Raw genomic sequence first — 47,801 nt, forward strand, 5'->3', positions numbered from 1 at the left:
CGACTGGATCGCCCAGCACTTCTTCACTGGTGGTATCATGCCCAGCGACGGGCTGGTCCACCACTTCGGCGAGACGTTCGAAGTCGAGCAGCAATGGCGCTGGAGCGGTACGCATTACCAGCGCACCGCCAACCAGTGGCTCGAACGCTTCGACGCCAACCGCAGCGGGATCGATGCAGTGTTGCGTCAGGTTTACGGGGCCGATGCAGCGCTGTGGCGGCGGCGCTGGCGGCTGTTCTACCTCGCCACCGCGGGACTGTTCGGGCACGACCGCGGCGACGAATGGGGCGTGACACACGTGCGGCTCAAGCCCGTCGGCGAATGACCTTGGGCCAGCGACTGGCTGCCTACGCCACCCATCCCGATCCGATGACGGCGGCGTGCAACCGCATCGCGCTGCTGGTGGCGAGCAGCCAGCCGACGTATCCGCTTTACTTGTGGTGGCTGGTCGGCGGGCCGTGGTGGCTGGCGTGCTGGACGTTCGTTTCAACCCCGGTGTTCTGCCTGGTGCCGTGGGCGGCGCGGCGCAATTCAGTGTTTGGGCCGGCGCTGCTGGTGCTCGCGGGCTTCGGCAACGGGCTGATCGCGGCAAAGGCGCTGGGCGCGGGATCGGGGGTGGAGCTGTTCCTGGTGCCCGAAGCGCTGATCGCACTGCTGGCGTTGCGTGCGGCATCGCGGCTGAGGCGCGCGCTGCTGGCGGGGGCGATCGTCACGTTCTGGCTGGGGCGCCATCTGGGTCCCGCACTTGGCGCATTCACGCCCGAGCAGACCGCGCAGATGGCGCGGATCAACGCGGGCAGCGCGCTGGTGCTGACGCTGGTAGTGCTGTGGTCGCTGGGCGGGCTAGCGCTTAATGAGGCGCGCGCCGAGCATTCTTCGCTTGGCCGCCGGTTTTTGCGAATGGCCGGGCTGGCCGGCTGGGTGCTGACCCTGGCGCTGGCCGTGCTGATCCTGATCGGCCTGGACAATGTGCTAGCCGATCCGATCGAGCGGACTGCGTCTGTTGCGCTGCCGGCACTCCAGGCCAACACGAAGCCGGTGCACGTGGCCCTGCTGTCCGACATACACCTCGGCAATCGGGGCATGACCGCCGCCCGGCTCAACCGGATCGTTGCGCAGATCGATGCCGCACGGCCCGACCTGATCGTGATCGCGGGCGATTTCATCACGGGATATGACAACCAGGGCGCCCCCGAACGCGCCACCGGGCTGACCGCCCCGCTGTCGCGGCTGCGCGCACCGCTCGGCGTGTTCGCAGTGCTGGGCAATCACGATCACTGGACGCTGCCGCAAGCGATCCGAGCCGATCTGGCCAAGGCGGGCGTGGTCGTGCTCGAAAACGAGGCCGTGCGGCGCGGGTCGTTCACCATTGTCGGGGTGGACGACCTCGTGACGCGGCATGATGACTTGCGGCGCGCGATGGCAGCGGCCGACCGTTTGGGCGGAATACCGATCGCGCTCAGCCATTCGCCCGATGTGGTCAAAGACCTGCCCGATCGCGTCCCGCTGCTGCTGGCCGGGCACACGCACTGCGGGCAAGTCGTGCTGCCGTGGGGCACATCGGTGGCGAGCTATATCGGCCGCAAGCGGCTGTTCGATCCGCGCTATCGTTGCGGGCGGATCGACGATCCGCATCGAACGACGTTCGTGACCGCCGGGTTGGGTTCGGGTACTGTGCCGGTGCGGCTGGCCGCGATGGCAGACTGGTGGCTGATCGAACTGCATCGATGACCGAAAGGTCGAATTCCGCCACGGTCCCGCGCGCGATCTCAACCGCCGTCGAAGGCTATCGCTGGTCGCGCGATACCGTCGGTCAATCGGGGGCGAGCGTTTATCGGCTCCACGGCAAACCGGGTGCGATGCATCTGTTCCTCAAGACCGGCACCGGGGCGGTGGCCGCTGACATCATCGCAGAAGCCGCGCGGTTGCGCTGGCTGGCCGAATACCTGCCGGTGCCGCAAGTCGTCGATTTCGAGGCTGCGGACGGCGCGGCCTGGCTCTTGATGACCGCCATGCCGGGGCAGCCCGCGTGTCGACTGCTCGAAGCCGATTCTTCTACCGGACCCAAGGTGGTCGATGCGTTGGCGGCATTCATGCGGCGGGTACATGCCATCCCCGTCGAGGCCTGCCCGTTCGAAAACGCGCTCGCTCCCCGCTTGGCCCACGCCCGCGCCCGGATCGATGCGGGCCAGGTCGACGAGGATGATTTCGACGAGGAACGGCTGGGCCAGACCGCCGAACAAGTCTGGGCGGACGTGCAGGCGATGCTGCCGCTGGCGTTCGACCGGATCGTCACGCACGGCGATTTCACGCTCGACAACCTGCTGCTCGACGGCGGCGCAGTCGTCGGCTGCATCGACGTGGGCCGCGCCGGGATCGCCGATCGCTATCAGGACCTGGCCCTGCTGTGGACCTGCCTGAGCGAGTTCGGGGCCGGATTGCAGGACCGGCTGTTCGAACAATACGGGATCGACAAGCCCGATCCGCGCCGCATGGCTTTCCACCTGCTGCTCGACGAATTGTTCTGACGCCCCCGACGGGTTTTCCTCAAGCCCTCGCCATCGCCCAGCGCAGCACCAGGAACCCGACGCTGGCCGCCGCGCCCGTGACGAAGGTGCCCCAGCACAAATCAGCCACCGTCACCGTGCTCGACCAGCCCTTGAGCGTGGCCTGGTTGGTCAGATCGTACGTGGCATAGCAAACGAAGCCGAGCAGCGCGCCGCGCACCAGCGCCGCGGTCCAGCGCCCGCTAGCGAGCGCGGGCGCGATCGCGAAGAACACGATGCCGCCGATGTAGATCAGGTAGAACAGTGCTGCCGGGGGCACGCTGAACTTGTCGAGCATCAGCGGACCGATGTTGGGCCGGTAGAGCTTGTTCGCGGCGAACGACAGCCACACCGCGTCGATGCCGAGAAAGGCTACCCCAGTGGCGATGTAGGCGATGATCCATGGACCCATTGGTTTTAACTCCTCGAAAATCGGAAGGCGATCCTCACCCCACAACATTGTCATGCTGAACTTGTTTCAGCATCCATTTCGCGTCCCAGTCGGGTTTGTCGGTGACAGAGCAACTGCGGTGTCGTTGCTCCAACGAGCATCATCGCAGGCTCAACGATGGATGCTGAAACAAGTTCAGCATGACAACGAAAGGGGAGCAGGTGCCCTTAGAACGGCAGCTTGAACCCCGGCGGGATACCGGCCGCGGCCTGGACCTTCTGCATTTCTGCGCCTGCAGCCGAATCGGCCTTGCCGCGCGCATCGTTGAAGGCGGCGGCGACGAGGTCTTCCAAGATACCCTTGTCGGATGGAACCAGCAGGCTGTCGTCGATCGCCACGCCGATCACGCGACCCTTGGCGGTGGCGCGGATTTTCACGAGCCCACCACCGGCGACGCCTTCGACTTCGATCTGGTCGAGCTTGCCTTGCGCTTCTTCCATCTGCTTCTGGATGGTCTGCGCCGCGGCTTGCGCGGCCTGGATCATTTCTTCCATCGATTTCATGCGCGTTTGCTCCAGCTTGGCGCCGAGGGATCGCGGGCCTTGGCCTCGTCGATCAGTTCGGCTTCGGGGAAATGGGCGAAGGCGGCCTTGACCAGCGGATCGGCACGCAAGGCGGCTTCGGCAGCGACAGCCTCTGCCTCCGCGAGTTCGCGCAAGCTGGGCTGCGGCGGAGTGTTGGGATCGGCGGGCGCGCGTTCGACCTGCCAGCGTTGCCCGGTCACCTTCAGCAGTGCGTCCTTGATCTCGGGCACCACATCGGCGGTATAGCCCGGTGCGAGCTGGAAGCGGAGCAGTTCGTGGCCGAGCTCGATCACGCGCACCCAGTCGCGCATCGTGCCCGCCGCCACCAGCAACCCCGCGCGATCGACCGAATCGACCAGCGCCGCCCAGTCCATATGCGGCGCGGGCGGAGCATCGGCGGTTGGAGAGGAACCGGCAGACCCATCGGGCTTGGCAGGCGCAGCAACCGGACCGCGGGCGGCCAGTTCCTCCAGCCGCTTCGCCAGTTGCCCCGGATCGGGCAATTCAGCGGCATGCGCCACGCGCAGCAACGCCATTTGCGCCGAAGCCAGCGGATCGGGCGAGGTGCGCACTTCCTCGTAGCCCTTGAGCAGCAATTGCCACAGGCGGTGAAGCTGCCCGGCGGATAGCTGCTTGCCCCAGCCTTCCAGCTCGGCGCGCTCCTCGGCCGAGCGGCCATCGGCGCCGCTGCCGAATTGCGAAACGGTGATGCGGTGCACCAGATCGAGCTGCGCGCGCATCAGATTTACAGGTTCGACGCCGAGCGCATATTGCGCCGCCACGTCCTCGATCAGCGCAATACCGTCGCCCGACAGCACCGCGGTGAACAGCCGCCGCTGCATCGCCTTGTCGGCCAGCCCCAGCATATCGCGGACTTGCGCAGCGGTAACCTTGCCCGCATCTTCGTCAGAGCCCGCGAAATCGGCATGGCTGATGGCCTGGTCGAGGATCGACAGCCCGTCGCGCACCGATCCTTCGGCGGCGGACGCGATCATCGCCAACGCCTCGGGCTCGGCCACGACGTGTTCTTCCGAGCACACCCAGGCGAAGTGACCGGCCAGCATCGGCGTGGGAATCCGGCGAAGATCGAAGCGCTGGCAGCGCGACAGCACGGTGACGGGCAGCTTGTCCGCCTCGGTCGTCGCGAACAGGAATTTCACGTGCGCGGGCGGTTCTTCGAGCGTTTTCAGCAGCGCATTGAAGGCGTTGCGGCTGAGCATGTGGACTTCGTCGATGATGTAGATCTTGTAGCGCGCGCTGACCGCGGCGTAGCGCACCGCCTCGATGATCTCGCGCACGTCGTCGACGCCGGTGTGGCTGGCCGCGTCCATCTCGATCACGTCGATGTGGCGGCCTTCGGCGATCGCCACGCAGGGTTCGCACATCCCGCACGGATCGATTGTGGCGCCGCCCTGCCCGTCGGTTCCGATGCAGTTCAGCGCCTTGGCGATCAGCCGCGCGGTGCTGGTCTTGCCCACGCCGCGCACCCCGGTCATCAAAAAGGCATGCGCCAGCCGTTCGCGCCGGATCGCGTTGGCGAGCGTCTGCACCATCGCCTCCTGCCCGATCAACTGACTGAAAGTCTGCGGCCGGTATTTGCGCGCAAGCACGCGGTAAGGGGTCGCGGGGGCAACTGGTGCGAGCGTGTCAAGCGGCGGAGCGGGCACAGGCGCAGCATCCCCGAACAGCGCCGATTGTCCGGCGGCTTCAAGCTCGGCCGCGTTTGGCGCAGGCACGGTTTCGTGCGTCTGCGCATTGCCAAACATGTCAGTTGAATCGGCCATCACGCCTTCAGGTAATCGCTATGACAGCGAATGGCGAGTGGCATCTCGGGCGCATCTCGAAGGAGCCGGCCGACCCGCCGCAACCCGTTGTGGCTGCTTCCTTCCGGACCTGACCAGGTTGGCGGACGCAAGCGTCCGACCGACTCCCGGTCGCGCGTATGGCGAGGAGCGAGCGATTTGTCCAGACAGTGCGCGCTGAACCGACCCTCAGCGAAAATTATCGGCGTAGCTTTGCAGCTTCAGGCGGCGCGGCGGGGTGGGCGTGAAATGCGCGTCGATGCCGTGTTTGGTCGCATAGGCTTGCGCGTCTTCGGCGCTGGCGAACTTCAAAACGACCTGGACCTGCGTGTCACCCGAGCCCGACCAGCCCATCAGTGGATCGGGATGGCGCGCTTCGGCGGGCGCGAATTCGAGCAGCCAGTCACCGGTGCGCGCCCTGCCCGATTGCATGGCGTTTTTCGGGCGTTGGAAGATGCGTGCGGTCATCGCGTGCCTTTCGGGCACAACGTTCCCAAGATCAAGTCCGGTTCGTCCGTTCGAACGCATTGCGCGTCTTGAGGCTCGGGTCCTCGGTCCAGGGCTCATCGGGCCAGCGGTGGCGCGGGTAGCGGCCCTTCATGTCCTTGACCACGTCCTTCCACGATCCGCGCCAGAACGCGGGCAAGTCGGTGGTCAACTGGATCGGTCGGCCGCCGGGAGACGTCAGGCTGAGCAGCAGCGCGCGGGGCGGGCGGCCGATCATGGGGTGCCGGTCCAGCCCGAACAGCGCCTGGACGCGCAATTCGACGGCGGGGCCACCCTCATGGGCGTAGTCGATCGCGTGCGTGGTGCCGAGCGACGAGGTGAACTGCGATGGCGCCAGCGTGTCCAGTTGCTGGCGTTCGGTCCAATCCAGCCGGCCGAGCAGCGCTTCGTGCAGCGCGCCAGGCGGCACCGCCAGGTCGCGGCGATTGGCCAATAAAGGGCCGAGCCACTGGTCGAAATCGGCGATCAGAGCTTCGGCACCCAGAGCAGCAAGTCCGGCATAGGCCCCGCGCGCCAGCAGTGCTTTCGCGCCATCGCCCAACGGCAGCGCGCCCAGCCCCTCGGCACGCACCCGATCGAGCAGCAGCGCCGCCACCGCCGCCGGTTCGGGCGACGGATCAGGCACCCGCGCCAGCGTGATCGCGCCCAACCGGCGTTCGAGCCGCGCGTCCACCCGCGCGGCGTCGGCATTCCACGCCAATGTGTGCCGCGCGGTGATGCGGTGGCCGAGCCAGCGGCCGAGGTCTGCTTCGTCCAGCGCCAGCCCGGCAAGAATGCGCGCGCCGCTGGCCTGCCCCGCCGCATCGCCGACCACCAGCCAGGTGGCGCGCGCCAGCGGAGAGGCCGGGTCGAGCCGGTAGCCGCGTCCGCCGGCGGACAACCAGTCTTCGCCCGATGCCGAGCGGGCCTTGGCGATGCGATCGGGAAACGCTTCGGCGAGCAGCACGGCGAGCGGCGGTTGCTCGCGCTGCTGCGGCTTGCCTGCCGCACGTTCGGCCGCTTTGGCCCAGCGATCGGCCAGCTTGCGCGAGGCATCGGCGCGGGCGCCGCGTTCGCCGTTCCAGCGATCGAGCCGCGCGGCAAGGTCGTCCGACCGCCCGCCCAGCCCGCGTTCCTGCAACAACAGCGCCAGTCTTGCGGCAACAATTGCTGCGCCATACTGCGCAGCATAAAGGAGCATGTGCGCCAACGGGGGTTGCATCGGCAGCGCCGCCATCGCCTGCCCGTGCGGGGTGATCCGGCCCGCCTGGTCCAGCGCGCCCAATGTCGTCAGTTGCGACTGCGCCGCTGCCAGTGCGGGCGCCGGCGGCGGATCGAGCCAGGCCAGCGCCCGCGCATCGTGTGCGCCCCATCGCGCCAATGTCAGCGCCAGCGGGGCCAGATCGGCGGCCAGCATCTCGGGCGGATCGAAGGCGGCACGGCCGGCGTGCCCCGCCTCCTCCCACAGCCGATACGCAACACCAGGACCCTGCCGCGCCGCGCGGCCGGCGCGCTGTGCGGCAGCGGCGCGGCTGGCGCGGGTGGTGACCAGCCGGGTCACGCCCGCGGCCACGTCGAACTCTGCGCGGCGCGACAGCCCGGCATCGACCACGACCGAGACACCATCGAGCGTCAGCGACGTTTCGGCGATGGCAGTGGCCAGCACGATCCTGCGCCGGCCCCCTTGTCCATTCTGGCCGGGATCGCGGCGGATCGCGGCCCGCTGCCCGGCGGGGTCGACTTGTCCGTGGAGCGGCAACACCAGCGCTTGCGGCAGCTTCTCCGCCAGCCGTTCGTGCGTGCGCTCGATCTCGCGGACGCCGGGGAGGAAGGCGAGGATGTCGCCCGATTCCTCGCGCCACGCCGCCAACACGGCGCTGGCGACTTGATCTTCCACGCGCGCTTCGGGCCGACCGCCCAGCCATTTGATCGCCAGTGGCCACGCCTTGCCCGCGCTTTCGATGACCGGGGCGTTGCCTAGCAACGCCGCAAAACGCGCACCATCGAGCGTGGCCGACATCACCACGATCCGCAGATCATCGCGCAACACGCCTTGCGCCTCAATCGCCAGCGCCAGGCCAAGATCCGAATCGAGATGCCGTTCGTGTGCCTCATCGAACAGCACGGCGGAAATCCCGGCCAATTCGGGATCGCCCAGGATGGTTGCGACGAAAATCGCCTCGGTCATCACCAGTACGCGCGTGGCGCCCGTGCGCTTGCTGTCGAGCCGGGTCAGGTAGCCGATCGTCCGGCCGACCGGTTCGCCCAGTTCTTCGGCCATGCGTTCGGCCGCCGCGCGCGCGGCCACGCGGCGCGGGGACAGCACAATCACCGTACCGCTGCACCACGGCTCGGCCAGCAAAGCGGGTGCGACCGCGGTGGTCTTGCCCGCTCCGGGCGGGGCGACAAGTACGGCGTTCGGCCCGGAGCGCAATGCATCGAGCAGTTCGGGCAGGACGGCATGGATCGGAAGCGCGCTCACGCTCCCGCCCCTACCCCGGCTGGCTGACCCGCGCAAAGGCCGGCATTGGTTCAAGCCCATGATGCAGATGACGCCCGGTCCAGCGCAATGCGAGAACCACCACGCAGATCGCGAAACCCGCCACCGCCGCACCGGCAATCATGTCTGATAGATAATGCGTGCCCTCGATCGGCGTAGCCAGCAGCATCGCGCAGTTGAGCGGCACCACCACCCGCCGCAATTGCACGACCGGCCATGCCGCCCACATGTACAGCACCGCCGATGCTGTGTGGAAGCTGGGCGCGCAGACCAGCCCGCGCAGCGCGCCGAGATCGATCCCGCTGACGTGGTGCAGCCGCAGCGCCGGGATCAATTGCTGCTGGTAAAGCGCGCTTGTCGGCATGTAGGGAATCGGCCCGTGCCACAGGAACGCCAGCGGTCCTTCGGCCGGAAATTCGCGGAACAACAGCAGCGTCAGCACTTCGGCCAGCCAGAACGCGAGCAGGAACCGCCGCGCCTCGAAGCGCTGGCCGGTCTTGGCAAACCATCCCAGCAGCAGGAATGGTGACACATATATCGTGGCGTAAGCCGCCTCGCCCATACGGCGGAGCACGGGGTGCGAGGTCACTCCACGATACCAGGCGATCCAGTCGAAATGCAGCGCCGTGTCCCAGCGCTGCAGCGTGGCATCGACGTAGCCGTGCGTGCTCGCCGCCAGCGGATAGCTTGCCAGCACGCCAAGCAGCGCAATGGCGCAGAACAGTAGCATGTCTTCGGCGAAATCGCGCAGCCATCGCCGGAACGGATCGACCGCGGCCCTCGTCCAGACGCGCACACACGCCAGCAGGCCAAGGCTTGACGCGCAAGCGGCCACCCCGAAGCTGCGCGGCGCCAGGCCAAGCCGGTCCCACGCTAACAAGACTGCGACAGCCAGCCCGCTGATAGCCAGGCTGGCCGCCATCCAGTGACCCGGAATCGTGGCGTGCCCGCCGGGCCCGCGCGCTGCATTCAGTTGATCCAGACCGCATCCCCTATCCCGAAGGCAGCGGTGCTAGTCACGCAAGCGTCACATTGTCAAAATGAATTCACGCGGCCGCGCCCCGATTCAGCTCTCGATCATTTCGGTGATCTTGGCGGCAAGTTCGGTCATGCCGAAAGGTTTGGTGATGATTTCCATCCCCGGGTCGAGCAAGCCATTGCCGACCGCAGCGTTTTCCGCATAGCCGGTCACGAACAGCACCTTGAGGTCGGGCCGGCTCTGGCGCGCGGCATCGGCCACCTGGCGCCCGTTCATCCCGCCGGGCAAGCCAACATCGGTGACCAGCAAGTCGATCCCCGGCTCTTGGTCGAGCAGCTTCAGACCGCTTGGCCCGTCTTCGGCTTCGAGCGAGCGAAAGCCTGCTTCTTCAAGCACTTCGACGATCAGCATCCGCACCATCGGTTCGTCGTCGATCACCAGCACCGTGCGCCCGCTGCCTTGAACGGCCACCACCGGACCGGGAGCCGAAACCTCGACGACCGCAGCTCCAACGTATCGCGGCAGGTACAGGCACATCGTTGTGCCGCGCGGTGAATTGACCTGTGGCCCCTCCCCCTCGCCCGTCTCGCTGTAAACACGCACTTGCCCGCCTGACTGGCGCACGAAGCCGTGAACCATCGACAGCCCCAGGCCCGTGCCCTTGCCGATCGGCTTGGTGGTAAAGAACGGGTCGAAAATCCGGTCGATCACGTCCTTGGGGATGCCGGTGCCGGTATCGGTCACGCAGATCGAGATGTACTGGCCGGGCGCCAGATCGCGTTCGGGCGCGGCGCGCGCATCGAGCCATTTGTTGGCGGTTTCGATCGTGATGCGGCCGCCTTCGGGCATCGCATCGCGCGCATTGATCGCCAGGTTGATGAGCGCGCTTTCGAGCTGCGCAGGGTCGACCCGCGTGGTCCACAACCCGCCCGCGCCCACTACTTCGAGCGTGATCGCCGGGCCGATGGTGCGGCGCATCAGGTCCTCGATGCCGTGGATCAGCCGGTTGGCGTCGACTGGCTTGGGATCGAGCGTCTGTCGCCGCGAGAAGGCCAGCAGTCGCTGAGTCAGCGCGGTGGCGCGCTTGGCCGAGGCTTGCGCGCCGACGATGAAGCGTTCGAGCCCGTCGCTGCGGCCTCCGATCAATCGCCGCTCGATCAGTTCGAGGCTGCCGCTGATCCCGGCAAGCAGGTTGTTGAAATCGTGCGCGATCCCACCGGTGAGTTGGCCAACCGCTTCCATCTTCTGCGCCTGGCGCAGTGCCTCGTGCGCCTCGGTCAATTCGGCAGTGCGCTGCTCCACCCGCTGTTCGAGCGTTTCGTTGGCCAGGCGTGCCTCTTGAATCAGGTTGGCGTTTTCCAAAGCGATTGCCGTAACTTTCGCGTTCAGCACCCGCAGCGCCTCGCGTTCGGACAGCAGTTCCTGCTCGGCGCGGTGTGCGCCGGTGGTTTCGACCACGAACGCGATTACCCCCGCCGGTTGGCCGCTTTCGTCGAGGATCGGCGAATAATCGAGGTTCATCCACACCTGCTCGGGCACGCCGTTGCGCCACAGCGTCAATTCGTGGTTGCGGAATGCCAGGGTGCCGCCGGCCAGCCCGACCTTCATCACATGATCGTTGAAATCCGCAACCTCGGGCCAGCCTTCGCGCACCTTGCTCCCGAGCAGGTCGGGATGGCGCCCGCCCGCGAACAACGAATAGGCATCGTTGTAGAGCATGATCCCGTCGGTGCCCCACAGCATCACGATCGGCACCGGTGACAGCAGCAACACCGCCAGCGCGGTGTTCAGGCTCGGCGGCCATTGATTGATCGGGCCAAGCGGCGTGTCCGACCAGTCGCGATCGGCAATCAGCCGGCCGGTTTCGCCACCGCGCAGGCGCCACGAACGGGAGAGTGGAGTCACGCGGCCATCCTGATCACTTTGTGTCGGTCCCCACCGTCGCAAGCGTTCATTGCCGCAGGGATGGCGAAGCCGTCAACCCGGCCAGTGATTTTCAAACGATCCCGGCTGCTTGAAATCGGCACCGGTCCCGCACATTTGCGGGAAACACCGAATTCTGTTGAAGGCCAGCCACACCATGACGACCGACACGATTGAAACCGCCCCTGGTCCCGAAGTCCATGCTTTCGAAGCCGATGTCTCCAAGCTGCTCCACATGATGGTGCACTCGGTCTATTCGGACAAGGACGTGTTCCTGCGCGAGCTGATCTCGAACGCGGCCGATGCCTGCGAGAAGCTGCGCTATGAAGCGATCACCGATCCGGCGCTGCTGGGCGATGATCCTCGGCCGAAAATCACCATCACGCTCGATCCAGACCAGCACCGGTTGACGATCGCCGACAACGGCATCGGCATGACCGCGGCCGACATGGGCGAAACATTGGGCACGATCGCGCGGTCGGGCACCAAGGCGTTCATGGACCGGATCGCCGCCACCAAAGCGGGCGAAGGTACGGGCGATACGCAACTCATCGGCCAGTTCGGCGTCGGCTTCTATTCGGCGTTCATGGTGGCCGGCAAGGTCGACGTGCTCTCGCGCCGCGCCGGCAGCGATGAGGCCGCGATGTGGTCGTCCGATGGCCAGGGTACTTACACCATCGCCTCGGTTTCAACCGTCGAAGCGCCCACGCGCGGCACCCGCATCGTGCTGCACCTGCTGGAGGACGCCAACGACTATGCCGAGCGTTGGCAGATCGAACGCATCGTCAAGGCGCAATCGGGCCACGTGCCGGTGCCGATCGAATTGCTCGACAAGCCCGATGGCGAGGCGAGCGAGATCGCCGATGGCACCGCGCTGTGGACCCGGCCCAAGTCCGAAGTGACACCCGAAGACTACACCGATTTCTACCGCAGCCTGGCTGGCCAGTTCGACGCCCCCGCGCTGACGTTGCATTACCGCGCAGAGGGCCGCCACGAATACAACGTGCTGGCGTTCATCCCCGAAGCGCGCCCGTTCGATCTGTTCGACCCTGATCGCAAGGGCCGGATGAAGCTCTACGTGCGCCGCGTGTTCATCACCGACGAGGCGACGCTGCTGCCCCGCTATCTGCGCTTTGTGCGCGGGCTGGTCGATTCGGCCGACCTGCCGCTCAACATGTCGCGCGAGATGATTCAGGACAGCCCGATCCTCACCGCGATCCAGAAAGGCCTGACCGGCAAGGTCCTGGGCGAGCTCGAAAAGACCGCGCGCGACAATCCCGAAAGCTACGCGAAGATCTGGGACACCTTCGGCGCGGTGCTCAAGGAAGGGCTCTACGAGGACTTCGAGCGGCGCGAGGCGCTGCTCAAGCTGGCGCGGTTCAAGACGACCGCATCTGGTGCAGAATGGCGCAGCCTCGAAGACTACGTTGCAGCGATGAAGGACAACCAGACCGCGATCTACTATGCGGCGGGCACCGATCTCGATCGGCTGGCGACATCGCCGCAGCTTGAGGGATTCCGCGCGCGCGGGATCGAAGTGCTGCTGCTGCCCGATCAGGTCGATAGCTTCTGGGTCACCTCAGGCCTGGATCATGGGGGCAAGCCGTTCAAGTCGGTGACCCAGGGCGCGGCCGACCTGACGCTGATCCCACTGGCCGAGGGCGCCGATGCGCCCACGACCGAGGCCAGCCCCGAAACCGAGGCATTCCTGGCGTTCGTCAAGGACACGCTCGGCGATGCGGTGTCCGACGTGCGCGCATCGGCCCGGCTGACGCAGAGCGCAGTGTGCCTCGTGGCGAGCGAGTCCGCGCTCGACCGCAACCTCGAAAAGCTGCTCGCGGGTTCGGGCCAGGTGCCCGCCGGCGCCAAGCCGGTGCTTGAAGTCAACCCGGGCCATGCGCAGATCGAACGGCTGGCCGCGCTGCCTGCCGATGACACGTTGCGCACCGATGCCGCGCACCTCCTGCTCGACGAGGCGCGCATTGCCGATGGCGAACCGCCGGTCGATCCGCGGGCCTTCGCTGTACGGTTGGGGCGGCTGATCGAACGCGCGGCGCGATAAGGTTGGGGTTCCCGCCGCAAACGGCGCCCGCCTCATCGGCCAAATGCCCTTCAAGCGATTGATTTTGAAGGCCTGCCACCCAGATGGCAGGCCTCCACTTCGGGAATCGCAAAAGCCATGTCGTTCAATCGGCGCTACTTTCTGGGCGCGCTGGCCGCAGGATCGGTCAGCATGGTCGCGCCGCGTACGCGGACCAAGCCGCGCGGTCACTTCACGCCTCTCATGCCCTTGCCCACCCCCCTGCCCACCGATCTACTCCCCGGCGGGTCGCATTCGGAACTGGGCGTGCGTCCGGCGCTGCTGGCGCGCGCGCTCGCCGCGTTCGACAGCCACGCCCTGCACCTGGCCAACCGCAGCGTGATCGGCGTTGTCGATTTCACTGCACCCTCGCACGCAACGAGGCTGCATCTGGTCGACGTCGCGAACGGGCGAGTCATGGCTCACCATCTCGTCGCGCACGGCCACGGGTCAGACCCTGACAACAGCGGCTGGGTCGAACGCTTCTCGAACAAGCCGGGCTCGAACGCGTCTTCGGGCGGAAGCTTCCTCACCTCGGACATCTACACCGGCAAGCACGGCCGATCGCGCCGGCTGATCGGGCTCGATCCCGAAAACAACCTGGCGCTCGACCGAGGCATCGTCATCCACGCCGCCAGCTACGTCGACACCGCGATGGCGCAAACCCTTGGCCGCATCGGCCGCAGCCAGGGCTGCTTCGCCGTCTCCGCCCCCGCGATCCACGACGTTCTGGCGCAACTCGGCCCCGGCTGCCTGCTTTACGCCGGCAAGATCGAGCCGGCGTAGCGCCAGCGATCAGAACTTCGCCGATGCCTCCACGCCGATCACTCGACGCGCGCCGGGCGAAATGAACGATCCGCCGAACTCGATCGCCGGGATCACTTCGGCCAGGTACTTCTTGTCGAGCGCGTTGTTGGCGAAGACCGTCAGCGAGTAGCGGTCGGTCTGGATACCGCCGCGCAAATTGAGCACGCCGAAGGCCGAACGCTGCGACTTGCAGTAGCTGGCATCCCCCACGAAGCTGGGCAGCGCCAGCGCCGAGATCGGCAGCAGCCCCGAGAATAGCGAAGGTCGCGTCTGGCACTGCACGGTGCTGAACCAGGTCGGCCCGGTCACGCGATAATCGGCGCGGCCGACCAGCTTGACGTGTCCGCTCAAGGGCTGGGTCACTTCGGTGCCGAAGTTGAGCGTGTAATCGGCGGTGTAGGGTGACTTGTTGCCGACGGTGTAGGGCCGCGAGCTGTTCTTTTTGATCTCGCTGTCGGTGTAGTTGCCCGAGGCATAGACCTTCCAGCCGTCGATCAGCTTTAGGCCCACGTTGAGCTCGACGCCCTTGATGTCGACCTTGTCGATGTTCGAAACCACGCGCAGCAGCCCGAAACTGCCGACGAAAAATTCGAAGAACTGCATGTCGGTGACGCGGGTGTAGTATCCCGCCAGGTCGAAGGTCAGCCGGTCATCGAACAGCGTGCCCTTGGCGCCGATCTCGAACGAACTGGATTTCTCCTTGCGGTACTGGTCGTTGACGGTGACCCCGGCGTTGATGAAGGCGTTGAAGTTGGCGTTGATCAGCGCCGCAGAACCCTGGTTGTTGAACCCGCCCGATTTGAAACCGATGCCCCAATCGGCGTAGAGATTGAGTTTGCTGGTGGGCCGGTAGCTGACCGACAGCTTGGGTTCGAACTGGTTGAAGGTTTTCGATTGCGGGGTCAGCGCGCCGAACGCCTGGCCGGGGTTGATCGGGCCGCCGGTGAAGGGATCAGTGGCGATCGGCACCAACGTGTTCGAACGGCGATGCTCGCTGTCGTAACGCAAGGCGAGGCTGGCGCTGAACTGGCTGGTGGGCTTCCAGTCGACCGAGCCGAACCCGGCATAAACGTCGGTCTTGAACTTGTCGGCCAGCAGCAGCGAGGTCGGGTTGGCCGAAGTGGGCGCGTTGTAAAGCTGCTTGATCACGCCCTGCCCGGTGTCGGCGCCCAGGCTAACGCCAACGGTGCGATCGATGTTGAGGTAATAACCGCCGACCTGCCATGAAAGCGGGCCGTCGGTGGTCGACGCCAGCCGCACTTCGAAGCTCGCGTCCTTCTGGTTGCGGACCTGGTACTGGATACCGTCGCACGTGGTCGGGCTGTAGGGGCCGAAGGTGGAGCCCGTTGCGGGCGCGAAGATGAACGGCACCGGCACCGACCCGATCGCGCCCGGCTGGTTGACCGGGAAGCCCTTGAGCGCGGCGGTGGAGGCGAAGCAACGGTTGACTGCCAGTTGACCAGCGGGGTTCGCTGCGCTGATATAGCGCGCAAAATCGGCCGACGTGCCATCGGCGACGAGGTTCTGCTTGATGTTCGAATAGAGCCCCCACGCGGTCAGCTTCACGGTGCCGAAATCATGATCGATCTTGGCCGAGACGTCGAAGCTGGTCTGGTCGTTGGTGGGGCGTACGTTGCTGTAGAAGTTGAACGGGTGCGTGTTGACGTCCTCGTAGAACGCCGAGTTCACACCCGCGAAATTGGGCAGCGCGAAGGCCGCGTTGAAGGGCAGCGAAGCGCCGTGAAATTCCGAATAGCGCGCCTTGATGTCCAGTTGCGTGGCGCTGTTCATGCCGAACATCAGCCGGCCGTCGATCGCCCAGGTGCGGTGATCGTCGACCACCTTGCGGTTGTTCAGGAAGATGTTTTTGTAGAACCCGTCGCTGGTGTCGGACGTTCCCGAAAGCACGAAGCCCGCGCCTTCGCCCAGTGGGCCGGCAAGATGCGCCGAAACCGCGACACTGTTCTGCTCTCCATACGAAGCCTTGACCGCGCCGGTCAGCGTTTCGGTGGGCTTGAGCGTCTGGATCACGATTGCGCCGGCGGCTGCGTTGCGGCCGTAGATCGCGCCTTGCGGACCTTTCAGGATTTCGACCTGGCGCAGTGTGCCCTGGTCCTGGTTGAGCTGCGCGGTGTTGGTCTTGAGGATGCCGTCGACCACCAGCGCGACCGAACTTTCGGCATCGCGCGCGCCGTTCATGCCCCGGATATTGATTTGCGTGTCACCCGCTTCGGCGGTGCCGGTCACGATGGTGATGCCGGGGGTGAGCGCGACGAAATCCGCGGCCTTGGTGGCGCCGGTGCGTTCTAGGGTGGCGGCAGTGAGCACCGCGACCGAGGCGGGCACGTCCTGCAACCGCTCGTTCTGGCGGCGCGCGGTGACGACGATCGACCCTTCGTCCGGCGGCGTGGCCGCACCGTCGGCGGGCTTGGTCCCATCCTGCGCAAGCGCCGGAGCGGCAGACACGGCGAGAACGGCGATGGAGGCTGACAGCAGCCAGTTGGTGACGCGCATGGTGAAACTCCCTGTTGACCAGTGCTGCCCGATTCTTGCCCGGCGAATTTTCGCGCCGGGCCGATCACAGCTTGCTACACCTGCAGTCTATTGTATACAAACGGTCAAGGTCAAGCCATTTGGGAGTGATAATGTCGCGTGCCACTGACCGCGCCTACGCCGGCATCCGCAACATGATCCTGTCCGGCGAACTGCCGGCTGGATCACAGTTGGGTGAAGAGGCGCTGGCCGAACGCTGCGGCGTTTCGCGCACCCCCGTGCGTGATGCCTTGCGCCGGCTGGAAGGCGAACTGCTGGTCAAGCGCAATGAAGCGCAGCGCAGCTTCGTGGCGGCCTGGTCCCTGGCCGATGTGGAGGACGCGTTCGAACTGCGCGCAATGCTCGAAGGCCACGCCGCACGCCGCGCGGCGGAGCGGATCGACGATGTCACGCTCGAAGCCTTGCGCGCCTGCAACAACGCCATCGGCCGGGCGGTGCGCGCCGATCCGCCCGACGTGGCGGGCTTCCTCGAAGGCAACCGCGAATTCCATGCGGTAATTCTCGAAACCGCGCAATCGCGGCGGCTGGCATCGCTGCTCGGCTCGCTGATCGAACAGCCGGTGGTGTGGCGCACCGCGCACCACTACGGCCGCGAAGCCCTGCGACGTTCGCACAGCGAACACGATGAACTTCTCGCGGCTTTTGCGCGCCGCGACGGGGCATGGGCGCAGGCGATCATGGCCTCACACATCCACCGCGCGTTCCACGCTTACGCTGATGCCCACCATGGCTTGTCGGCGATCGATGGGCCGCGATCGGCATGACTGATTTGTATACATCGTCGATCGAGATGGTCGAAGTCTCACCGCGCGACGGACTCCAGAACGAGAAGGCTGCGATTTCAACTGCGGACAAGCTTGTGCTGATCGACCACGCGATCGCAGCGGGGTCTCGCCGGATCGAGGTGACCAGCTTCGTCAACCCACGCGCGGTACCGCAGATGGCTGATGCCGAAGCGGTTTGTGCGGGGCTGCCAATGCGCGAGGATGTGACTTACATCGGCCTCGTAATGAACCAGCGCGGTGCCGATCGGGCACTAGCCACCGGGCGGATCGACCAGCTCGGCGCGGTAGCGGTCAGCACCGATACCTTTGCGATGGCCAACCAGGGCCAGACCAGCCAGGGCTCAATCGAAGCGGCCAGCGCAATCATCGCCAGCGCGCGTGCGGCGGGCAAGACGGGGCAAGCCACGATCGGAGCAAGCTTCGGATGCCCGTTCGAAGGCGAAGTCTCCGAAGATCGGGTGGAGGCGATGGCCGTCGCGCTCGCCGCCGCGGGCGCAATCGAGATCGGGCTGGCGGACACCATAGGCGTCGCCAACCCGGCGCATGTCGCGCGGCTGGTGGCGCGGGTTGGCGCGGCACTCGCGCCGCTGCCGGTGCGAGTGCATTTCCACAACACGCGCGGGACCGGCCTTGCCAACGTCTGGGCGGCGCTGGGCGCGGGAGCGACGATCGTCGATGCCTCGATCGGCGGGCTCGGCGGCTGCCCGTTCGCGCCGGGCGCGGCGGGCAACGTCTCGACCGAGGATGTCGTCTTTATGCTGGAGCGCGCTGGCACTGCCACCGGGCTCGACCTCTCACGCCTGATCGCGGCCAATCACTGGCTGGCCGGGGTCATGGATCGCAGATTGCCCGGGATGGTGGCGCACACGCCGGCCTTCCCCAAGATTCTTACGGAGTAATACGGAATGGGTTATCGCCTGGGCGTCGACGTCGGTGGCACGTTCACCGACCTGCTGCTGTTCAACGTCGAGACCGGCGCGTTCTGGCGGCACAAGACGCCGTCCACCCCGCACGATTCGTCCGAGGGCATCCTGACCGGGGTGACCGCGATCTGCGCGGCCGCCGCGATCGAGCCGAGCGCGATCGACTATTTCCTCCACGGCACCACGGTCGCCACCAATGCCGTGCTCGAAGGGAAGGGCGCGCGGGTCGGGCTGGTGACGACCGAGGGCTATCGCCACGTGATGCAGATCGCGCGCAGCTATGTGCCGGGCGGCCTCGCGGCGTGGATCATCTGGCCCAAGCCGACCCCACTCGCCGCGCTGGAAGACACCGTAACGATCAAGGGCCGGATCAACGCTAAAGGCCAGGAACTGCGTCCGCTCGATGAGAGCGACGTGCGCGAGCAGCTTGGCTTCCTGAAATCGCAGGGCGTCGAGGCGATCACGGTCAGCCTGATCAATGCCTACGCCAGCGGCGCGCACGAAGCCCGCGTCGGCGTAATCGCGGCCGAGATCCTGCCCGGCGTGCCGATCTCGCTCAGCCACGAAGTCCTGCCCGAAATGCAGGAATACGAGCGCACGCTGACCACCGTCGCCAACGCCGCGGTGCGCCCGGTGGTGGGAAAGTACGTCTCGAACTTGCGCGCCAAGCTGGCTGATGCGGGCATGGCGGGCAAGCTCTCGCTGCTGCGCTCGGACGGCGGGTTGATGAGCGCGCTGAAGGCCGAGGAGCACCCGGTCAACATACTGATGTCGGGTCCGGCGGGCGGGGTGACCGGGGCGCTGTGGGTGGGCAGGAATGCCGGCATCCGCAATATCCTCACGCTCGACGTGGGTGGCACCAGCACCGACGTGGCGCTTATCGAAAACCTCGAACCACGCCGCCAGCGCACCACCGAAGTCGGCCACTTGTCGGTCCGCGCATCGGCGCTCGACGTGAAAACCGTGGGCGCGGGGGGTGGATCGATCGCCTATGTGCCCGAATTGACGAAGGCGTTGCGCGTGGGTCCGCAGAGCGCGGGCGCGGTGCCGGGGCCGGTGGCTTACGGCAAGGGCGGTGAATTGCCGACAGTGACCGACGCCAACGTTGTGCTCGGTTACCTCCCCGAAAACCTCCTGGGCGGCAGCTTCAAGCTAGACCGCGAGGGCGCCAAGAAGGCCGTGCAGACCATTGCCGACGCGCTCGGCATCGACCTGATGGCGGCGGCGCGCGGGATCATCGACATCGTCAACGAGAACATGTTCGGCGCGCTGCGCATGATCTCGGTGCAGCAGGGCTACGATCCGCGCCACTTCGCGCTGATGGGTTTTGGTGGCGCCGGGCCGCTCCATGTCAACGCGGTCGCGCGGCTGATGGGAAGCTGGCCGGCGATTTCACCCGTGTCGCCCGGCGTGCTGTGTGCCCTGGGTGATGCGACCACGCGGATGCGCACCGAGACCGCGCGCAGCTTCTCGCGGCTCGCCAGCCAGACGCAGGCCGAGGACCTGATCGCGATCCTCGACGAAATGGCCGCGCAGACCCGCGCTGACCTCATCAGCGACGGCGTACACGAAGCCGAGATCACCAGCGAGTTCGAGATCGACGTGCGCTACTCAGGGCAAGCCTTCGAAGTGCCGCTGACGATCACCGCCGATGTGCTGCGCGCCGATGGCGTGGCGGGCGTGCTCAAGCGTTTCGACGAGGAACACCACCGGCTGTTCACCTTCAACATGGATACCCCGCATGAAATCGTGAACTTGCGCGCGGTGGCGCTGGGCAAAGCGCTCGACCTGCCGGCAGTCGAATTGCCCGCTGGCGACGGCGATCCATCAGACGCCAAGATGCGCGATCACACGCTGTGGATGGACGGGCGGGAACAGGCGGCGGTGATCTACGATCGCGCCAAGCTGCGCGCCGGCGACGTGATCCCCGGCCCCGCGATCGTGATCGAAATGGATTCGACCACGCTGATCGAAAGCGGCTGCACCGCCACGGTCGACCGCGTCGGCAACATCCTGATCAACCTGGCCTGAATCGGTAAAGCACCGGGAGCACGAACCATGCCTGCAACCATTGTCCAGACCAACCCGACCCCGTTCAACAAGATCGTGATCGACCCGGTCACGCTCGACATCATCGAGAACGCGCTGCGCAATGCGCGGATCGAGATGGACGCCACGCTTGTGCGCACCGCGATGTCGCCGGGTATCCGCGAACAGGGTGACGCCTTCCCGCTGATCGCCGATCACACCGGCAAGATGATCGTCGGCCAGTTCGGCAGCTTCATCGGCGGTTTCCTCAACCAGTTCGACGGCACGCTGGAGGACGGAGACATGATCTTCCTGTCCGATCCCTATAGCTGCGGGGGCGCGGTCAGCCATTCGAACGACTGGCTGGTGCTGCTGCCGGTGTTCAAGGACGGGCGACTGATCGCCTACACCGCAATGTTCGGGCACATGTCCGATATCGGCGGCAAGGTAGTCGGTTCGATGCCGATCAACGCGCGTTCGATCTTCGAGGAAGGCGTGCGCATCCCGCCGGTCAAGATCTGGAAGGCCGGTGAATATAACTCCGACCTGATGAAGCTGGTGATGCACCAGACGCGCAAGCCCGATTGGTGCCAGGCCGATCTCAACGCGCTGATCGCCGCGTGCCGGGTGGCCGCGCGGCGGGTGATCGAGATGGCGACGCGGTTCGGCGATGACGTTTATGTCTCGGCCACGCAGGAACTGCTTGGCCGAAACCACCGCGCGATGCAGGAGCTGATCGGCATGGCGATCGCCGAGGAACCCGTCAGCTTCGAAGACTATATCTGCGATGACGGCGTGGGTTACGGCCCCTACAAGATCAAGTGCACGATGTGGCGCGAGGACGGAAAGGTGGTGCTCGATTTCGCGGGCACCGATCCGCAATCGGCCGCCTCGATCAACTTCTTCCTCAACGAAAACATGTTCCGCATGTTCTTCGGCATTTACATGATCATGGTGTTCGATCCGCAGATCCTGTTCAACGACGGGTTCTACGACCTTATCGACGTGCGCATTCCCGAAGGCTCGCTGCTCAAGCCGAAGTTTCCGGCCGCGCTGTCGGGCCGCACGCATGCCCTCGGCCGCATCTTCGACATCCTGGGCGGGCTGCTCGGGCAGAAGACCCCCGAATTCCTCAACGCCGCCGGGTTCAGCTCCAGCCCGCACTTGTTCTATTCGGGCAACGACACCCGCCCCGGCAAGAATGGCGAGTGGTTCCAGCTCTTCCAGATCGGCTTCGGCGGCATTCCCGGCCGACCGCTGGGCGATGGGCCCGATGGCCACTCGCTGTGGCCGGGCTTCACCAACGTGCCCAACGAGTTCCTCGAACGCTATTTCCCGATGCTGATCGAACGCTACGAGACCGAGCCCGACAGCGGCGGCGCCGGACTGCACCGCGGCGGCAACGGCATCCGCATGACTTACCGCCTCCTGAGCCCAGGCACGATCTCGATCCACGATGATCGCTGGTTTGTGCCTCCGTGGGGCGTCAATGGCGGGCATCCGGGCCAGCGCGCGCGCAAGATCCTGGAGAAGGCCGATGGCACGCAAGTCATCGTGGGCAACAAGGTCGAGGACGTGACGGTCGAGGTCGATGACCAGTTGCACTTCATCACCTGGGGCGGCGGCGGCTGGGGTGATCCGCTGGAGCGCGATCCCGCGCTGGTCGGCAAGGAGATCACGCAAGGCCTGGTCACACCTGCGGGCGCGCGCGCTTATGGCGTGGTGGCCGATGCGCGTGGGCAGGTCGATGCCGCCGCGACCGAGGCATTGCGCGCCGAAATTCGAGGCTCGCGCGGCGATCTCAAGCTGTTCGATTATGGCCCGTCGATCGAGGATTTGCGCGCCAACTGCATGGCGGAAACCGGCCTGCCCGCACCGATCCAGCCGGTCTGGCTGGAAGCTGCGGAGTAAGCGCGTGACCAATGCAGGAGCACTCGCGGGAATCCGCGTCATTGAACTCGGCCAGTTGCTAGCCGGTCCGTTCTGCGGGCAATTGCTGGGCGACATGGGCGCCGACGTGATCAAGGTCGAACCACCGGGCGCGGGCGACCAGATGCGCGATTGGGGCCAGGGCGCGGTCAAGGTCCAGTGGGAAGTGATCGCGCGCAACAAGCGCTCGGTCTCGGCCAATATGCGCGTGCCCGCAGGCCAGGCGCTGGTGCGAGAACTGATCCGCCACGCCGACGTGGTGGTCGAGAACTTCAAGCCCGGCACGCTGGAGAAATGGGGCCTCGATCCCGCGCAATTGATCGCCGACCAGCCGGGCCTGATCGTCGCCCGGATGTCGGGCTACGGCCAGAGCGGGCCATATTCAGACCGTGCCGGGTTCGGCGGGATCGGCGAAGCGATGGGCGGGTGGCGTTATATCGTGGGCGAACCCGATCGCGCGCCCAGCCGCATGGGCGTTTCGATCGGCGACACGATCACCGCGACTTATGGCTGCATGGGCGTGCTCGCCGCGCTGCACCACCGCGACAAGACCGGGCAGGGCCAGGTGATCGATGCCGCGCTGTACGAAAGCGTGTTGCAGGTGATGGAAGGGCTGATCCCCGAATACGATCACAGCGGCTTGATCCGCGAACGCTCGGGCTCGATCCTGCCGGGCATCGCGCCGTCGAACGTCTATGGCTGCAAAGACGGCGAATACATGATCGGCGCCAACAAGGATTCGCTGTGGAAGCGGTTGGCCGTGGCGATGGGCCGGCCCGAACTGGGTGACGATCCACGCTATGCCACGCACCTTGCGCGCGGCGAGCATCAGGCCAAGCTGGACGCGCTGATCAACGCCTGGACGGCCACCCTGTCGGTAGACGAAGTCGATGCGCTGATGATCGCCAATTCGATTCCCGCCGGCCGGGTTTATCGCGCGCCCGAAATGCTCGCCGATCCGCATTTCCAGGCGCGGCAGTCGATCATCGAGGTGGAGACCGAGCGGTTCGGCCCGCTCAAGATGCAGGGCACGTTTCCCAGGCTGTCGGCCACGCCCAGCAGCGTGCGCCGGCCCGCGCCGAGCAAGGTCGGGCAACACAATGCTGAAATCTATGGCGAATTGCTCGGGCTGGACAAGGCGGCGTTGGCTGCGCTTGAACAAGCGGGCACGATCTGATGGCAACAGGGGAGGCCGACGCCGCCAGCAACTACCGCGGCACGTTCGACGGGCACTTGCCGTTCGGGCAAAGCCCCGCGCTGTTGATCATCGACGTGGTCATGGCCTATCTCGATCCCGCCTCGCCGCTCTACGCCGGCGTCGAAGCGGCGCTGGCAAGCTGCGAACGGTTGGTGAGCGCCGCGCGCAAGGCCGGCATCCCGGTGATTTTCACCAATGTCGAATATGCGCCCGGCGGGATTGATGGCGGTGTGTTCTACCGCAAGGTGCCCGCGTTGCAGGCCTTCGTGCGCGGATCGCCGCTTGGCGCGTTTCCGCCCTCGCTTCAGCCGCTCAACCACGAACTGGTAGTGACCAAGCAATATGCTTCGGCCTTTTTCGGCACCTCGCTCGCCTCGACGCTGACCGCGCAAGGTGTCGACTGCGTCCTGATCGGCGGCTTCTCCACCTCCGGCTGCGTCCGCGCAACCGCGCTCGATGCCTGCCAGAACGGCTTCCTGCCCTTCGTCGTCAGCGATGCTTGCGGCGACCGCCACCCCGCCCCGCACGCGGCCAACTTGTTCGACTTGGCTGCCAAATATGCCGAAGTGATCGATGAGGCCGCCGCGCTGGAATTGTGCCGCATCGCAGACTGAGGGCCCGATCGGCAACCCCTTTGGTCACCAACCAGCTTGGCGCGCCATGCGCTCGATGCTTGTTCTGGAGTGGGGTTTCCCGGACTGTCTGGTGCGGTCGAGAAGACTCGAACTTCCACGGGCTTTCGCCCACAACGACCTCAACGTTGCGCGTCTACCAGTTCCGCCACGACCGCAAAATCGACAGGGCAAGCGTGCATTTGCTGAGCAATTGCAGCCCGGACCCCCGGGGTAGGAGGGGGCCATTAGCAAAGGGGTTTGACCCGCGCAACCGCCAATCGTCCGCGCACTTCCTGCGGGGATTTTAGAAGCTGGCTCCGGGAAATTCGTGAGGGTTCGTCAGACCGGCCAAACGCCGGCGCGAACCAGCAGCGCTATTCGGGCTTCCAGCCGATCTCGGCGAAGCGGGCGCTGCGCGGCACGTCGGTGCGCGCTTCGTTGATGGTCATGCTTTCACCGGGGGCAAGATCGCGCCGCGGCGGCGCGATGTCCCACTGGTAGACGATCCTGTCGCCGGCATCGCGCAGCACCAGACGCAGGCCGGGCACATGCTGCGCGGTGCGGCCGACATTGGTGATGGTGCCGCTGGCGCCGAAGTATTCGGCGCCGCCGGGCAGCATCCGCCGTTCCTGCCGCGCGGGCGGGAACGACAGATGCAGATCGGCGTGCGCCTCGCCGAACACCTTGTGCTGCCCCGGCAACCAGTCTGGCAACCCGAAGCTGGCCACAGCAGCGGTAAGCGCAAGCAGCGCAGCGGCAAACACCAGCGTGGCCATGAGCCATACTTTCGCCATGTTGCGGCGCGGCGCGAACGGCGGGCCGCGATCGAACGGCGAGCTCTCGTCGACCTGGGCATGGCGCAGGTTCTCGCCGGCATTATCGGGCGAAAGCGGCGGCACGGTCGCTTCGGGGTCGTCGAGCGCCGGAACAGGGCTGCGGGCCGGAACAGGGCTGCGGGTCTGTGCGGGTACCGGAGCGGGCATCGGGGCGGGAGCACTTTCGCCCTGCCCCGGATCACTGCGCAGCGGTTCGAGCATGATCTGCGTGCGCGGACGCTGCGCCATCGTTTCGACCGAATAATCGCCGCCAGGATCGGGCACGGCGGCAGCAATCGCGCCTGCCGGGCCGCCCGCAGCCACCGGAATAGCCCGCGCACTGCCTGCATCCAGCGGCGATTCCTGCCAGTTGATGCGCCCCTTGAGCGCGGCAATTTCGCCAGGGGGTGCACCATCAGGGGGCGCCTGGGCAGCGGACGACTCTGACTGGGGCATGTTCGACATGGTGCCTCCCTCCGTGCTTGCGGATGTGGGACTTGCGACCTCGGGACTTGATGCCAATGGTTGTTGTGGTTGCGCTTCTGATTCGGGCGGCGCAACCGTTTCGGCCATAGCGCCTTGCGGGCCATCCTGGAACCAACTGTGGCGACACTTGGCACAGCGCACGACGCGCCCGTCAATGCCGATCGCACTGTCAGGGACGACATAGCGTGTACCGCAGGCTGGGCAGGAAAGGATCATCGCAGCATCAGCTTAAACATCCTGCACCGCCATGGCACAAGGGCGATGCGCGCCATCGGCTTGCGATGATGCCTTTTTTCCACACCCATTCCCGCATATAGGCCCCAGTGATGAGTTCGCAGCCTGCCGAGATCACCCGCTTCGACAACGTCGGGCTGCGCTATGGCACCGACAAGGAAGTGCTGACCGACATCAGCTTCACCTTGTTTCCCGGTACGTTCTATTTCCTGACGGGCGCCAGCGGCGCGGGCAAGACTTCGCTGCTCAAGCTGCTCTACCTCGCGCAGCGCCCCTCGCGCGGGTTGATCCGCATGTTCGGAACCGATTCGATCACGCTGCCGCGCGAACAGTTGCCGCTGCTGCGCCGCCGGCTGGGAGTGGTGTTCCAAGACTTCCGGCTGGTGCCACACTTGTCGGTTTACGATAACATCGCGCTGCCCTTGCGCGTATCGGGCTATGGCGAACGCGAAATCGCCTCGGCGGTCGGCGACATGCTCGACTGGGTGGGGCTGGCCGATCGGCGCGACGGCCGCCCCGCCACGCTTTCGGGCGGGGAACAACAGCGCGTCGCGATAGCGCGCGCGGTGATCGCGCGCCCCGATATCCTCGTGGCCGACGAACCCACCGGCAACGTCGACCCCGAAATGGCGCTGAAGCTGCTGCGCCTGTTCGAGGCGCTCAACCGCCAGGGCACAACCGTGGTGGTCGCCACGCACGATGTTCACCTGATCCGCCACGTGGCCGAACCGCTGATCATGCGGCTCGACAAGGGTCGGCTTTCGGATCCCACCGGCGCGCTTCGCTATCCGCCGCGCCCATCGGCATCGGGCAATTCTGGCCGAGCGGGAAGCTGATGGCAGGCAAACAAACCGCCGCCGCGCGCTGGGGCGCCGAAGCCGCGCTGTTGCCGCCGGTGCGCGCCGGCGGGCCGATGCCATGGGTGATCGCGATCATGATCGCGTTGACCGTGATCGCGGCGGCGAGCGGGCTGTCCTTGCGCAATGCCGCACACGCCGCCAGCGCCGACCTTTCGGGCGGGCTGACCGTACAGATCGTCCACGCAGCCCCGGCCGAGCGGGATCGCCAGGGGCTCGCCGCGCAACGCGTTCTGAAACAGACGCCGGGCGTGGCCTCGGTGCGGCTTGTTCCGCAAGGCGAACTCGATACGCTGCTCGAACCCTGGCTCGGCACCAGGCCGGGTGATGGCGTGGAAGGGTTGCCGATCCCGGCGCTGATCGACGTTGCCTTGTCCGGCCCGGCTACGCCGGCGCGGGTGGAAAGCTTGCGCGTCGCGCTGGCTGCCGTGGCGCCGGCGGCGCGGGTCGATGCCCAGGCGGCGTGGCTGGCGCCGGTGTTCGGCGCGATCGGCGCGCTGCAATGGCTGGCGGGCGGTCTGATCGCGCTGCTCGCGGTGGCGACCGCCGCGGCGGTGCTGCTGGCCGCGCGCAACACACTGGGCACACAGCGCGAAACGATCGAGATCGTCCATATGCTCGGCGGCACCGACGCGCAGATCGCGCGCGGGGTGCAGCGCGGGGTGGCGGTTCAGGCGGCGAGCGGCGGGGTGGTCGGTCTTGCCCTCGGAATCATCGGCGTGTTCCTGCTCGGCCGCAGCTTTTCTGCGCTCGGGTCAGGGTTGGTCGCAAGCGGCGGGCTGCACCTGACCGACTGGCTGATGATCGCGCTGATCCCGCTGGCGGGTGTGGCGCTGGCGGTGCTTACCGCGCGGCTGACCGTGCTCGCCGCGCTGCGCCGGTTTCTGTGATCACGCGTTTTATCCTGATCGTGGCGGTGGGCTGGCTGCTGGGACTGACCTGGTTCGCTGTGCTCGTCCCGCATGCGGCCGGCACCGTGCAGACCGATGGCGTGGTGGTGCTGACCGGCGCGCCGGGGCGGATCCAGCGCGGGATCGAGGCGCTCGACAAGGGCTGGACCGATCGGATGCTGGTTTCGGGGGTGGACCGCGAGGTCAAGCCCAACGAATTCGCCGCCGAATACCATCTGGGCCGCGCCACCATGAAGTGCTGCGTGGAACTGGGCTACCGCTCGACCGACACGCGCACCAATGCGCTTGAAGCCGCGCGCTGGATTGCAGCCAACCATCTCAGATCGGTGCGGCTGGTGACGACCGACTGGCACATGCGCCGCGCCGCCTTCGATCTCGCATCGGTGGCGCCGAAAGGCACGCACATCATCGAGGACGCGGTGCGATCCAAGCCAGAGCCACGCACCTTGCTGGTCGAATACAACAAGCTGCTTGCGCGGCGCATCGCGGTGTGGCTGGGATCGTGAAGGAACCCCGTACCAGCGCGCTTACTGTGCTGCGCAACCTGCTGTTCTATCCCGCGTTCTACATCGGCAGCATTCCCTATGTCCTGTGGGCCACGCTGCGCATCTTCAAGCCGCACGCGGATTACAACGATTTCGCCAGGGCGGCGACCGCCTGGTGTCGCTTCCATCGCCGTTGTGCGCGCGTTATTCTGGGCATCGCGGTAATCGAGGACGGCCCGCGCCCGGATACCCGCCTGCCCGAAGGCCGCGTGCTTTACGCGATGAAGCACGAAAGCTTCTTCGAAGCGCTCGACGCGGTCAATTTCCTGCGCAACCCGGTGGTCTTCGCCAAGCAGCAATTGCTGAGCATCCCACTGTGGGGCCGGGTGGGCAAGCATTACGGGCTGGTCGCGGTGGATCGTGCAGCGGGCGCCAAGGCGCTGCGCGCGATGCTGACCGAAGCGCGCCAACGCACTGCCGATGGCCGCCCGCTGCTGATTTTCCCCGAAGGCACGCGCGTACCCCACGGCACCTGCCCGCCGCTGCAATCGGGCTTTGCCGGGCTGTACAAGCTGCTGGCGCTGCCGGTGGTGCCTGTCGCGGTCGATTCGGGCCCGCTCTATCACCGCTGGTGGAAGCGATCGGGCACGATCCACTACCGCTTCGGCGATCCGATCCCGCCCGGCCTGCCCCGCGCCGAAATCGAAGCACGCGTGCTTGCCGCGATCAACGTGCTGAACACGACGGAAACCGAATGACCGATCCACGACGCGTTGACTCCGATCAACCGCCGCGCGGCCTGCTGGCGAAGCTGGGCCCCGGCCTGATCACCGGCGCGGCCGACGACGATCCCAGCGGCATCGGCACGTACAGCCAGGTCGGTGCACAATTCGGTTACCAACTCGCCTGGACCATGCTGTTCAGCTATCCGCTGCTGGTCTCGATCCAGGCGATCTGCGCACGAATCGGCGCGGTGACGGGCAAGGGCATTGCCGGTAACTTGCGCGACCATTACCCGCGCCCGGTCCTCCAGTTGGCGGTGCTGCTGCTGGTGGTTGCCAACGTCATCAACCTGGGCGCCGACATCGGCGCTATGGCCGAGACGCTGGGGCTGCTCGTCCCAGGGCCGCTGCTGCTCTATACGTTCTTGTTCGGGCTGCTCTCGGTCGTTCTTGAGGTGTGGCTAAGCTACGATCGCTATGCCGGCGTGCTCAAGTGGACCACCGCCTCGCTGCTCGCCTACGTCGGCGTGGTGTTCGTCAGCAAGGTTCCACTGGGGGCGGCGCTGCGCGGGATCGTATTGCCCGGCTTCACGCTCGACAAGGCGCATACGATGGGGCTGGTGGCGGTGCTTGGCACCACGATCAGCCCGTACCTGTTTTTCTGGGAGGCAAGCGAGGAAGTAGAGGAACTGCACAAGCACAAGTCGCCTCCGCTGCGCGACGCGCCCGAACAGGCCGGGGCGGACCTCGACCGCATCGGTGCCGACAACCTGGCGGGCATGGCCTATTCGCAAGTAATCGCGATCTTCATCATCGTGGCCACCGCCGCCACGCTCCACGCGCACGGCATCACCCAGATTACCAGCGCGGCGCAAGCCGCACAGGCATTGCGGCCGATCGCAGGCGTGTTCACGTTCGCATTGTTCGCCGCCGGGATCATCGGCATCGGGCTGCTCGCGGTCCCGGTGCTGGCCGGATCATGCGCCTATGCCGTCAGCGAAACCTTCGGCTGGACGGAGGGGCTTGATCGGCGCGCGCGCGATGCGAGGGCGTTCTACGCCGTGATCGCGCTTGCCACGCTGGGCGGTTTCCTGCTCAACCTGCTACGCATCGATCCGATGATCGCGCTTTACTGGGCGGCGGTGGTCAACGGATTGCTGGCCGCGCCGCTGTTACTGCTGATCATGCTGCTCGCGCGCAATCCCAAGGTAATGGGCGAACTGACCATTCCGCGCTGGCTGTCGCTGGGCGGCTGGGCGGGCACGGTGGTGATGGCCGTGGTCGGCGTATTGTTTCTTGTGACGTGATCGTGTTGTTTCGAAATTCGCTCTTTCGCGAATTTTGAAACAGACCCTCAGTGATCCCCGCGCCCGAAATCGGGCCGTGCATCGTCCTGGCCTTCGGCGATGATCGAGCGGCGGATCGCGCGGGTGCGGGTGAATTGGTCGAACAGCGCTTCGCCATCGCCCACCCGGATCGCGCGCTGCAACGCGGTCAGGTCCTCGGAAAAGCGCTGGAGCATTTCGAGCACCGCATCCTTGTTCGACAGGAACACGTCGCGCCACATCGTGGGATCAGATGCGGCAATGCGCGTGAAATCGCGGAAACCGCCGGCCGAATACTTGATGACCTCGCTTTGCGTGACATCCTCCAGATCCGAGGCGGTGCCGACGATGGTATAGGCGATCAAGTGCGGCAGGTGACTGGTAACGGCCAGCACCAGATCGTGGTGCGCGGCATCCATCACCTCGACATTGGCGCCGAGCGCTTCCCAGAACGCGCCGACCTTCCCGACCAACGCCGGGTCGGCATCTGCGGGCGGGGTGACAATGCACCAGCGGTGGCGGAACAGGCTGGCGAAGCCGGCGTCCGGGCCTGAATTCTCGGTGCCCGCAACCGGGTGCGCGGGGATCACTGCCAAGCCGGGAAGCGCATCGCCCAGCGCCTTGGCCACCGACACCTTGCAACTGCCGACATCGCTGATCACCGCGTGGCGCGGGACTGCGCCCGCGATGGCCAGTGCGGCCTCGCTCATGGCGCCGGGTGGCACGCAGAATACCACCAGATCGGCATCGCGCACCGCCTCGGCCGCAGTGTCGCAGACCGTGTCGACCAAGCCCCGTTCAGCGGCGCGCCGGCGGTTGACGGGGGCGAGATCGAAGCCGGTGGTGACCGCATCGGGCAGGAATTCGCGCACCGCAAGGCCCACCGATCCGCCGAGCAGACCCAGCCCGATCACCGCAATGGTCTTGAAGGGCGCAGTCACTTCGCGGCCTCGACCATCGCAACGAGCACATCGGCGATTGCATCCATCTGCTCGCGCGTGCCGATCGTAATGCGAAGGCCATGCGGCAGCCCCTGCCCCGGCAGCCAGCGCACGATAGTGCCGGCCGCGGCCAGCCCGTTGTACGCCACCTCCGCAGTCAGCCCGCCCTCGAACAGCACCAGCACGAAGTTGGCCTCACTCGGCAGCGGTCGCAGGCCGTGGTTGCCGAGCGCGGTGAGCCGTTCGACGAACCGCGTGCGCTCCACCCGATTGTGTGCGCGTGAATGCGCCACGAAATCCTGGTCACTCACCGCCGCCAGCGCGCTCGCTTGCGCGGTGTTGTTGACGTTGAACGGCCCGCGCAAACGGTTGAGCACTTCGACCAGTTCGGGCGCCCCGGTGCCCCAGCCTACGCGCTCGCCCGCAAGGCCATAGGCCTTCGAAAACGTGCGAGTCACCAGCACGTTGCCATGCGCCGCCGCCAGCTCGAGACTGCCATCGTCATCCGCCGGATCGACATATTCGGCATAAGCCTGGTCGAGCACCAGCAGCACGCTGCCCGGCAGCCCTGCGTGCAGCCGCGCAAGATCGGCGCGGCTCATGTAGCTACCGGTCGGATTGTTGGGGTTGGCCACGAACACCACGCGCGTCCGCTCGGTCACGCAACCCAGCAGCACATCGACATCGGTGCCGTAATCGTGATCGGGCGCCACCACCGCAGTCGCACCGCAGCGGCGCACGGCAATATCGTAAAGCGAGAAGCCATAGCGGACATAAAGTACCTCGTCGCCCGGCCCTGCAAACGCGCTTGCTGCCACGGTCAACAGCTCGCCCGAGCCGGTGCCGCACACGATCCGTGCCGGGTCGATACCGTGCAAGGTCCCCAGCGCGCGACGCAGATCGGTGCTATCGGGATCGGGATACAACGCCGGCTCCATCGCCTGCGCGCGCGCCGCCAGCGCGGCCGGACTGCACCCCAACGGGTTCTCATTGGCCGAAAGCTTGACCAGCGGCCGCCCGTCCGCACCACTCGACTTGCCCGGCACATAGGCATGGATTTCGGAAATCCAGGGCTTGGGTTGCGGGGTTGTCGAAGCTGCGGTTGCGTCTGCCATGATGGCGCGCGCCTTAGCGGGTGCAGCCGGGCAGGGAAAGACGCACTTGTCGGCCGAAGTTGACAGCCGCCCCGCTTTGCCGCCATCGCGCGTCCACCATGGCCGATGCCGCCCTTCTCCACGCCAGCAAGCGCCTGACCTTGCCCGACCCGCTGCCGCTTGACAGCGGGCAAAGCCTCGCGCCGGTCGAGATCGCTTACGAGACCTATGGCGAATTGAACGCCGACAAATCCAACGCGATCCTCGTCTGCCACGCGCTGACCGGCGACCAGTTCCTTGCCAGCAACCACCCGATCACCGGCAAGCCGGGCTGGTGGGTGCGGATGGTCGGCCCGGGAAAACCGATCGACACCAGTCGCTTCCACGTGATCTGCGCCAATGTGATCGGCAGTTGCATGGGCTCGACCGGGCCCGCGAGTCTCGCGGTCGATGGCGCGCCTCACGCAATGCGCTTTCCCGTCATCACCATCCGCGACATGGTGCGCGGACTGGTGGCGATGCTCGATGCGCTGGGGATCGGCTCCTTGCACGCCGTCGTCGGCGGATCGATGGGCGGGATGCAGGCGTTGAGCTTCGCCTCGCACTGGCCCACCCGCACCCGCGCGGCGCTGGTGATCGCCAGCGCAGCCCGCCAATCGGCGCAGAACATCGCGTTCCACGAAGTCGGCCGTCAAGCGATCATGGCCGACCCGGCGTGGGAAAACGGCGACTATTACGCGTCCGGAAAAGGTCCGGAAAAAGGCCTCGCGGTCGCGCGGATGGCGGCGCACATCACGTACCTCTCCGAACAGGCGATGCACGAGAAGTTCGGCCGGCGCTTGCAAGACCGCCCGGATGGAACAAGGGGGGCCAAGACCTTCGGTTTCGACGCCGATTTCCAGGTGGAGAGCTATCTGCGCCACCAGGGCCTCGCCTTCACCGACCGGTTCGATGCCAACTCATACCTCTACATCACCCGCGCGATGGACTATTTCGACCTGGCCGAAGAACACGGCGGCAAGCTGGCGGCGGCCTTCGCGGGCACCAGAACGCGGTTCTGCCTGGTCAGCTTCGACACCGACTGGCTCTACCCCACTGCCGAATCGCGCAGCGTCGTCCACGCCCTGAACGCGGCCGGTGCAGCCGTGAGCTTCGTCGAACTGAGCGCGCCGTTCGGGCACGATTCGTTTCTGCTCGACGTGCCCGCGCTCGATCGCGTGGTGACGGGGTTCCTCGGGGCCGATCGATGACATCAAGCTTGAGAGCGCCCTCCGGCGCCGGCGCGCTGCGCCCCGACCTGGCAATCATCGCCGCCAATGTCGCGCCGGGATCGCGCGTGCTCGATGTCGGCTGCGGCGATGGAGACCTGATGGCGGCGCTGCAACGGGATCGCAACGCCGATGCACGCGGGATGGAACTCGATTCAGCCAGCGTGGCCACATGCGTGTCGCGCGGGCTGTCGGTGATCCAGGGCGATGCCGACGTGGACCTGGCCGATTATCCCGATCACGCCTTCGATTACGCAATCCTGAGCCAGACATTGCAGACCACGCGACGGCCCGACCTGGTGCTCGAACACCTGCTGCGGATCGGGCGCAAGGCGTTCGTGTCGTTCCCCAATTTCGCGCACTGGCGGGTGCGGCTGTCGTTGCTGTGGGGCGGGCGCATGCCCGTGACGCGGCTGCTGCCCGTGGCGTGGTACGAAACACCCAACATCCACCACGTGACGGTCGACGATTTCCGGGCGCTGGTGGCGACACGGGGCATCGTGCTCGAACGCGCGTGGTTCCTCAACGGCGATCGCGAAACCAGCGCCGCCGCCGCCAACTTCCGCGCCGAACACGCGGTGTTCCTGATGTCGCGCTGACAGCTGTTTCTTACTTGTTGTAATTAATTGATGCGCATTGTTCCATCATCCTGGCGCACTTTTGTTACCGTCTGTCGCAATACATGCCAAATGGCGCCTTTACCGTTTGCGCTTACCAGCCACGCAAAGGCAGCCTTCACCTACTCGGGCGGATCAGGATGGCCTGTGCAAAACAATGGGGGGTGCAGCATCATGAAACACAAATTTCCGGGTATCGCGATCGGGTTCGCGGCGCTGGCTTTCGGCGGAGCGTTCGGCACCACCGCGCAAGCCCAGTCGGCCACCGCGCTGGAACGCAGCGGCAACGTGTTCCACAAAGCCGCCTGCTCGCACGCAGTGGCACCGGGTGAGGCCTATTGCCACGCGCATGTGGTCACCGATTCGGCGGGCAACGAAAAAGAAGGCAAGAACGGCAACGCCGCACCCAACGTGACGCCTGGTGGCTTCAGCCCGGCAAGTCTCAGGACGGCCTACAAGGTCACGGGAACCGGCACCGGTACGATTGCGATCGTCGATGCCTATGGCTACTCGAACGCCGAAGCCGATCTTGCCACCTATCGCGCGCAATACGGGCTGCCAGCCTGCACCACCGCCAACGGCTGCTTCCGCAAGGTCGATCAGAACGGCGGCACCAGCTATCCGCGCGCCAACACCGGCTGGGCCCAGGAACAGGCGCTCGAGGTCGACATGGCCAGCGCGATGTGCCCCACCTGCAAGATCCTGCTGGTGCAATCGTCGAGCGCAACTCTCGCCAACCTCGCAGCCGGGGTCAGCACTGCGGCCAGGCTGGGCGCGATCGTCATTTCGAACAGCTATGGCGGCGGCGAAGCCGGTTCGAGCGCTTACTCCGCGGTCTACAGCCAGCCCGGCATCGCGGTGACCGTCAGCAGCGGCGATAGCGGCTATGGCGTGCAGTTCCCCGCCTCGGCGCCCGGTGCGATCGCAGTCGGCGGCACGCATCTGGTCCAGGACACCAGCACCCGCGGCTGGACCGAAACGGCGTGGAACGGGGCTGGCAGCGGCTGCAGCGCCACATTTCCCAAGCCCGGCTTCCAGACCGACGGCCTCTGCGCATTCCGCATGGAAGCCGACATCTCCGCCGTGGCTGATCCCGCCACCGGCGTGGCTGTTTATGGTCCCACCGGCACCGGCTCCAAGTCGGGCTGGCTCGTGTTCGGCGGCACCAGCGTCGCTGCGCCACTGGTTGGCGGAATCTACGCCGCCTACAACCTCCATCCCCAGGCCGCCGCCGGCATCTGGGCCAACCATGGCGTCGGGCAGAACGACGTGACCAGCGGCACCAACGGCACATGCGGCAGCACGTACTTGTGCACCGCGGGCGTCGGCTACGATGGCCCGACCGGTTGGGGCACACCCAGCGGGGCCACCGGCCTCTGATCGTTTCGATCGTTCGATGAAACACGGAACGGGCCGGCCATTGTGCCGGCCCGTTTCACATTGAGCCGGACGTCGAGCGCTGGGTGGTTTCGACGGCACGATTTTCGCGCTAGGTATGCCGCGATGATCATTTCCCTGGAACGCTTCGCCGCCACCGTGTTGACGCTTGCGCTGGTCGGTTGCGCCGCTGGCCCGCGCGCAGGCACCGCCTTGCCCACGCAACCAGGCTGGGCTTTCGAGAAAAGCGATCTCCCCGTCGATCCCGGCTATCGCTTCGGCCGGCTGGCCAACGGCATGCGCTATGTCGTCCGCCGCAACGCCACCCCCGCCGGCACCGCCGAAGTGAGGATGGAGATTTCCGCCGGATCGCTCGATGAACGCGACGATGAACGCGGCTTTGCCCACTTCGTCGAACACATGGCGTTCAACGGCAGCACCCACGTGCCCGAAGGCGAAATGGTTCATCTGCTCCAGCGCGAAGGCCTGGCGTTCGGCGCCGATACCAATGCCGAAACCAGCTTCGAACACACGCTCTACAAGCTCAACCTGCCGCGCGTGACGCCCAAGCTGGTCGACACCGCGCTCACGCTGATGCGCGAAACCGCCAGCGAACTGACGTTTGCGCCCGCCGCCGTATCGCGCGAACGCGGGGTGGTGCTGTCCGAACTGCGCGACGGGCGTGGCTATGCGCTCGACAACGTCAAGGACCAGCTCGCCTTTCTCCACCCGCGCGCGACATTCCCGCAGCGGCTGCCGATCGGCGTGCCCGAAACGCTCGACAAGGCCAGTGCCGCTTCGCTCACCGCGTTCTGGCGGCGCGAGTATGTGCCCGCGAAAACCACGGTGATCGTCGTCGGCGATCTCGATCCCGACGCGACCGAGGCCGACATCAAGCGACACTTCGACGATTGGCCCGCCGCATCGCCCGCCCCGCGCCCGTCGCAGGGCAAAGTCCAGCCATCGCGCAAGGGGCTGACCGGCGCCTTCATCCACCCCGCGCTGGCCGAACGCGTCACCGTGACCCGGCTGGGCAAGTGGCTTTACGAACCCGACACCGCCGCGCAACGCCGCACCGACCTGCTGCGCAGCCTGGGCTATGCGATCATCGACCGCCGGCTGACCCGGCTGGCACGGCAGCCCAAGCCCCCGTTCCGCGATGCGGGCTTCGGCACGTCGGACGTGTTCCGCATCGGGCGCAGCACCAACCTGGTGATCGACAGCCCCGACAACCGCTCGCTCGACGGCCTGACTGCCGCCGCCACCGCGCTGCGCAAGGCGTTGGCGCAAGGCTTCACCCAGGCCGAGGTGGATGAGCAATTGGCCAGCACGCGCCAGGCGCTCGAAGTGTCGGCAACCCGCGCCGATACCCGCAGCCACGCCGCGCTGGTGGCCGGGCTGCTGGTGCTGCTGCGCGATGATCGCGTGCCCGTCACCCCGGCCAATGCGCTCGAACGCTTCAACCAGTTCGCCCCGCAGATCACGCCGCAAGCCGTGTTCGCTGCCCTGAAATCCGAAAATGGGCGAAGCGAAGCGCTGCCGCTCGATGCGCCGCTGATCCGCTTCCAGGGCCGCAAGCTGCCCCCCGGCGGCACCGCCGCCTTGCGTGCGGCGTGGGACAAGGCATGGCACACCAAAATCGACCAGACCTCGTTGCTGGTGGCTGGCGGCGTGCCCGCAGCGGGCGGCCCCGATGCGGGCTTCGGCTATACCTCGTTCGGCACGCCGGGCACGGTGGTTTCGGACACGGTCGAACCGTTGTATGGCATCCGCGAACTGCGCTTTGCCAACGGCGTGCGGCTCAACCTGAAGCACACCGATCTCGACAAGGGCAGCGTGCTGGTGCGCGTGGCGCTTGACGGCGGACAGATGCTCGACACCCGCACCGACCCGATCGCCACCGAAATGATCGGAGTGTTCGCCGCGGGCGGCCTCGGCCTCCACAGCGAGGACGAACTGGAAACGCTGCTGGCCGGCCACACCGTTTCGGGCGGGCTCGGCCGCAGCCCCGAGACTTTCACCCAGCTTGCCGGCACCACGCCGAAAGATCTCCAGCTCGAATTGCAATTGCTGGCGGCTTACGTGACAGACCCCGGCTACCGGCCCGAGGGCGAATTGCGCTATCGGCAGAACACCGCCAACTACTTCCTGCGCTATCGCTCCACCCCCGACGGCGCCCTGGGCCACGCGCAAGGCGCCCTTCTGTCCGACGACGATCCGCGTTTCAGCTTCCGCAAGCTGGCCGATTACCAGGCGCTCAACTTCACGCGGCTCAAGGGCGTGATCGGTGATAGGCTGGCCAAGGGCGCGATCGAGATCGGCGTGGTCGGCGATATCAACGAAGCCGCGACCATCGCCGCGATTGCGAAAACCTTCGGCGCATTGCCCCCGCGCGAGCCCGAATTCCGGCCTTACACCGAACAGCGCCAGCGCCAGTTCACCGCCAAGCGCGGCCTCCAGGTGATCCGCCACGCCGGCGATCCCAGCCAGGCCACGATCAAGCTGGTCTGGCCCACGCGTGACGACAAGGACCCCGTCGAAACGCTGACGCTCGACTTGCTCCAGGAAGTGATGAAAAACGCAGTGCTCGAAACGCTGCGCGAGGCGCTGGGCAAGAGCTATTCGCCCGGCGCATCGAGCGTCGCTTCGTCGATCTACCCCGGCTACGGCACGTTTGCGATCCAGGCCTCGGTCGACGTCGCAGACGTGCCCGCCGCCCGCGCCGCGCTGGCCAAAACGGTGCAGGCGCTCAACGATGCCCCGATCGATGCCGATACGCTGCTGCGCTCGCGCGCTCCCATGCTCGAACGGTTCGACAATGTGCTCAAAACCAATTTCGGCTGGCTGGGCCTGACCGAGCGCGCGCAATCGAAAGCGCAATACCTCGATCGGCTGAAGCAGGCCAAGGCCGGCGTTGCCGCGCTGACCGCCGCCGACGTGCAACGCGAGGCGCGCAAGTACCTGATCCCGGGCAAGGCGGTGGAGCTGCTGGTCCTGCCCGATGGAGCGGCGGCGCCGGCGAAGTAAATACCGCGCCGCGACTGACGCCACAGGTCCCCCGCCCGCTTGCGGGAGGGGCTAGGGGTGGGCACTTCTTTTTCAAGGTGGTCTCATGACGCGGCCCACCCCCTAACCCCCTCCCGCAAGCGGGCGGGAAGCCTCAACCCGCCGTCGTATCCGCCGAGATCAGCGCCGCATCGAACACCACGCCCGCCTTCTCGCTGATCGTCGCCAGCGACACCTGGAATCGCGCGAATTCCCCCGCCGCGAATTCCACCCCGAACCGATCGACCACGTCCTTCTGCGACAACAAAAAGCCATAACTGCGCAATGACCGCGCGCCCTCGCTATCCAGGTTGCCGACCACCACCACCTTCCAGAACACCAGCGGAACCTGCACCGGGCCGGTGCCGAAATCCTGCGACGGATCGTCGGCCGCCAACACCGGTCCGGCCAGAATGCAGGCGCGGGTATCACCGGTCTGGAGGTTCTTCTGGACGTGGTTCTCGAACCCGCCCCACAGCCCATTCACCCCATCCCACCGCTTGCCCGGCTGTGATCGGTTGAACGCGGCGTGCTGCGGGGTGCAATTGGTCCAGTGGAAGGTGTCCGAATTGGCGAATTCGGTCTCGGTCGGCGTATCGCCCCAGGCGCTGTCCTCGCGCCGCACGATGTGGCCGCGGTCGATCTGCCCGGCCGGGCCATAGACATCGGCATCGGCAAGCTGGAACCTGGCCGGAATGCGCGGATCGCCGATCCAGCGATCGGTGCCGAAAAACGCCCGCCCGTTGGTGGTGCGCCGCGCCGGATCGTAATCGACATTGGCCGCAGACCACATCTGCAACCGCCGCTGCGCATTCATCGCCAGGCTGTAGTGATGGTACTTGAGCACCGTAATCGCGCCGTTTTCCTTGAACATCTCGCCCTCGCGCGCGGCCGAAACGGTGGGCACCGGCACCAGCAGCCCATTTCCGAGGAACCCGGGGTCGTAGCCCTCGCGGTCGTCATAATTCGGATCGAAGCGAAGCGTTTTTTCCGGCGCCACGGTGGTTTCGGTCGCATCCGGAACCGCAATCGCCGCCTCGCCACGACCGCCGATGTAGATCGCCACCGGGCCGCTGAAATTCATCGTCACGCCGTCCATCGCCGATCCTTTCAGGAGGTTGGCAGGTCGCACGCCAGAAACGTCTTCGGGCGCGGTCGCCAGCTTGCTCACGTCGTCCGCAGGATCGACCGTTCCCACCAGCAGTTCGCCCAGCAGCCGCGTGGCCGACGCGTCACCCGGCCTGATCGACGCCAGCGCGCGCACCACCGCGCTGATCCGCACGCCTTCGTTGGCGATCCAGTCGATGCCATCATCGGGCTGGCCCGGCGCCCACACCGAACCGTCCTTGTTGAGCACATCATCGCCGCGCGTGCGCGGGATCGAGGCGTGGTGCAGCCCGCACACCTCCCAGATTTCGGTAAAGCACGGCGATCCCGACGATCCTTCGGCGGTATCGGTTTCATAGCGCAGGAATCCGTCGTCGCGCAGGTCGAGCAGCCGGCAGTTCTGCGTGGCATAGCGCTTGGCCCCGCCGTCGGGATATTCGATGATGCGGATCGGCATGCCGGGCAGGATCTTGGCCGATGAGCCGTTGACTGCCAGGAACGCCAGCGACGACAGCAGTTCGCCCGTCACCGCGGTGGGCTTGACCGCCACGATCGCGTAATCGAGCGCATCGTCGGCGTGGAACAAGGCATCGGGATCGAGTTCGAAGGTCACCCCGCGCGCCACCCCGGCATCGCCCTGTTCGTGCAGGAAATTGGCGCCGGTGCCGCGCGCCGATCCGGCATCGGGGAACACGTGCCAGTTGGTCAGCAACACACTGGGCGAGATCAGGAACCCTGTGGCGAACCCCACCGGCTCCACCCGCGGATCGGCATTGGCGACGATCCGCGCCACCGGCCGCCCCGCCATGCGCGCGGCTTCGCTGGTCGGCGTGGTCACCCAATCGAGCGTGGCGCCCATCTTGCGCTCGATGAACACCGGCAAGCGGCCTTGCGCCATCAATTCGCCGGCATGGACCAGGCTGGCGCGGCGCGCATCGAAGCGCGATTGCTGGCTGGGCGAGACCGCTTGCGCCTTCGTATCGGGCGGCTGCACACGCCACCGCTGCGAAGCCGCCAGCATCACCGCGCGGCGGCGGGCATCGAACAGCGCGGTTGTGGCCATCGTACCGAATCCCCTCGAACCGAATGGATCGTCGGGCACTATCTTACGCGGGGTTTGTGACAGCGACTTGGCGCAACGCGACAAGCGAGCCGAATGGTCCGCTCGATTGTGGAGTTGATTTGCGCTTGCCCGGCCCGCGCCGCTGTCCTTCGGGGCAATTGCCGCTTGCCGCTGCGGCTCTATGGATGGACACGCCGGTCAGTTGGAGTCCGTCGGAGAATCCTCATGCGCGCAATCCGGTATGCCCACTCCCGCCTTGCGCTGCTCGGGGTAGCCGCGCTGGTGCTTGCCGCCTGCGCAACGGTCGACACCTCGAACAGCCCCTTGCACCCCGCGACCACCATCGATGCAGTGCGCTTCTACACCGGCACCTGGTACGAAATCGGCCGCCGCCCGATGAAGCTGACCGACGGCTGCGTGGCAGGCGGCACGACCTACACGCCGCAGGGCGGCACCAAGGTCAAGGTGCTCGATTTCTGCTATCAAGGATCGTCCACCGGCAAGCGCAAGACCATCGGCGGCCCTGCGCGGATCTTGGACCCGGGCACCAACGCCAGGCTGCACGTAAGCTACCGCTTCCTCGGCATCGTGCCCGTCCAGCGCGATTACTGGGTGCTCGACGTCGCCCCGGATTATAGCTGGTTCATCTCGGCCGATCCCACGTTCCACGACTTGTGGATCTACACGCGCAATCCCCGCCCCACGCAGGCCGAAGTGGCACCGTTGGTCGCGCGCGCAAAGGCGCTGGGGTACGATACCAGCCAGCTCGAATTCCCCGCAACGGGCGGCTAGATCCGCTCGACGGTGATCGTCTGCGTCGCCAGCCGCGCCGCCTCTTCGCGATCGTGCGTGACGTAGAGCATCGGCAGCTTCAGTTCGTCGCGCAGCCGTTCGATCACGCGCAGAATCTCCTCGCGCCGCGCCGGATCGAGCGCGGTCAACGGCTCATCGAGCAACAGAGCGCGCGCGCCCGACAGCAACGCGCGTCCGATCGCCACGCGCTGCGCCTCCCCGCCCGACAACGTGCGCGGCCGCCGATCGAGCAAGGCTTCGATGCCGAGGAATTCGATCACCACAGCGGGCTCGATCCAGCGATCGGCCAAATCCGCCAGCTTCCACCCGTAAAGCAGGTTCGCGCGCACGGTCATGTGCGGGAACAGCCGCCCGTCCTGGAACACCAGCCCCAGCCGCCGCCGGTACGCGGGCACGTCGATCCCCGCCGCTGCATCGAACAGCGTCTCGCCCAGCACGCGCACGTGTCCTGAATCGGGCCGCAGCAAGCCCGCCACCATCGCCAGCCCGCTCGACTTGCCCGCGCCCGAACTGCCGTGAAGCACGGTCAGGCCACCGTCCGCGGTGAACGTCGCACCCACCGTGGCATCGCCCAGCTTGCGCCTTACGTCGACATCGAACGCGTGCTCAAAGGACACGGCCGCCGCTCCCGCCATGGCGCCGCGCCAGCCACTCCGAACCCGCCAGTGCCATGAGCGCCAGCAGCACCGAAACGCCCGCCAGCGCCCACACCCGCGCCTCTGCTCCCGGTATCTGCAAGGCCGAATAGATTGCCAGCGGCAGCGTCTCGGTCTCTCCGGGGATCGCCGAAACGAACGTGATCGTCGCGCCGAATTCGCCCAGCGAGCGCGCGAACCCGAGGATCACCGCGGTCAGCACCCCCGGCGCCGCCAGCGGCAGCACGATCGTGGCAAAGCGCCGCGCGGGCGCCGCACCGAGCGTTTCGGCCGCCTGTTCAAAGCGCGGATCGATTGCCTCCAAAGACAGCCGGATCGCGCGTACCATCAGCGGCAGCGCCATCACGCCCGCCGCGATCGCCGCGCCGGTCCAGCGGAACATCACCGTCACGCCCAGCGTGCGCTCGAGCCAGCCGCCCACCGGTCCCGCCGGGCCCAGCAGCAGCAGCAATGCCCAGCCGACCACCACCGGCGGCAGCACCAGCGGCAGATGCACCAGCGCATCGAGCAACACCCGGCCGAAAAACCGCCAACGTGCGAGAGCCCAGGCCAGCCCGAATGCCACCGGCAAGGTCGCCAGCACCGCCACGCCGCTGACTTTCAGCGACAGTGCGATGACTTGCCAATCGGCCGCTGTCAGCGCCGCAGCGTTCACGCCGGGCCGAAACCGTGACGGCGCAGGATTGCCTGCCCCTCGCGCCCCAGCAGGAACCGCCGGAACGCCTCGGCCTCGGGATTGGCCGCGCGCCCGTTGATCGGCGCAATCAGGGCCACCGGGTAAACGATGCGCGGGTGGCTTGCGCTCGGAAACCGGGCCACCACGCGCACTTTGGCCGACGCCAGCGCATCGGTCGCGTAAACAATCCCCAGCGGCGCCTGCCCGTGTTCAACCAAAGCCATCGCCGCCCGCACATTCTCCGCCGCCGCGATCCGCCCCGCCACGCTCGGCCACACACCCAGGCTGGTCAGCGCCGCCTTCGCGTAAATCCCCGCCGGAACCGCTGCCGGATCGGCCAGCGCCAGTCGCCCGCTCGCACCAAGCGCGCGCGCCAGCGGAAACCCGCGCGCAATCGCCAGCCGGGTGCTCCCGGCGGCCGGCTCGATCAGCACCAGCGCGTTCGTCACTAGATCACGCCGCGATGCTGCCACGATCAACCGCTTGGCCGCCAGCGCATCCATCCACTGCTCATCCGCCGAAACGAACATATCCGCCGGCGCCCCCGCCTGAACCTGCCGCGCCAACGCCGAACTCGCCGCAAACGCCAGGACCGGGCGCGGATGGCGTGCCCTCGCGAAAGCATCGGCGGCCTCGGTCAGCGCCTCTTGCAAGCTGGCCGCGGCAAGCACGGTCGGCGCTGTGGCGGCAAGAGCGGGCGGGGTGAGCGCCAGCAGGGCGATGAGTGCGGTAAGGAGGCGGAGCATGGATGCAGTCTTAGAGTGGCGAAGGGCGAAGGCAAAGCAGGTTGGTAAAGGGCCTCCGGCGGGCAAGGGGCTGAGTCCTTTGCCCGCCGGAGGTACTCTTCAACCGGAAATCAAATCTCCGCCACCTCAAGCACCGCAATCCCTGCGAATGGATCGCCCTGCCCGGTGGCGTACTGCGCCATCGCCATCGTGGTGAGCTGCGCGTTCACGCGGATGCAGCTCGGGAACACGCTGGCATCGGTCACCAGCACGTTTGACGTGCCGTGGACGCGGCAATCCAGATCCACCACGCTGTTGTCGGCGTGCGGATCGGCGTGCATCGGGTTGCCGCCGTGCGGGTGCGCGGAAGACAGCGTGATATCGTCGGCATGCTGGATTTCTTCGGCATAGACGGCTTCGAAGTCCTCGTGCGGATAGACCACGCGGCCGCTGGACAGCGCCGGCCAGACTTCGATCGCGCCATCGGCGAAGTGCATTTTCGTGGCCACCACCATCGCACGGCGGACCACCACCAGCTCCTCCTCGGTCAGCCGCATGTCGAGTTTGCCGCCCGAAATCCGCCCCAGCCGATCGGCGGCGAACAGGATGCCGGTTTCGACGATGCAGCTGTAGTGGCGCATCCGGCGGTCCATTTCGCCGAACCAGCCGGGCATCAGCGCGGACATGGTCATCGGCGCCTGGAAGTGCGATTCGAGCATGAAGTCCTTGCAATCGACCATCGTCGCCATCTGGTCCTCGTCCCACGAAGGTTTGCCCGCCATCACGTCCTCGGGCATCAGCGCGGTGACGGGCGAGGCGATGTTGAGGCTGATCTGTTCGCCCGTGCCATCGATCCCCGAGCGCGCCAGCAGCAGCGACGAGGCGATCGTGCCCGCGGCCACCACCACGCCCACGCGCACCGGGATGACCCGCGCGATCCCGTCGCGATCGGTGACGGTCACGCCGATCGCACGGCTGGGCTGGCCCGATGGACCCCCATTATTACGATTTCTGGCCCACAGGATCTTTTCCACCTTGGTTTCGGCCAGGATCTTCGCGCCCTCCGCGCAGGCTCGCGGCAGCACGCGCGTGCCCATCGCCACCTTGCGCGCGTAAGGGCAGCCGGTGTTGCAATACCCGCAATAGCCGCAAGGGCTGGCGGATTCGGACGGGCCAAAGTTCTTGCGGAACCAGCCCGGCTTGGCCGCATGGAACACCGGATCGTTGTCCTGCGTCAGGAACTTGGCCCACCCGTTGAGCAAGTGCGGCCCGTTCGAGCGGCTGGAGCGGTGTTCGATTTCCTTGATTTCGAGCAAGTCCTCCACCGCCTGATAAGCGGCCATGAACCGCGCTTCATCGATCGGCGCGCCGATTTCGGCCCACTTGGCGAAGACGTCGGGCGCATCGGGGTGCAGCCGCACATCGCCCTTGGCGCGCAGCGAAATGCCGTTGTTGATCGTCGGCCCGCCCCCCACGTTGCGCGCCTGGAACACCACGATGTCGTTGTTGGCGGTGGTCTGCAACGCGCCGTGCTTGTAGAGCCTAGCGGTCATCATCCCTTCTTCGTGGTTGATTTCATCCGATCGCAAGTACGGCCCGGCCTCGATCACCAGCACCTTGTAATGCCTGGACAAGTTGAGCGCCGCGATCGCCCCGCCGGCGCCCGATCCGACCACCACAATGTCGATATCGTGCGGGATCGTGGCGGCGTTGACGAAGTGCGCGGCATCGATTTCGCGCCCCGGCGTCACGTCGATCGGCACCGGCACGTCGCCTGGGCCGCGCAAGCCCTGCCGGAACTTGGGCAGCGTAAAGCCGATCTGCTGGTGGACCGGGTTGGTGCGGTTTTCGTCCTGCCCGTCGCTGCCGTCCTCGGCCGGCTCCCAGTGGCTGTAGTACGAAAGGTACATGATCCCGCGAATCCGGCCCAGTTCGTGGAAGAAATGCGAATGCGTGTCCTGCATACGGTTGCGGATGCGGTCCTTGCGCGTATCGACCGAAACCTCGTCGAAGAACGGCCCCAGCGCCAGGTTGGCGGCATAGATCGCAAAGCTGACCTCGTCCGCCTTGGTCCCGCCGATCCGCGCGATCAGCACCTCGAACCGCTCGACCACCGCTTCCACCGGAATCGCCATTTCGGCATAGTCATCGAACAGCGCCTCGCCGAATTTGAGCAGGAAGCGGCGCTGGATATCGTCGAACGGCAGTTTCATCGGGTCACTCCGGCTGGTGGCGGCGGCCCCGTTGGGCTCGCGCACGCACATGGATTGGCGACCCGGCTGCGGGACACAGGATGGCCGCGCGAGCGGGGGTTGGGCAAGCGCTGATTGTGCCGGTGTGGCGGGGTTGGGGCTTGGGCAAGATTCAAGAGGGGAAGGAAGATTCGCAGGGGCCAGCGGCCCCTGCACCCCGGACTTTTTTGGTTGCGTGGTGGCGGGAAGTGTTTGGGCGATCGTGATGCGGCGTAACCGGGTTGGGCTTGGCGTCGTCTTTAACGCTAGCTTTCGCTAGTCGGCTGCAGCCGGAATTGATTGGAAGCTGCCATTGATCCAAAGCCACAAACAAGGCACCTTTGCGCGATGAAGCATCCAGAAGCTCGGTTTGTCGTCGAGGTCACGGCAGATGATCAGATTGTTTGCCGATCGCCCAAACAGGTGGAGCAGCGCATCAGGATGGCTGACCTTGGGGCTGTCTGCTTGGAGACGAACCATAGCGGACCTTGGGGAGCGGACGTTTGGTGGCTGCTAAACGACAGGACAGGACGGACCAAGGTCGCGTTTCCGCAGATGGCGACAGGCGAGGAAGCGGCGTTGCAACGGCTGCGACTGCTCCCCGGATTTGAGGTGCGGGGAATGAACTCGGTCGAGGAGGCGCGATTTGTCTGCTGGCCGACGCCTGCTTCCTGAACGTGCACAAAAGGTCGAGTCCAGATCGCGAAGATGCGGTCTTCGCAATGCAATTGGCGACCATTCGGCCGGAATTGCCCCATGCATTGCCCCGGCCTTGTCCCGCGCTCCCCATGCCTTTAAAACCCCACCACAAATCGCGAACTTCACGGCAACTGTGCAACCATCATGGCCGACCAGATCGCGGCACGATCGATCCGGGCGCCGCTCGCGCAGACCTGCCTCGCGCGGATCGTCCAGCACCGGCAGGGCACCGCCCCGGACCTCTGCGCGCGCTAACGCCTCCACCGGCTGGTGTGGGCCGATCGGGACGCAACGATCGGCGGCTTTCGTGGACGATCGGCAAGGGGCGCAATGTTCTGAAAGACTGGGAGGGGGACTGTCAGCGAAGGGTCAGGGAGGCAGCCGTAGTGGCCATAATATGAGGGGCTTCCGTAGTCAGCTCAGGCCCTCCATTTATAGTGCTTCGTCACTTTCCCGCAAGGAAGGGTGTTCAATTTCAATGGGTCGCCAAATCTCACAATATATCTCGCCCATCACGTTTGCTATTCTCTTTCTTACGACGCGACGCTCTTCTTCATCTGCAATTTCTTCTGCTAATGCGAGAAGCGTGTTGATGAACGCATCGCTTTTTTTGAGTTCGATCATCATGCGACGAGCAATGTCAAACTGCATAAACTGTTCCGACCAATACCATTGGATTGCAGACTAGCCGTGCCCAGCGTGCGGAGCAATGTCCGCAATCGGCCCATCCGTCGCCACGGCTCAACCCCCCGCCCCGCCGCTCTGAAACCGCACCACGGATCGCGAACGACACGGCGGCTGGGTGACCATCATGGCCGACCAGATCGCGGCACGATCGATCCGGGCGTCGCTCGCGCAGACCGGCCTCGCGCGGATCGTCCAGCACCGGCAGGGCACCGGCCCGGACCTCTGCGCGCGCTACCGCCTCCACCGGATGGTGTGGGCCGAGCGGGGCGCAACGATCCAAATTGCGCCTCGCGCACGAAAAGTCCCTCAAGCGATAGTGAAGCTCACCGATCCAAAATATTTTAACGGCCGGGCGTTATCTCGACCGTTGATGCGGCAGTCGCGCCCCAATCTGGGCAAAGAGCCATAGCGCACGGTCGACGGTGAGCACTGTCGACGAACATCTTGACGAGGTCTGCATGGCTGGTGAATTGAAGGGAAGAGCGGGAAAACCTTGGACTGACTACGAAGTCAGTATCCTTAAAGCGATGGCTAATGGCGGCTCGCGAGCAATCACCATTGCACAGAGATTAGGGCGTCCGACTTCTGCCGTTCGAGCGCACGCGGCTTCGCTCGGTTTATCATTGGTGGGCGTGAAGGCAGATGGTGATCTTAGTTAAGTTACGGTGATATTTTACTTAGAGTTACGGTGACACTTTACTTATACCAACCTGCACTGATCATGACCCACGCGCCCATTTGCGGCGGCCGATGGTCATGATGTGCCAAGGCTGATCGATGAGCTTGTTCCAGGCTTCGCAGCAGTGGTCGATGATGTTGTCGTAGGATGTGAAGACGCG

General features: G+C 66.1%; 39 protein-coding genes, 1 tRNA gene, 1 other RNA gene and 3 pseudogenes. 23 read left to right on the forward strand and 21 right to left on the reverse strand.

Annotation, left to right across the window (positions count from 1 at the left end; genetic code table 11):
• The 3 genes and pseudogenes from Q0R16_RS17210 to Q0R16_RS17220 form a co-directional block, all read left to right on the forward strand.
• Window positions 1-325 (forward strand): annotated as a pseudogene (locus Q0R16_RS17210) (class I SAM-dependent methyltransferase); the annotation flags it as partial.
• Window positions 322-1,731 carry a metallophosphoesterase gene (locus Q0R16_RS17215; protein WP_295639030.1) on the forward strand — a complete coding sequence of 470 codons (1,410 nt, stop codon included), beginning with the start codon at window positions 322-324 and terminating at the stop codon, window positions 1,729-1,731. The pseudogene Q0R16_RS17210 and the gene Q0R16_RS17215, both read left to right, overlap by 4 nt.
• Window positions 1,728-2,528, forward strand: a complete 801-nt coding sequence (locus Q0R16_RS17220; RefSeq protein ID WP_295639033.1) for an APH(3') family aminoglycoside O-phosphotransferase — start codon at window positions 1,728-1,730, stop codon at window positions 2,526-2,528. Before Q0R16_RS17215 ends, Q0R16_RS17220 begins: the two co-directional genes overlap by 4 nt.
• 19 nt (window positions 2,529-2,547) lie before the next feature.
• Here the strand turns inward: Q0R16_RS17220 and Q0R16_RS17225 are convergent, their stop codons facing one another.
• The 8 genes from Q0R16_RS17225 to Q0R16_RS17260 all read right to left on the reverse strand — a co-directional run bounded on the left by Q0R16_RS17225 (window position 2,548) and on the right by Q0R16_RS17260 (window position 11,193).
• Window positions 2,548-2,958, reverse strand: a complete 411-nt coding sequence (locus Q0R16_RS17225) for a DUF2177 family protein (RefSeq protein ID WP_295639036.1) — start codon at window positions 2,956-2,958, stop codon at window positions 2,548-2,550.
• A 206-nt stretch (window positions 2,959-3,164) separates the two neighbouring features.
• The gene (locus Q0R16_RS17230; RefSeq protein ID WP_295639039.1) at window positions 3,165-3,500 is read right to left on the reverse strand and encodes a YbaB/EbfC family nucleoid-associated protein; all 336 of its coding nucleotides are present in this window, start codon (window positions 3,498-3,500) and stop codon (window positions 3,165-3,167) included.
• Window positions 3,497-5,305 carry a DNA polymerase III subunit gamma/tau gene (locus tag Q0R16_RS17235; RefSeq protein ID WP_295639042.1) on the reverse strand — a complete coding sequence of 603 codons (1,809 nt, stop codon included), beginning with the start codon at window positions 5,303-5,305 and terminating at the stop codon, window positions 3,497-3,499. Before Q0R16_RS17235 ends, Q0R16_RS17230 begins: the two co-directional genes overlap by 4 nt.
• Window positions 5,306-5,360: 55 nt before the next feature.
• Window positions 5,361-5,455, reverse strand: an RNA gene (gene ffs / locus Q0R16_RS17240) — signal recognition particle sRNA small type.
• A gap of 57 nt (window positions 5,456-5,512) precedes the next feature.
• Window positions 5,513-5,791, reverse strand: coding sequence for an ETC complex I subunit (locus Q0R16_RS17245; protein ID WP_295639045.1), 279 nt, complete (start codon window positions 5,789-5,791; stop codon window positions 5,513-5,515).
• A gap of 31 nt (window positions 5,792-5,822) precedes the next feature.
• Window positions 5,823-8,291, reverse strand: a complete 2,469-nt coding sequence (hrpB, locus tag Q0R16_RS17250; RefSeq protein ID WP_295639048.1) for an ATP-dependent helicase HrpB — start codon at window positions 8,289-8,291, stop codon at window positions 5,823-5,825.
• A 10-nt stretch (window positions 8,292-8,301) separates the two neighbouring features.
• Entirely contained in the window at window positions 8,302-9,231 is a 930-nt protein-coding gene (locus Q0R16_RS17255) for a phosphatase PAP2 family protein (RefSeq protein ID WP_295639051.1), read from the reverse strand.
• 144 nt (window positions 9,232-9,375) lie between these two features.
• Window positions 9,376-11,193 carry an ATP-binding protein gene (locus tag Q0R16_RS17260; protein ID WP_295639054.1) on the reverse strand — a complete coding sequence of 606 codons (1,818 nt, stop codon included), beginning with the start codon at window positions 11,191-11,193 and terminating at the stop codon, window positions 9,376-9,378.
• Between the two features lie 175 nt (window positions 11,194-11,368).
• Here Q0R16_RS17260 and htpG point away from each other — a divergent pair, with 175 nt between their 5' ends.
• On the forward strand, window positions 11,369-13,273 hold the full coding sequence (htpG, locus tag Q0R16_RS17265; protein WP_295639056.1) for a molecular chaperone HtpG: 1,905 nt from the start codon (window positions 11,369-11,371) through the stop codon (window positions 13,271-13,273).
• 117 nt (window positions 13,274-13,390) lie between these two features.
• Complete coding sequence (locus Q0R16_RS17270; protein ID WP_295639058.1) at window positions 13,391-14,077, forward strand: murein L,D-transpeptidase catalytic domain family protein; 687 nt, start codon at window positions 13,391-13,393, stop codon at window positions 14,075-14,077.
• Window positions 14,078-14,086: 9 nt separating this feature from the next.
• Here the strand turns inward: Q0R16_RS17270 and Q0R16_RS17275 are convergent, their stop codons facing one another.
• Entirely contained in the window at window positions 14,087-16,612 is a 2,526-nt protein-coding gene (locus Q0R16_RS17275) for a TonB-dependent receptor (RefSeq protein ID WP_295639061.1), read from the reverse strand.
• A gap of 131 nt (window positions 16,613-16,743) precedes the next feature.
• Here Q0R16_RS17275 and Q0R16_RS17280 point away from each other — a divergent pair, with 131 nt between their 5' ends.
• The 6 genes from Q0R16_RS17280 to Q0R16_RS17305 are packed head-to-tail and all read left to right on the forward strand — an operon-like array spanning window position 16,744 to window position 24,128.
• Window positions 16,744-17,415, forward strand: a complete 672-nt coding sequence (locus Q0R16_RS17280; RefSeq protein ID WP_295639065.1) for a GntR family transcriptional regulator — start codon at window positions 16,744-16,746, stop codon at window positions 17,413-17,415.
• Entirely contained in the window at window positions 17,412-18,335 is a 924-nt protein-coding gene (locus Q0R16_RS17285) for a hydroxymethylglutaryl-CoA lyase (protein WP_295639068.1), read from the forward strand. The genes Q0R16_RS17280 and Q0R16_RS17285 overlap by 4 nt, the downstream gene beginning before the upstream one ends.
• Before the next feature lie 6 nt (window positions 18,336-18,341).
• Window positions 18,342-20,390: a hydantoinase/oxoprolinase family protein gene (locus Q0R16_RS17290; RefSeq protein ID WP_295639071.1), complete on the forward strand. Its 2,049-nt coding sequence runs from the start codon at window positions 18,342-18,344 to the stop codon at window positions 20,388-20,390.
• Window positions 20,391-20,417: 27 nt separating this feature from the next.
• Window positions 20,418-22,298 (forward strand): hydantoinase B/oxoprolinase family protein, encoded by a 1,881-nt coding sequence (locus tag Q0R16_RS17295; protein ID WP_295639074.1) that lies wholly within the window; start codon window positions 20,418-20,420, stop codon window positions 22,296-22,298.
• Between the two features lie 4 nt (window positions 22,299-22,302).
• Window positions 22,303-23,493 (forward strand): CoA transferase, encoded by a 1,191-nt coding sequence (locus Q0R16_RS17300; protein WP_295639077.1) that lies wholly within the window; start codon window positions 22,303-22,305, stop codon window positions 23,491-23,493.
• The gene (locus Q0R16_RS17305; protein WP_295639079.1) at window positions 23,493-24,128 is read left to right on the forward strand and encodes an isochorismatase family protein; all 636 of its coding nucleotides are present in this window, start codon (window positions 23,493-23,495) and stop codon (window positions 24,126-24,128) included. The genes Q0R16_RS17300 and Q0R16_RS17305 overlap by 1 nt, the downstream gene beginning before the upstream one ends.
• Window positions 24,129-24,217: 89 nt before the next feature.
• Here Q0R16_RS17305 and Q0R16_RS17310 read toward each other — a convergent pair.
• From Q0R16_RS17310 to Q0R16_RS17320, 3 genes and pseudogenes are all read right to left on the reverse strand, one after another.
• Window positions 24,218-24,304, reverse strand: a tRNA-Leu gene (locus Q0R16_RS17310).
• 198 nt (window positions 24,305-24,502) lie between these two features.
• Window positions 24,503-25,408 carry a thioredoxin gene (locus Q0R16_RS17315; RefSeq protein ID WP_295639139.1) on the reverse strand — a complete coding sequence of 302 codons (906 nt, stop codon included), beginning with the start codon at window positions 25,406-25,408 and terminating at the stop codon, window positions 24,503-24,505.
• A gap of 114 nt (window positions 25,409-25,522) precedes the next feature.
• A pseudogene (locus tag Q0R16_RS17320) lies at window positions 25,523-25,645 on the reverse strand (MJ0042-type zinc finger domain-containing protein); the annotation flags it as partial.
• 110 nt (window positions 25,646-25,755) lie between these two features.
• Between Q0R16_RS17320 and ftsE the strand changes: the two are divergent.
• From ftsE to Q0R16_RS17345, 5 genes are read left to right on the forward strand one after another with little or no spacing between them, the layout of a single operon-like run.
• On the forward strand, window positions 25,756-26,499 hold the full coding sequence (gene ftsE, locus Q0R16_RS17325) for a cell division ATP-binding protein FtsE (protein ID WP_295639082.1): 744 nt from the start codon (window positions 25,756-25,758) through the stop codon (window positions 26,497-26,499).
• Entirely contained in the window at window positions 26,499-27,410 is a 912-nt protein-coding gene (locus Q0R16_RS17330; protein WP_295639085.1) for a cell division protein, read from the forward strand. Before ftsE ends, Q0R16_RS17330 begins: the two co-directional genes overlap by 1 nt.
• Window positions 27,407-27,937 (forward strand): YdcF family protein, encoded by a 531-nt coding sequence (locus Q0R16_RS17335; RefSeq protein WP_295639088.1) that lies wholly within the window; start codon window positions 27,407-27,409, stop codon window positions 27,935-27,937. Before Q0R16_RS17330 ends, Q0R16_RS17335 begins: the two co-directional genes overlap by 4 nt.
• The gene (locus Q0R16_RS17340; protein ID WP_295639091.1) at window positions 27,934-28,674 is read left to right on the forward strand and encodes a lysophospholipid acyltransferase family protein; all 741 of its coding nucleotides are present in this window, start codon (window positions 27,934-27,936) and stop codon (window positions 28,672-28,674) included. Before Q0R16_RS17335 ends, Q0R16_RS17340 begins: the two co-directional genes overlap by 4 nt.
• Window positions 28,671-29,945: an NRAMP family divalent metal transporter gene (locus tag Q0R16_RS17345; protein WP_295639093.1), complete on the forward strand. Its 1,275-nt coding sequence runs from the start codon at window positions 28,671-28,673 to the stop codon at window positions 29,943-29,945. Before Q0R16_RS17340 ends, Q0R16_RS17345 begins: the two co-directional genes overlap by 4 nt.
• 47 nt (window positions 29,946-29,992) lie before the next feature.
• Here Q0R16_RS17345 and Q0R16_RS17350 read toward each other — a convergent pair whose 3' ends face one another.
• Window positions 29,993-30,904, reverse strand: coding sequence for a prephenate/arogenate dehydrogenase family protein (locus Q0R16_RS17350; protein WP_295639096.1), 912 nt, complete (start codon window positions 30,902-30,904; stop codon window positions 29,993-29,995).
• Window positions 30,901-32,019 (reverse strand): histidinol-phosphate transaminase, encoded by a 1,119-nt coding sequence (locus tag Q0R16_RS17355; protein ID WP_295639098.1) that lies wholly within the window; start codon window positions 32,017-32,019, stop codon window positions 30,901-30,903. The genes Q0R16_RS17350 and Q0R16_RS17355 overlap by 4 nt, the downstream gene beginning before the upstream one ends.
• A 98-nt stretch (window positions 32,020-32,117) precedes the next feature.
• On the opposite strand from Q0R16_RS17355, the gene Q0R16_RS17360 reads away from it, so the two are divergent.
• The 4 genes from Q0R16_RS17360 (at window position 32,118) to Q0R16_RS17375 (ending at window position 38,287) form a co-directional block, all read left to right on the forward strand.
• Entirely contained in the window at window positions 32,118-33,248 is a 1,131-nt protein-coding gene (locus Q0R16_RS17360; RefSeq protein ID WP_295639101.1) for a homoserine O-acetyltransferase, read from the forward strand.
• Between the two features lie 8 nt (window positions 33,249-33,256).
• On the forward strand, window positions 33,257-33,865 hold the full coding sequence (gene metW / locus Q0R16_RS17365) for a methionine biosynthesis protein MetW (RefSeq protein ID WP_295639104.1): 609 nt from the start codon (window positions 33,257-33,259) through the stop codon (window positions 33,863-33,865).
• Between the two features lie 192 nt (window positions 33,866-34,057).
• A complete protein-coding gene (locus Q0R16_RS17370) occupies window positions 34,058-35,263 on the forward strand; it encodes a hypothetical protein (protein WP_295639107.1) in 1,206 nt (401 codons plus the stop codon).
• Between the two features lie 123 nt (window positions 35,264-35,386).
• Window positions 35,387-38,287, forward strand: a complete 2,901-nt coding sequence (locus Q0R16_RS17375) for a pitrilysin family protein (protein WP_295639110.1) — start codon at window positions 35,387-35,389, stop codon at window positions 38,285-38,287.
• A 133-nt stretch (window positions 38,288-38,420) separates the two neighbouring features.
• Here the strand turns inward: Q0R16_RS17375 and Q0R16_RS17380 are convergent, their stop codons facing one another.
• Window positions 38,421-40,475: a DNA/RNA non-specific endonuclease gene (locus Q0R16_RS17380; RefSeq protein ID WP_295639113.1), complete on the reverse strand. Its 2,055-nt coding sequence runs from the start codon at window positions 40,473-40,475 to the stop codon at window positions 38,421-38,423.
• 225 nt (window positions 40,476-40,700) lie between these two features.
• On the opposite strand from Q0R16_RS17380, the gene Q0R16_RS17385 reads away from it, so the two are divergent.
• The gene (locus tag Q0R16_RS17385) at window positions 40,701-41,267 is read left to right on the forward strand and encodes a lipocalin family protein (protein ID WP_295639116.1); all 567 of its coding nucleotides are present in this window, start codon (window positions 40,701-40,703) and stop codon (window positions 41,265-41,267) included.
• On the opposite strand, the gene Q0R16_RS17390 is transcribed toward Q0R16_RS17385, so the two are convergent.
• The 4 genes from Q0R16_RS17390 to Q0R16_RS17405 form a co-directional block, all read right to left on the reverse strand.
• Window positions 41,264-41,923, reverse strand: a complete 660-nt coding sequence (locus tag Q0R16_RS17390) for an ATP-binding cassette domain-containing protein (protein ID WP_295639119.1) — start codon at window positions 41,921-41,923, stop codon at window positions 41,264-41,266. The two genes, Q0R16_RS17385 and Q0R16_RS17390, sit on opposite strands and share 4 nt — an antisense overlap.
• On the reverse strand, window positions 41,895-42,599 hold the full coding sequence (gene modB / locus Q0R16_RS17395) for a molybdate ABC transporter permease subunit (RefSeq protein ID WP_295639122.1): 705 nt from the start codon (window positions 42,597-42,599) through the stop codon (window positions 41,895-41,897). The genes Q0R16_RS17390 and modB overlap by 29 nt, the downstream gene beginning before the upstream one ends.
• A complete protein-coding gene (gene modA, locus Q0R16_RS17400; RefSeq protein WP_295639125.1) occupies window positions 42,596-43,366 on the reverse strand; it encodes a molybdate ABC transporter substrate-binding protein in 771 nt (256 codons plus the stop codon). The genes modB and modA overlap by 4 nt, the downstream gene beginning before the upstream one ends.
• 110 nt (window positions 43,367-43,476) lie before the next feature.
• Window positions 43,477-45,558 carry a GMC family oxidoreductase gene (locus Q0R16_RS17405; protein WP_295639128.1) on the reverse strand — a complete coding sequence of 694 codons (2,082 nt, stop codon included), beginning with the start codon at window positions 45,556-45,558 and terminating at the stop codon, window positions 43,477-43,479.
• A 366-nt stretch (window positions 45,559-45,924) separates the two neighbouring features.
• On the opposite strand from Q0R16_RS17405, the gene Q0R16_RS17410 reads away from it, so the two are divergent.
• Window positions 45,925-46,251: a hypothetical protein gene (locus Q0R16_RS17410; RefSeq protein ID WP_295639131.1), complete on the forward strand. Its 327-nt coding sequence runs from the start codon at window positions 45,925-45,927 to the stop codon at window positions 46,249-46,251.
• Between the two features lie 456 nt (window positions 46,252-46,707).
• Here Q0R16_RS17410 and Q0R16_RS17415 read toward each other — a convergent pair whose 3' ends face one another.
• Window positions 46,708-46,902, reverse strand: a complete 195-nt coding sequence (locus Q0R16_RS17415; protein ID WP_295639134.1) for a hypothetical protein — start codon at window positions 46,900-46,902, stop codon at window positions 46,708-46,710.
• 184 nt (window positions 46,903-47,086) lie between these two features.
• Here Q0R16_RS17415 and Q0R16_RS17420 point away from each other — a divergent pair, with 184 nt between their 5' ends.
• The gene (locus Q0R16_RS17420) at window positions 47,087-47,371 is read left to right on the forward strand and encodes a hypothetical protein (protein WP_295639137.1); all 285 of its coding nucleotides are present in this window, start codon (window positions 47,087-47,089) and stop codon (window positions 47,369-47,371) included.
• Between the two features lie 310 nt (window positions 47,372-47,681).
• Here the strand turns inward: Q0R16_RS17420 and Q0R16_RS17425 are convergent.
• A pseudogene (locus tag Q0R16_RS17425) lies at window positions 47,682-47,801 on the reverse strand (IS630 family transposase); the annotation flags it as partial.

It is taken from the genome of Novosphingobium sp., from assembly GCF_025351285.1.
Classification (GTDB): Bacteria; Pseudomonadota; Alphaproteobacteria; order Sphingomonadales; family Sphingomonadaceae; genus Novosphingobium.

What these genes read in the sequence shown, in the direction of transcription:
- Q0R16_RS17295 (WP_295639074.1), top strand. Translation starts at nt 20,418, where the DNA reads ATGCCTGCAACCATTGTCCAGACCAACCCGACCCCGTTCAACAAGATC.
- Q0R16_RS17410 (WP_295639131.1), top strand. Translation starts at nt 45,925, where the DNA reads ATGAAGCATCCAGAAGCTCGGTTTGTCGTCGAGGTCACGGCAGATGAT.
- Q0R16_RS17275 (WP_295639061.1), bottom strand. Translation starts at nt 16,612, where the DNA reads ATGCGCGTCACCAACTGGCTGCTGTCAGCCTCCATCGCCGTTCTCGCC.
- Q0R16_RS17330 (WP_295639085.1), top strand. Translation starts at nt 26,499, where the DNA reads ATGGCAGGCAAACAAACCGCCGCCGCGCGCTGGGGCGCCGAAGCCGCG.
- Q0R16_RS17220 (WP_295639033.1), top strand. Translation starts at nt 1,728, where the DNA reads ATGACCGAAAGGTCGAATTCCGCCACGGTCCCGCGCGCGATCTCAACC.
- Q0R16_RS17225 (WP_295639036.1), bottom strand. Translation starts at nt 2,958, where the DNA reads ATGGGTCCATGGATCATCGCCTACATCGCCACTGGGGTAGCCTTTCTC.
- Q0R16_RS17385 (WP_295639116.1), top strand. Translation starts at nt 40,701, where the DNA reads ATGCGCGCAATCCGGTATGCCCACTCCCGCCTTGCGCTGCTCGGGGTA.
- Q0R16_RS17280 (WP_295639065.1), top strand. Translation starts at nt 16,744, where the DNA reads ATGTCGCGTGCCACTGACCGCGCCTACGCCGGCATCCGCAACATGATC.
- Q0R16_RS17360 (WP_295639101.1), top strand. Translation starts at nt 32,118, where the DNA reads ATGGCCGATGCCGCCCTTCTCCACGCCAGCAAGCGCCTGACCTTGCCC.
- Q0R16_RS17315 (WP_295639139.1), bottom strand. Translation starts at nt 25,408, where the DNA reads ATGTCGAACATGCCCCAGTCAGAGTCGTCCGCTGCCCAGGCGCCCCCT.
- Q0R16_RS17255 (WP_295639051.1), bottom strand. Translation starts at nt 9,231, where the DNA reads ATGGCGGCCAGCCTGGCTATCAGCGGGCTGGCTGTCGCAGTCTTGTTA.
- modA (WP_295639125.1), bottom strand. Translation starts at nt 43,366, where the DNA reads ATGCTCCGCCTCCTTACCGCACTCATCGCCCTGCTGGCGCTCACCCCG.
- Q0R16_RS17235 (WP_295639042.1), bottom strand. Translation starts at nt 5,305, where the DNA reads ATGGCCGATTCAACTGACATGTTTGGCAATGCGCAGACGCACGAAACC.
- ftsE (WP_295639082.1), top strand. Translation starts at nt 25,756, where the DNA reads ATGAGTTCGCAGCCTGCCGAGATCACCCGCTTCGACAACGTCGGGCTG.
- Q0R16_RS17245 (WP_295639045.1), bottom strand. Translation starts at nt 5,791, where the DNA reads ATGACCGCACGCATCTTCCAACGCCCGAAAAACGCCATGCAATCGGGC.
- Q0R16_RS17355 (WP_295639098.1), bottom strand. Translation starts at nt 32,019, where the DNA reads ATGGCAGACGCAACCGCAGCTTCGACAACCCCGCAACCCAAGCCCTGG.
- Q0R16_RS17290 (WP_295639071.1), top strand. Translation starts at nt 18,342, where the DNA reads ATGGGTTATCGCCTGGGCGTCGACGTCGGTGGCACGTTCACCGACCTG.
- Q0R16_RS17420 (WP_295639137.1), top strand. Translation starts at nt 47,087, where the DNA reads ATGGCCGACCAGATCGCGGCACGATCGATCCGGGCGTCGCTCGCGCAG.
- Q0R16_RS17370 (WP_295639107.1), top strand. Translation starts at nt 34,058, where the DNA reads ATGAAACACAAATTTCCGGGTATCGCGATCGGGTTCGCGGCGCTGGCT.
- Q0R16_RS17270 (WP_295639058.1), top strand. Translation starts at nt 13,391, where the DNA reads ATGTCGTTCAATCGGCGCTACTTTCTGGGCGCGCTGGCCGCAGGATCG.
- Q0R16_RS17345 (WP_295639093.1), top strand. Translation starts at nt 28,671, where the DNA reads ATGACCGATCCACGACGCGTTGACTCCGATCAACCGCCGCGCGGCCTG.
- Q0R16_RS17285 (WP_295639068.1), top strand. Translation starts at nt 17,412, where the DNA reads ATGACTGATTTGTATACATCGTCGATCGAGATGGTCGAAGTCTCACCG.
- Q0R16_RS17405 (WP_295639128.1), bottom strand. Translation starts at nt 45,558, where the DNA reads ATGAAACTGCCGTTCGACGATATCCAGCGCCGCTTCCTGCTCAAATTC.
- htpG (WP_295639056.1), top strand. Translation starts at nt 11,369, where the DNA reads ATGACGACCGACACGATTGAAACCGCCCCTGGTCCCGAAGTCCATGCT.
- Q0R16_RS17380 (WP_295639113.1), bottom strand. Translation starts at nt 40,475, where the DNA reads ATGGCCACAACCGCGCTGTTCGATGCCCGCCGCCGCGCGGTGATGCTG.
- Q0R16_RS17415 (WP_295639134.1), bottom strand. Translation starts at nt 46,902, where the DNA reads ATGATGATCGAACTCAAAAAAAGCGATGCGTTCATCAACACGCTTCTC.
- Q0R16_RS17375 (WP_295639110.1), top strand. Translation starts at nt 35,387, where the DNA reads ATGATCATTTCCCTGGAACGCTTCGCCGCCACCGTGTTGACGCTTGCG.
- Q0R16_RS17215 (WP_295639030.1), top strand. Translation starts at nt 322, where the DNA reads ATGACCTTGGGCCAGCGACTGGCTGCCTACGCCACCCATCCCGATCCG.
- Q0R16_RS17230 (WP_295639039.1), bottom strand. Translation starts at nt 3,500, where the DNA reads ATGAAATCGATGGAAGAAATGATCCAGGCCGCGCAAGCCGCGGCGCAG.
- Q0R16_RS17305 (WP_295639079.1), top strand. Translation starts at nt 23,493, where the DNA reads ATGGCAACAGGGGAGGCCGACGCCGCCAGCAACTACCGCGGCACGTTC.
- Q0R16_RS17390 (WP_295639119.1), bottom strand. Translation starts at nt 41,923, where the DNA reads ATGGCGGGAGCGGCGGCCGTGTCCTTTGAGCACGCGTTCGATGTCGAC.